This is a genomic window from Streptomyces sp. 7R007 (genome assembly GCF_054850255.1).
On sequence record NZ_JBTWMV010000003.1, the window covers coordinates 168,297 to 222,974 of the forward strand.

Below are 54,678 nucleotides of genomic sequence, written 5' to 3' on the forward strand. Positions count from 1 at the left end.
TACTCCTTCAGCACGTCGTTCTGGATCGTGCCGGTGAGCTTGTCCGCGCCCACCCCCTGCTCCTCGGCGACCAGTTGGTACAGGAGCAGCAGCAGCGCCGCCGGGGCGTTGATCGTCATCGACGTCGACACCTTGTCCAGCGGGATCCCGCCGAACAGCACCCGCATGTCGTCGACCGAGTCGATCGCCACGCCCACCTTGCCGACCTCGCCGTGCGCGATCGGCGCGTCCGAGTCGTGGCCCATCTGGGTGGGCAGGTCGAAGGCGACCGACAGACCCATCGTGCCGTTGGCGATCAGCTGCTTGTAGCGGGCGTTGGACTCCGTCGCCGTGCCGAAGCCGGCGTACTGCCGCATGGTCCAGGGGCGGCCCGTGTACATCGACGGGTAGACGCCGCGCGTGAAGGGGTACGAGCCCGGCTCGCCCAGCTTCTCCGCCGGATCCCAGCCCTCCAGGGCCCCGGGTCCGTAGACCGGCTCGATGGGCAGTCCGGACTCCGACTCGCGCGCCATGGTGTGATGCCTCCCGCTGAGTTACTGGCCAGTACAGACCGACCCTCCTGCGGACTGTAGCGGTGCGCGTGCAGCCGTTTGGAGGGGCACACCCTGGGACCTTGCTCACAGCCTCCGTGAGGTCCCGGTCACAACAATGCCCCGCCGTTCGGGAGCCGTCACGCGCGGGCAGCCTCTGAGGTGACACGCGGGCAATCGGTGAGACGGCGGGGGTCGTGTTGCGTACTACGGGCATGGCGAGAGTGATCGGCGCGGCAGCCGCCCTGGCGGCCCTGGCCGGGGTGTGCGGCTGCACCGTGCAGGGCACGGACGGCAAGGTGCACTCCCCGGTCCACATCGAGCTGCCGGGCAGCACCGCGCCCGCGCCCTCCGCCACGGCGGACGGCAAGCCGACCGGCGCGCCCGCCCCGGCGGCCGGTCCCGCCGTCCTGTGGTCGCCCGGCGACTCGGGACGGGACGTGCGGGAGCTCCAGGCCCGGCTGCGGCAGGTCGACTGGCTCTTCGACGGGCCGACGGGGACGTACGACGACCTGACGGAGAAGGCCGTCAGGGGCTTCCAGGGCAAGCGCGGGCTGCCGCGGACCGGGCGGACGGACACCGTCACCTGGCAGCGGCTGCTGAAGATGACGCACGAGCCGGGCACATGGGAGCTGTACCTGATGGGCGGCCAGCCCGCCGGAGCGCCCGACCCGCGCTGCTTGACCGGACGGGTGCTGTGCATCGACAAGACGACCCGCACCCTGCGCTGGATGATCGACGGGCGGACGGTGTCGGAGATGGCGGTCCGCTTCGGCGCCGTCGGCACACCCACCCGGGACGGCGTGTTCCACGTGTACTGGAAGTCGCGCCACCACTGGTCGACGCTGTACGACTCCCCGATGCCGTACGCCATGTTCTTCAGCGGCGGCCAGGCCGTGCACTACTCCTACGACTTCGCGGCCCGGGGTTACGCGGGCGGCTCGCACGGCTGTGTCAACGTCCGGGACGAGGCGGCGATCGCGAGCCTGTACGCGCAGGTGCGCAACGGCGACAAGGTCGTCGTGTACTGGTGAGGCAAGCGGAGACAGATGTGCGGGGCGCGGGCGGGACCGGGGGAACGTGTCCCGCCCGCGCCGAGGTGCACGAGCCGTAGGTACGGGGGGAACCCCGGCTCTGTGCGAGAAGCCGATGACCAGTCGGCTCACTCAGTACTGCGTCGCCGGGGCCGAAAGTGTCACACCCCGCGCGGGAAAATCGGCGAGAAATTCACCGGGCGCCCGAGCGGCCCGCGACAGCGCAGGTCACAGGCGGGAGGCGGCCTCAGAGCGCGCTGTAGGTCGGGCTCGGCGACGGCGTCTGCCGGTGCAGCAGGGAGGAGGGGGCCGCCGTGTCCTCGGCGGTCTGGTCGCCGTCTCCGCCGCCGGGGGTTATGTGGCTGCCCTCGCCGTCACCGCCGGACTCGCCCTGGTCGCCCCGGCCGTTCTGGTCGCCCTCGCCCTGGCCGCCCGGACCGCCCTGTCCTCCGGTGCCGTTGCCCTTGCCGCCGCCCTTGGCGTTGCCCTTGCCCTTGCCCCTGCCGTCCTGGTCCGCGCCCGCGGTTCCGTTGCCGGCGGGGCCGAGGACGGTCTTGCAGTACTTCCACACGCGGCCCGCGCCGGAGCCGCCCGCCGCGGCCTCCAGGGCGTGCCGGCGCTCGGTGCCGAGTTCCTTGCCGGCGCGCACGTCACGGCAGGCGGCCGGGGCGCCGCTCCAGGTGCCCTGGCCGGCGGGGCCGGCCGCGGTGCCGGGCTCGGACGTGGCGCCGCCGCGCGGGGTGCCCTGCGGGCCGGTGGGCTCGGTGGTGCCGTCGGCGCTGGGATCGTCCTGCGGGGCACGCGGCGAGGGCGACACCAGCGGGCGGCCGGAGTTGACGGCGGCGGAGACCGAGGCGGCGGGGTCCGGCCGGCCGCCGCCGAAGGGCGTCGGCAGCACGCCGGTGGTGGCCGCCACCGCGACCGAGCCGACCATGCCGGCGGCCAGCGCGGCGGACAGCCCCAGACGCAGGGGGCGGCCCCAGCGGGGGCGACGGGGCCGGTCGGCGGCGGCGCCGAGACGCACCAGACCGGCGTCGGAGGACGCCGCGTCCCGCTCGCCCGGCGCGGCGGCGCCGGCCCGGGCGGTGCGGAAGGCGGCCAACGCGGCGGCCTCGCCGGGGAGTTCGGCGCTGTCCGGCGCGGGCTGGGCGCTCAGCGCACCGAGCGTGGCGGCGAGGCGTTCGGCCTGCTCGCGGGCGGCGGCGTCGACAGCTTCGAGGGACTGTCCGCTCAGCAGGATCTCCGCTGTCCGCCGGTCCAGCCACCTGTACTGCTCGTCGGCCATCACATGTCCTTCTGCGTCCGCGGGCGCATATGCGTCACAGTCGCGGACGTCACCGCGCCCTCGCGCGGTTCTCGCTGGGGCGGCAGTGCGTCGAGTCCCACTGCCGATTCCGGATCGGCGCCGATCAGTTCGGCCAGCCGCTTCAGCCCGCGGTGCGCGGCGGTGCGTACGGCGCCCGGGCGTTTGCCGAGCGTCTCGGCCGCGGTCTTGGCGTCCAGGCCCACGACCACGCGCAGCACGACCGCTTCGGCCTGGTCCTGGGGCAGCCGGGCGATGAGGGAGAGGGTGCGGTCGGTGGCCAGCGCCTCCATCGCCTCGCCGGCGGTGTCGGACTCGGCGGCCTTGCCGGTCAGTTCCGTTTCGTCGCCGCCGATGGCGGGGCGCCGGCCGCGCATGCGGATGTGGTCCAGAGCGCGGTTGCGGGCGATGCGGGCGGCCCAGCCGCGGAAGCGGTCGGCGTCACCGCTGAACCGCTCCAGGTCGCGGGCTATCTGCAGCCAGGCCTCGGAGGCGACGTCCTCGGCGTCCGGGTCGCCGACCAGGGTGCGCACGTATCCGAGCAGGCGCGGGTGCACGGCCCGGTACACAGTACGGAACGCGGTCTCGTTGCCGTTCTGTGCCGCAAGCACCGCGGCGGTCAGCTCCGCGTCGTCCCCCAGCACCCGTCAGTCCTCAGTCGTCGGTCGGCCGATGGTTGCGGCGATGTTCGGTCAGCCTCGCCCGGCGCGAAAGGCACGTTACGACCTGAAACCGCTCCTCGTCCATGTCCGTACAACCTGCAACCAGCTTGTGACGGGGTGGGGTGTGACAGAAAACGCAGTCATGGCGCTGTAGAGAGTACGGGCCGCCGCGCGGCCCGTGCCGCGCGACGGCCGGGGCCTCTCCTGTGGGGGGTGGCGGCCCCGGCCGTTGCCTTGGCGGCGCACGGCTGTGCCGGGGCGTGGAAAGGCGTTGCCCGTACGGCGTGTCCGGATGCGTGGGCCGGTCGGCCCGGCTGTCTCAGTTGCCCTTGCCGTTGCCCTGGCCGGAGTTGCCCGTGCCGTTGGTGGGCGCGGCGCTCGCCTTGCCCGGGGTGTCCGGCTTGTTGGGGTTGGCGGACCTGGTCGGCCTGGGCGTCGTCGGTGCGGGGGACGCGAGGCCCAGCCGGCGGGCGCAGTACGCCGTCACGTTCCGCTCGCCACCCGCCGCCTTCACCAGCCGCTGCCACGCCGTCGCGTCCAGCGCCTTGCCGTGGTCCTTGACCTGCTCGTACGCCTGGCAGTGGGCCTCGGTGTCCTGGGCGGTGCCGGGGCGGTCCGGGGTGGCGGAGGGGTCGGGGGCGGTGGAGACGGCCGCCGAGGAGGGGTCGGAGGCGGCACCGGAGGCGCCGGCCGACGGGCTCGTGCGCTGCTCGCCGTGCTCGGCGTGCGAGGAGCCGACCGCGCCGATGCCGGCGTAGGCGACCCCGCCGAGGGTGAGGCCGGTCACCGCGATCGCGAAGGTGGCCTTCAGCGAGCGGCGGGTGCGCCGGTGTTCGCGCGGGCGCCAGTCGTCCCGGCGCCGGGTGCGGGCCCGGTGGGCGCCGGCGTCCCGGGCGGCCCGGAACGCGGCCACCGCCCGCCGCTCGCCCTCGGCGTCCACGGCGTCCGGGCGCATCGCGGCGGCGAGCAGCCGCTCCAACGCCGCGCTCTCCGTGCCGTCCGCGGAGCCGGACACGGTGGCGCCGGGCCGCGCGTGCCGGCGGCCCGCGCCGCTGCCCTCGCCCTGCGGTTCACCCATGTCCGTATCCATCCCTGTCCGACGGCCGTGCCGTGTCGCCGTAACCGCCGTCACCGACGTGGCATACGCCGTCACAGACGTTCGTGCCGCCGCTGCCGTTCACTTCGACTCCCCCAGCGTCCGGGAATCATCATTCGTCACACCCGCGACACCGAGCCGTCGCGCCAGGCCCTTCAGCCCGCGGTGGGCGGCGGTGCGCACCGCGCCGGGGCGCTTGCCGAGCACCCGGGCCGCGGCGGGACCGTCCAGGCCGACGACGACCCGCAGCAGCACCGCCTCCGCCTGGTCCCGGGGCAGGCTGCGCACCAGCTCCAGGGCGCGTGCGGTGGACAGCGACTCCAGCGCCTGCTCGTGGGTGTTCTGCGTGCCGGGCAGATCCAGCAGGACGTCCTGTTCGAGCGTCGACGCCCGCGGCCGTACCTTCTGCCGGCGCAGGTGGTCCAGTGCCCGGTGCCGGGCGATGGTCGCCGTCCAGCCGCGGAACCCCGCCCCGTCCCCCTTGAACCGCCCCAGATCGCGGGCTATCTCCAGCCAGGCGTCCGACGCCACGTCCTCGGCGTCGTCACCGACGATCCCGCGCAGATAGCCGAGCAGTCCCGGCTGGACGAGCCGGTACGCGACCGCGAAGGCGGCCTCGTCGCCCTCCTGGGCCCGCGCCACCGCTTCGCCCAGCTCCCCGTCGAATGCCTGCGCGCGGCGGGGTTCGCCTCCTTGGACCAACACTGTCCTCGTTCGTACGAGTGCGAAACGGGCCCGTGCGGACCCGCACCGTGCCACACGACCGGCCGTGTGCACGCCTCCACGGTTCTCAGCGTCGCCCGTCACACAAGTGTCACAGGCCGTCAGACACCCCGGGCGTGTCGCGAAGGCGCCCGACCTCACGCCGCCGTGCGCCGCGCCCGTCCGTGGAGCGTCAGGTAGAAGGTGTGCAGCGAGTCCTGCGGGCCGCCCCCGGCGAACCGGTTGCGCACCTTCCCGAGCGGGTTCCAGACCCGGCCGTCCGGCATCCGCACGCCGACCGGCTGGCCGAAGCAGGCGCGCTGGTAGGCGTCGCAGTCCACCCACACGGCGCCCGCCCGGCGCACCAGCACCTCGCCGACGTACGCGCCGAGCCCCAGCAGCGTGCCGTGGGCCCGTTCCGGGTCGGCGCCGCCCTTGCGCAGGCCGTCGACCAGGAAGTCCACGATCCGCAGGCTGGCCACGGAGTAGTCCAGCGGCAGCCGTCCCCGCGCGGTCGCCCGCGTGACGAAGGCCGTCGCGCAGTCCCGCATCCCGGCCGCGCACGGCACGCGCTCGTTCCCAGCGCTCATCCGACCCCACCCCATCCTTCTCGGCCGCCCCGAGCGCGGTCCGCCGCCCGGGGCGGCTGCTCGGTCGGCGGGAGGTCCCCTCCTCCCTCTGATCCAGCGGACGGCGTGCCGTGAACATCACAGTGACGTTTGGCCAGGGCTCAACGCTGTGTGTAGGTGCCACCTGTGTGTCGGGTGTGACAGTCGTGTTCGTTTTCTAGGGGTGGGGCAAGTGAGTCCACGCGGGACGCGTGCGTACAGACCGCTGAGCATGAAGCGCCGGGCCTGGCTGACGCTCGGGGCGGTGGTCCTGGGCGGTGGCGGTGTCGCTTCGTACGCCATCGCCGGCCCGTCCGCCGGCCACTCGGCCGAGGGACGGCCGAAGCGGCCGGTGAAGGTCTACGACCTGGCGCTGAAGAGCGCGGCGGACGGCAAGCGGGAGCTGCCGCGCACGGAGACCAAGCAGTTCTCCCTGCTCGGCGTCTCCTGGACGGGCGCGCGGACGCGCCTGCACGGCACGGCCCAGGTGCGCACCCGCAGCGTCGAGACCGGCGCGTGGACCGCCTGGCAGGACCTGGAGGCGAACGTCGACCCGCTGGAGGACCCGGAGGCCGGCGCCGACGCGCGCGGCGCGTCCGAGCCGCTGTGGGTCGGCCCCTCCGACGGCGTCCAGGTCCAGGTCGTCCACAAGGACGGCTCCACCAGCGCGGGACTGCCCAGGGGCCTGGAGGTCAACCTGGTCGACCCGGGCGTGGCGACCGACGCCGAGACCAGGGCGGAGCCGGCCGCGTACGTCGCGGAGGGGACGCCGAGCGACAGCGCCTCCCCGACCGACAGCGCCTCGCCCACGGACGGCGCCTCGCCGAGCGACTCCGTCTCGCCCACCGACTCGCTCTCCCCGAGCGCCGGCGCGCCGGCCTCCGCGTCCGCCTCCGACTCGGCGCCGGCGTCCGCCTCGGCTTCGGCCTCGGCCTCCGCGTCCGCTTCCGCCTCCGCGACCGCGCCCACCGCCCCGGTCTCCACGGTCCCGGAGCCGCCGATCGTCTCGCGCGCCGACTGGGGCGCCGACGAGTCGCTCAGCCCCGACCCGTCCGAGTACAACGCCGACGTGAAGGCCGTCTTCGTGCACCACACGGACGGCACGAACGACTACTCGTGCGCCGACTCGGCGGCCATCGTGCGCGGCATCTACGCGTACCACACGCAGACCAACGGCTGGAACGACATCGGCTACAACTTCCTGGTCGACAAGTGCGGCACGATCTTCGAGGGCCGCAAGGGCGGCGTCGGCCTGCCCGTGCTCGGCGCGCACACCTACGGCTGGAACCGGGAGTCGGCCGGCATCGCGGTGCTCGGTGACTACACCACCACCGGCGCCACCAAGGCCGCGCTGACCTCCATCGCCCGGATCGCGGCCTGGAAGCTCGGCCAGTACAAGGCCGACCCGGCGACGACCGTGCAGCTCAAGGCGGGCGCGACCCAGACGAACTACTTCGGCAAGAGCTTCACCGCCGGCAGTTCCTACACCTTCAACCGGATCTCCGGTCACCGCGACGGCTACAACACCCAGTGCCCCGGCAGCTCCCTCTACGCCCAGCTGCCGACCGTCCGCGCCTGGGCGTCCGGGCCGGTGCAGGGTCTGAAGGTGACGTCGGTCGGCGGCGCGGGCCTGTCGGGCTCGACGTACTACACCAAGGGCGCGATCACGGTGAAGTGGTCGACGACCACGCCGGCTTCGCTGATCTCCACGTTCCAGCTGCTGGTGGACGGCAAGGTCGCCACCACCGTCTCCGGCACGGCCACCTCGGCGGGCGCCACCCTCACCGCGGGCAGCCACACCGTCGCCGTACGGGCCGTGCACCAGTCGGGCAGGACGGCGACCACCGGCGCCCTGGCCTTCGCCACGGACACCACCGCGCCGGCCTTCACCACCACGCCGAAGATCTCCCTGCGCACCGGCACGGTCAACACCACGGCCGTCCCGGTCACCCTCGGCTGGAAGGCCGCCGACAGCCAGGCGCTGAAGTCGGTGAGCCTGCTGAGCCCGACGACGGCCACCTTCGGCCCGACGACCACCAGTTCCAGCCGCACCGCCACGTCCGGTACGGCGTCCACCTGGTCGATGAAGGCGTACGACTACGCGGGCAACACCCGCACCTCCTCCCCGTCCTACACGCCGGTGATCCTCCAGGAGACCTCGGCCACCAGGTCGGGCAGCTGGACGTCCCGTTCCTCCACCAGCTACCTCGGCGGCAAGTCGTACTCCAGCGGTTCCAAGGGCGCGAGCCTGACCTGGACCTTCACCGGCCGCTCGGCGGCCTGGGTGGTCTCGCGGGCGGCGTCCTCCGGTCAGGCGTACGTGTACGTCGACGGGGTCAAGGTCACCACCGTCGACCTGAAGTCCTCGACCACGCTCTACCGCCAGGCGATCTGGACGAAGACCTGGTCGAGCAGTGCCAAGCACACCGTGAAGATCGTGGTGGTCGGCACCAGCGGCCGTCCGACGATCACGACGGACGGCCTGGTGTACGTCAAGTAGCCGCTCAGCCCACGTCGACCGGCTCGGGCGTCCGCTCCCCCGCACCGTGGGGGGTGGGCGCCCGTTCCGCGTTCACGAGCACCCCGGCGGTCAGCGCGGCCAGCAGCAGCGCCGCCATCGCCCACCAGGTGGCGACGTTGAAGCCGTGCACCAGCGCCTTCGCCTGCAGCAGCCGCCGGTCCACGCCGGGACCCGGCCGGTGCGCCGTCAGATAGCGCGAGGTCACGCTTGCGGCGATGGTGTTCAGCAGCGCCGTACCGATCGAACCGCCCACCTGCTGGGCGGTGTTGAAGGTCGCCGAGGCGGCACCGGAGTCGCGCGGCGGCACGCTCCCGGTGGCCAGCGACACGGACGTCATCATCGCCGTACCCATGCCGAGGCCGAGCATCAGCATCGCGGGCAGGATGTGCGAGGCGTACGCGGGTTCGGTGCCGACCTGGGCGATGATCGCCAGCGCGCCGGCCGCCAGCAGCAGCCCCGGCACCATCAGCGTGCGCGGCGGCACCTTGTTCAGCAGCCGGGCCGCGACCTGCGTGGAGCCGGTGATCATGCCGACGGTGATGGGCAGATAGGCGACACCGGTCTTCACCGGCGAGTACCCGAGGACGCCCTGCATGTAGTACGTCAGGAACAGGAACACGCCGAACATGCCGACGGTGGTGAGCAGCACGGTCAGGAAGGCGCCCACCCGCTGCCGGTCCCTGACCACCGACATCGGCAGCAGCGGCACCGGCGCCCGGGTCTGCCACAGCCCGAACAGGCCGAGCAGGACGACGCCGGCGACGAGCAGCGTGAGGACCAGTCCGTCGTGCCAGCTGCGCGACTCCGCCTCGGAGAAGCCGTAGACCAGCGAGAGCATGCCGGCCGAGCCGAGCAGCGCGCCCGGCACGTCGAGGCGGGCGTCGGGGTGGCGTTCGCCGGCCGCGAGCAGCACCCACGCGCCCGCGAACGCGACCAGCGCGATGGGCACGTTGACGTACAGGCACCAGCGCCAGTCCAGGTACTGGGTGAGGAAGCCGCCCGCGAGCAGACCGATCGCCGCGCCGGCGCCGATGATGGCGCCGAAGATGCCGAACGCCTTCCCGCGGTCCTTGGGATCGGTGAACGTCGTCGCGAGCAGCGACAGCGCGGACGGCGCGAGCAGCGCGGCGAACACGCCCTGCAGGGCCCGCGCCCCGAACAGCATCCCCTGGTTGGCGGCGGCGCCGCCGAGCGCGGAGGCGGCGGCGAAGCCGAGCAGCCCGATCATGAAGGTGGTCTTGCGCCCGGCGAGGTCGGCGATCCGGCCGCCGAGCAGCAGCAGTCCGCCGAAGGCGAGGGTGTAGGCGGTGATGACCCACTGCCGGTTGCCGTCCGACATGTTCAGATCGGCCTGGGCGGAGGGCAGGGCGATGTTCACGATGGTCATGTCGAGAACGACCATCAGCTGGGCGAGCGCGATCACGACGAGCGCCCACCAACGGCGGTTGTCGGCCATGCCCCCATCGTGCTCCCCGCCCCGCCCGCTTGGGAACGCTCGCGTCTCTTATTACGGTGTTTTTGCCCCGCGGCCCTTACGGTGACGTCATCCCGCCGGCCGTCGCGTCCCGGCACAGCAGCCGCAGCGAGCCGTCGCCGCGGAAGCAGCGGCGGGCCTCGTCGATGGGGTCCCACATCCGCCCGTCCGGCGTGCGGATCCAGTGCTCGCCGCTCACCGACCACCACTCGGCCGCCGTCTGCCGCACGATCACCTCACCGGCGTACGCCCCGAACCCGCGCAGCACGCTCTCCACCGCCGCGAGCGGCACCCCCTCCCGCCGTATGTCCTCGATCATCCGGTCGACCCGCCACAGACTCTGCGCCGAGTAGTCGAGGCGCAGCCGCGCTCCCTCCCGCATGGTCGCCACCGCGTCCGCCGCCCACCGCACGGGTTTCGTCGCGGCCGAGGGCCTGGTCTCCTGGTATGTCGTCACACCGGGAAAAGCGTGGTGAGGGAAGGATTCGTCACCCGGTTCCGGAGCCTTCCCGCAACCGGTGCAGGACCCGCGCGCGGTGCGCACAACACCCGCCCACGTACGCGGGTTGACGCGGGAGTGACGGTTGGGCGCCCCGCTGCGCTCCTGTCACTGATGAACACGTACTTCCATCTCCGCGCGGTGCCGCCCCCGGCGCTGCGCAACAGCGCGACCTGGATGCAGCGGCTGTTCGAGGACGACTGGAACACCGTGCGCGACCGCATCGGCAGACACCGCGAGGAGGTGCTCGGCAGCTCCTACGCCGACCACGGAACGCTCTATCCCGACACGCCGGTGGTCCTGGGCGGCCGGCCGGTGCGCGGTGCGCGGTGCGACGCCCCGCCGTTCCTGGTGCTGACGGCGGCCCAGGTGAACAAGGTGGCCGGGTTCCTGGAATCGGCCGACTTCGAGGCCCTGTGGGAGGCCACCCGGGAGGAGCTCCTGGAGGAGTACGGCGGCTCGGAGGCCGAACCTGAGCTGCACACGTACTTCGCCGCGACCCACCGCGACCTGACGGCGTTCTACGCGCAGACGGCGCAGTACGGCGACGCGGTGGTCAAGTGCCGCCTGGGAGCCGGGATCAGCCCCGCCCCCGGTCGCGCCGCGACACCACCGCCCGCAGCACCCTGCGCCCCTCCACCGAGACCTCCAGAGCCCGGCGCAGACCGTTCACCCCATGCCCGGCCAGCACCTCCAGCACGGTGATCTGCCGCCGCAGCTCCGCGGCGACCAACGGCGACATCCCCTCCGTCCGCCCCTGCCGCCGGACGTCGACCGAGTCCGCCGGGTCCTCCACCGGGTCGAGCAGGCGGTGCACCCGCAGCGAGGCCACGGAACAGGCGTCGGCCCAGACCCGCACCTCCCCGCCGGTCAGCTCGGCCGGTGCGGCCTCCAGCATGCGGTGGGCCAGCAGCGCGGCCTCGTCGCCGGCCCGGCCGCCCGCGAGCCTGTCCCGCGCCCGGGCCAGCCCCGCCGCCCAGTCGCCGCTGTCCGCGAGGCTCGCCCACAGCGGCCGCAGCACCTCGTCGTCATCGCCCCCGAGCAGCGGGACGCACCGATCCAAACAAGCCAACCCGCTGGCGGCTAGTCCGCGTTCGTCGGCCTGAGCGATCAGCTCCACCAGGCTCATCCGCGCCTCCCACGGGGCACCTCACCAGGGCGCCGACCTTTACGGAGCCCGCACTTCCCCTTACTGCGTGCGACGGGCCGGGAGTGTCACAGCGGGACCACGCCCAGCCGGTCGAGCAGGCGGAAGAAGAGGTTTTCGGCCAGGGGGTCGGGGTCGGCGGTGAACACGTCGAGCAGGGGGCCGGCGGCCACCTCGTGGCCCGCCTCCGCCGCCCAGGCGACGGCCCGTTCGGCGGCGTCGGCGGGTTCCAGGAAGTAGTCGTCCAGGGTCGGCCCCTCCGTGCCGGCGCCGAGGTGGCCGGCCATCGCGGCCCTGGCCAGACAGGTCGTCCACGCCCCGCTGTCGGGCGCCGCCGCCTCCACCACCACGCAGTCGCTGTCCATGACGTACCCGAACAGCGCGGGCGCCCCGGTCTCCCGGGCCAGGACGTTCATGTTCCCGAGGTCGCCGTCCCCGCTCGGGTACTCCCACACCTGCCAGCCGCCGGGCGCCTCCGCCCGCAGCTCCATGCCCTCCACCCCGGCCAGCGCGTCCAGCTCGGCCAGCGGCCGCTCGCTGCGCCCGACGACCAGATACCCCCAGTAGCCCATGTCCCGTTCCCCCACGGCGTCCGTCGGCTTCGGCTCGGGCCGAATACACCACAGTCGTACGGCTGTTCGCAGCCGGATGCGGGGATTGGCCCGGGTTCAGCCGAGCCGGTCCGCCAGCGCCCTGAACCGCGTCCAGGTCAGCGCCGGACGCCCGGTGTCCCAGAGTTTCTGCGCGGTCGCGCGCAGCGGCATCCGGATGCCCGCGGCGACCTGGGCCTGCGTCTGGGCGTTGGGGTAGTCGCCCCAGACCGCGAAGGACCCGCCGAGGATCTGGCCGTCGTAGCGCGCCGGCACCGCGGTCGTGCCCCGCACTACGCGCGGCGTCCACTGCTCGTAGATCCGCTGTCCCGTCGGGTAGACGAACTGGTTGGGCTGCCCGAGGACGTAGTAGAGGAACTCGTCGTTGTAGTTGAGGAGCCTGCGGCCGGCGCTCAGGTACTCCACCGGCTGCCGCGCCCCGATCTCCTTGCCGGTCCAGTACGCGACCTGGAGGTCCTTCGCGGGCTGCACGGACGTACCGCGGAAGAAGCCGTCGTTCCACACCCGCATGGTCCGGTCGTGGGCGCGGACGGTGTCGGCGCGGTCGTTGAGCCATCCGGTGGTCAGGTCGGCGACGGTGGCGCCGGAGCCGTAGGCCTGCCGGGCGGCCGCGGCGAGCTGCGGGTAGGAGGTCTGCGGGTCGGAGACCGTCAGCGCGCGGTACTCGTCGCCGCCGAGGTTCCACCGGCCGCCCGGGAAGAGACCGGCGTACTCGTTCAGCAGGTCGTCGACGATCTGCGCGGCGGCGGGCTTGGAGATGTCGACGGCGCCGCGCGCCGCCACGCCCGAGGCGTTGCGCAGCTGAAGATCGGGGTGGGCGGCGATGACGGCGCCCAGGTGCCCCGGCGAGTCGATCTCGGGCACGACGGTGACGTGCCGGCTCTCGGCGAGCGCGACGATCCTTTTCACCTCGGCCTTGGTCAGGTGCGGCGACGAGACGATCTCCGGATGACTGGCGGACTCGATGCGGAAGCCCTGGTCGTCGGAGAAGTGCAGCCCCAGCTCGTTGTACTTCAGGTCGCCTAGCTCGCGCACCCGGTCCTCGATCCAGGCGGCGGTGTAGTGCTTGCGCGCGATGTCGAGCATGAACCCGCGCACCGGCTTGGCCGGCTGGTCCCGCACTACGCCCTCGGGCGCCGTGCCCCCGCCGTGCACCTCCTGCTTGAGCGTGCGCGTGCCGTAGAACACGCCGGCGTCCGACGGCCCGCTGATCCCGACCCGCCCGCCGCGCACGGTCATCGTGTACGACTCCGGGTCGGCCCCTTCGTCGTCGTTCAGCGCCAGCCGTACGTCGCCCGCCCTGTCGTCGTCCTTCTCCCCGGCGTACGTCAGCCCCAGCTCGCCGGCGATCAGACGGCCCTCGTCGGCGAGCTCCGGGTCGTCCACGACCACGCGCTCACCGCGCGCCGGACGCCAGCCGGGGCCGCGGGCGGCGGTGTGGGAACGGACGGCCGGGATGGTCTGCGGGGCCTTCGAGAGGGCGTAGGAACGGGTCGGGCTCGGCGTCGGCGTGGCGCGGTGCGCGGCGCCGGAGGAGGCGGACCCGGTGTCGGAGGGCTGCGACCGGCTCTGCGCCGCCCCCGCTGGTCCGCTGTCGTCGCCCGCGGAGGCCCACAGCCCGAATCCCACGCCGGCGCCGACCGTCGCGACGAGGGCCGCGCCGATCACCAACGGGGTCTTCACGTTCCGCGCCGGACGCCGGCGCCTGTGCTGGCTCACCGTGCCAACCTAAGACCCTCGGGGGGCGTGATGCGTCCACCACGCGTTCCGAAACTCTCCCGTGCGGGTGAAATCCGTGCATCCTTCGGACAGGTCATGCCCCTCCTCGATAACGTGATGTCACACCTTTCACAGCTTCCTCTGCCGAAACGCACGTGACGCCCACACACCTTCCTGGCCGAGTCGCCATACCGACCCTGCCCACCGTCCTGGCCGCGTTCAACTCGGCCCCCGCCGCCGACGCCCGCACACTGCTGCTCGAGTGCCTGCGCAGCCTGCGCTGGGCGGACCGGCTGGCTGCCCATCGCCCGTACCCGGACGTCGGCTCCCTGCTCGCGGCGTCCGACGAGGCGGCGTACGACCTCACGTCGGCCGACCTGGCGGAGGCCCTGGCCGCGGAGGCCCTGCCGACGCTGCCGGGCACGTACTCCGCCGCCCACACGGCGCTGAACGCGGCCCACGCGGCGTACGAGGCCCGCTTCGGCCACGCGTTCGTGATCTGCCTGGCCGACGTTCCCCCGGCCGAGATCATCGATCACGTGCTGGCGGGCATCCGGTCACGTTTGGCGAACGATCCGGAGGACGAGCGGCTGGTGGCCGCGGAAGAGCTGCGGCGACTGGCGAGGCAACGGCTGGACCAGGCCCTGCGGGCATAACGGGCCACTCTCTCCCGTAAGCCCCAGAACTCACCCATCCGCGTGCCACATTGATCACACCGGTAGGCCCCACGTAAGCCCACCCCCGGTGCCTGAGTACGATGCTGGGGGCCGGTGGACCGTACCCGGCCGGGCCCGACCGACAGCACAAGCCGGCGCGGCCCCAATCCCCGCTCCCGGAGGGACTTCCGTGCCGGCTGGAACGCTGTACCGCGGCCGGGAAGGAATGTGGTCCTGGGTGGCTCACCGAGTCACCGGCGTCCTCATTTTCTTCTTCCTGTTCGTTCACGTGCTGGACACCGCTCTCGTCCGTGTCTCCCCCGAGGACTACGACAAGGTCGTAGCCACGTACAAGACCCCGCTCGTCGCGTGCCTGGAGTACGGCCTCGTCGCCGCCATCCTCTTCCACGCGCTCAACGGCCTGCGCGTCATCGCCGTCGACTTCTGGTCGAAGGGCCCGCGCTACCAGAAGCAGATGCTCTGGTCGGTCGTCGGCATCTGGGTCGTGCTGATGCTCGGGGCGATCTACCCCGTCCTCGGCCACGCCGCTCGTGAACTGTTCGGGAGCTGACACCCATGGCCACCACTGAAACCACCGCTTCCGGCGTCGGCCCCGTCGAGGGCGCGTCCCTCTACAACGTCGACAACCCGGCGCCCCTCATCGAGGCCCCCCGCAAGCGCACCAAGAAGACCCCGCGCTCGACCCGCGGCAACTTCGAGATGGCCGCGTGGCTGTTCATGCGCCTGTCGGGTGTCGTGCTGGTCGTCCTCGTCCTCGGCCACCTGCTGATCCAGCTCGTCCTGGACGGCGGCGTGTCGAAGGTCGGCTTCGCCTTCGTGGCCGGCCGCTGGGCGAGCCCGTTCTGGCAGGTCTGGGACCTGCTGATGCTGTGGCTCGCGATGCTGCACGGCGCCAACGGGCTGCGCACGGTCATCAACGACTACGCGGAGCGCGCGAACACCCGGCTGTGGCTGAAGGGCCTGCTCTACACCGCCACGGTGTTCACCATCCTGCTGGGCACGCTGGTGATCTTCACCTTCGACCCGAACATCCGCTAGGCACGGGGCTGCGAGAATCATGAAGATCCACAAGTACGACACCGTCATCGTCGGCGCCGGTGGCGCGGGCATGCGCGCCGCCATCGAGTCGACGAAGCGCAGCCGCACCGCCGTGCTGACCAAGCTCTACCCCACCCGCTCCCACACGGGCGCCGCGCAGGGCGGCATGGCCGCCGCGCTGGCCAACGTGGAGGAGGACAACTGGGAGTGGCACACCTTCGACACGGTCAAGGGCGGTGACTACCTGGTCGACCAGGACGCCGCCGAGATCCTGGCGAAGGAGGCCATCGACTCCGTCCTCGACCTGGAGAAGATGGGCCTGCCGTTCAACCGCACGCCGGACGGCACGATCGACCAGCGCCGCTTCGGCGGTCACTCCCGCAACCACGGTGAGGCGCCGGTCCGCCGCTCCTGCTACGCGGCCGACCGCACCGGCCACATGATCCTCCAGACGCTGTACCAGAACTGCGTCAAGGAGGGCGTGGAGTTCTTCAACGAGTTCTACGTCCTCGACCAGCTGATCACCGAGGTCGACGGCGTCAAGCGCTCGGCCGGTGTGGTGGCGTACGAGCTGGCGACCGGCGAGATCCACGTCTTCCAGGCGAAGGCCGTGATCTACGCGTCCGGCGGCTGCGGCAAGTTCTTCAAGGTGACGTCGAACGCCCACACGCTGACCGGCGACGGCCAGGCGGCGGTGTACCGGCGGGGCATCCCGCTGGAGGACATGGAGTTCTTCCAGTTCCACCCGACCGGCATCTGGCGCATGGGCATCCTGCTGACGGAGGGCGCCCGCGGTGAGGGCGGCATCCTGCGCAACAAGGACGGCGAGCGCTTCATGGAGAAGTACGCGCCGGTCATGAAGGACCTGGCATCGCGAGACGTGGTGTCGAGGTCCATTTACACGGAGATCCGCGAGGGCCGCGGCTGCGGTCCCGAGGGCGACCACGTCTACCTGGACCTGACGCACCTCCCGCCGGAGCAGCTGGACGCCAAGCTGCCCGACATCACCGAGTTCGCGCGCACCTACCTGGGCATCGAGCCGTACACGGACCCGATCCCGATCCAGCCGACCGCGCACTACGCGATGGGCGGCATCCCGACGAACGTCGAGGGCGAGGTCCTGGCCGACAACACGACGGTCGTCCCCGGCCTGTACGCGGCGGGCGAGGTCGCCTGCGTGTCCGTGCACGGCGCGAACCGCCTGGGCACGAACTCCCTGCTGGACATCAACGTCTTCGGGCGCCGGGCCGGCATCGCGGCGGCGGAGTACAGCCAGAAGGCGGACTTCGTCGAGCTGCCCGAGGACCCGGAGTCCTTCGTGGTCGGGCAGATCGAGCGGCTGCGCAGCTCGACCGGGACCGAGCGGGTGTCCGTCCTGCGCCGTGAGCTGCAGGAGACGATGGACGCGAACGTCATGGTCTTCCGCACCGAGCAGACGATCAAGACGGCGGTCGAGAAGATCGCGGAGCTGCGCGAGCGCTACAAGAACGTGGCGATCCAGGACAAGGGCAAGCGGTTCAACACGGACCTGCTGGAGGCGATCGAGCTCGGCAACCTGCTCGACCTCGCCGAGGTCATGGCGGTCTCCGCGCTGGCCCGCAAGGAGTCCCGCGGCGGTCACTACCGCGAGGACTACCCCAACCGCGACGACGTCAACTTCATGCGCCACACCATGGCGTACCGCGAGGTGGGCGCCGACGGCACCGAGACCGTGCGCCTGGACTACAAGCCGGTCGTCCAGACCCGCTACCAGCCGATGGAGCGTAAGTACTGATGGCAACCCCTGTTCTGGACAAGGTGGAGGCGGAGTCCGCGGCGTCCCCGTACATCACGGTCACCTTCCGCGTCCGCCGCTTCAACCCCGAGGTCTCGGCCGAGGCGACGTGGGAAGACTTCCAGCTGGAGATCGACCCCAAGGAGCGGGTCCTCGACGGCCTGCACAAGATCAAGTGGGACCTGGACGGCACGCTGACCTTCCGCCGCTCCTGCGCCCACGGCATCTGCGGCTCGGACGCGATGCGGATCAACGGCAAGAACCGTCTGGCCTGCAAGACGCTGATCAAGGACATCAACCCCGAGAAGCCGATCACGGTCGAGCCCATCAAGGGCCTGACGGTCCTGAAGGACCTGGTCGTCGACATGGAGCCGTTCTTCCAGGCGTACCGGGACGTGATGCCCTTCCTGATCACGAAGGACACGAACGAGCCGACGCGCGAGCGGCTGCAGTCCGCCGAGGACCGCGAGCGCTTCGACGACACCACGAAGTGCATCCTCTGCGCGGCCTGCACCTCCTCGTGCCCGGTCTTCTGGAACGACGGCCAGTACTTCGGCCCGGCGGCCATCGTCAACGCCCACCGCTTCATCTTCGACAGCCGTGACGAGGCGGGCGAGCAGCGCCTGGAGATCCTCAACGACCGGGACGGCGTCTGGCGCTGCCGCACGACGTTCAACTGCACGGACGCGTGCCCGCGCGGCATCGAGGTGACGAAGGCGATCCAGGAGGTCAAGCGCGCCCTGATCACCCGCCGCTTCTGACCTTCTCCCCAACCTCAGGGCCCTGTTTCCACCTCTTCGGAAACGGGGCCCTCTGGTGTTTTTGGCCTGTTTGCGATCCTGCTGAGGAGGGCGCTGCACCGCCACACTCCAACCATCTGTTCCTCGGGCCGTCAAAGGGGGAGGCGTGGCCGAGCTCGAACCACCTGGGCCCGGGAGGATCCCGTGGATCGCGCCACGACCTCTCGGATACGGCCCGGCCGACGCGATGGCGCTCTTCGTCGCCGCTCCTCTCCTGACCGCAGCGGCCCTGTCTCTGGCGGGAGTGGTCGGCGGAGCCGACACGCACTTCCGCTGGCCCGGACCGATTCTCCTTTTGCTGGTGATCGCCGCACTCGTTCTCATTGCCAGCATCCAGCTCAGTTATCACGCCCGGCTGTATCTGTACTCGTACGACGACCTCGTGAACTGGTACTCGGGCCAGTACGTCGAACGGCACAAGTGGGCCCTGTGGGAGAAACAGCAGCGGGACCACGACGACTGGAAGAAGTACAACATCGCGGCGGTGCTGTGTTTCAACGCAGGCACCTTGCTGCTGGGACTAGGCATCGCCGCAGCACTCGTCCCACCCGACGACGGCCTGCAGGCGGGCTGGCGTTGGACCGCCGCGGTAGTCGTGCTGCTGGCAACCATCGCGGACGGCATCTGGGTCACTCGTCTCCAGCGGAAGGTCGCCAAGTACCCGATCGACGTCCTCGTCCGACGCGCGATGAACAGAAGGAGTTGACCCATGCTTGTCGAATTCGAACTCCCGGGTTTCCCCCCACCGGACAACCGGCCCCAGTGCCTCGGCTGCCCCGCCTTGGTTCCCATGGGCATCACGGATGACAACCGAACCTGCTACACGGACCAAGAACTCGCCGAATGGGAGAGTTCAACTCCCACGCCGGGAGCGCATCCGAACGCACTCTTCCCGGATCCGCGTGGGCTGACCGTCGAGCACGCCGAAGGATGCGAATACGAGGGGGTCCCGCCTGTCGCCCTGTGGAAGCGAGACCGGAAGATCGCCAATCGTGCCTGGCTGAAGGTCCGGACAGCCCAGGGACGCCGGCCCTAGTCCCGTTGCGGCCGCCGGCCGGCATCCCCGTGGTCGTATCGGACCTCACTACGCCCGCGACCGGCGACGAGGTCCGAGATACGGGCGAACACCTCCAATTCCTCCGCCCGGTCGTTCGGCAGCCGCTGGTGCAGGGCACCCACGAGGTCGAACCGGTGCAGGTCGTACACGACGTGCATGAGACCGGAGTACGACTGCGCGGCCACGACTGCACCTTTGTACGCCACACCGGCCAGCACCAGGGCGGCCACGCACAGCCACCAGTCCGACGGTTCGTCGTACAACGCCGCCGTGCCCGCCACGCTGAGAACCAGGAAGGACCAGCAGAGATTGACCGCCGTGTCGAGCGCGTCCCGAGCGGAGCGCAGGGCTTGAGCAAGTTGCTCCGACACCTGGGGGTAGATTCTCGGCCAAGAGGTCAGCGTAGTCAGCCCATAGCGTTCACCGGCACTCAACTCTCCTGCACGCAAAGCGTTTCCGAGCGCGGTGGGCAAGAGTGACTCCGCCGGCGGATGGGCGGCCAGCCGACGCCGCGCGTCGGCCTGCACCCGCCTCGCGGTGTCACCATGCGCCACCCGCTCGGCCCGTCTCTGCAAGGCGTGCCATCGCCGCCGCTGCGCCCGGGCCAGCCACCCCGCCAGCCGAGCGGTGAGAGGCCAGCGATCCCAATAGCCTTCGAGGACGCGTACCGCACGCACCTGGAACGGCTGCACGAGCAGGGCGAGGAGTGCTGCGCCCGTCGTGACCAGTGAGAACAGGCCGAGTATCGCCGTCGGTCGTTCGGGCCATACGGCGGCCCAGTCGCTCCGCCCTGAGAAGCTCCCTGCCCGCACCAGTGCCACCACCCCGGCGACGAACAGCGCGCACGGTGCGAAGTGCACCGTCAGCACTCGTCGCACGAAGCCCGCCTTCCCCATACACCCCTGAGCGGTGTTCAGTATGGAGCGGTCAGAGCTGGCTGAGGATCGTCGGGTCTGTGATCTGGGTGTCGTTCGCCAGCATCATCGCCTTGCTCAGGATCAGTGTCAGCGTCCGGTCGCCCTCGAAGGGGAGGTAGCCCGGGGTGGGGGTGGTCGGGCTGGACTTCGGGACGATGCAGAGGTAGCGGTCGTTCGGGGTCATGAGGATGTTGGCCGAGCCGAGGTGGATCTTGTAGGTGTGGCGTTCTCCCTTGACGTGGAGGAAGCGGCCTTCGACGGTGCAGCGGTCCGCTATCGCCAGGCGGGGGATGAGGCGTTCCAGGAGGGCGCGGCGGGTTTCGGCGGTCGCGGTGAGTTCTCCGAAGCCGTAGCCCGTCCAGTACTCGCGGAAGCGGCCGCCGGGGCCGCCGTCCTGCCACGTGGGGTCGTTGCCGACGCTGGCCACGCCGACGAACAGGTCCACGTCGCGCAGGACTTCGGAGAGGACCAGGGGTGGGATGTCCGTGAGGGGGAGAGGCGTGACGGGGCCTTCGGAGCCGCGCAGCCACATGCGGTACTCGCCGCCGCAGCAGTGGGCCGAGTTCTGCGGGGCGGAGATCGGGTAGAAGCGGACCTGGTCGGTGCGCAGGCGCAGGTAGCTGCCGGACTCCGTGGTGTCGTCGCCGTAGCCCTCGCCCTCCCCCTCGATCCAGTACTCGGCCCGCAGGCCCCACTGCGGCAGGTCGCGCGTGGCCGGCGGGGCCTCGTCGTCGACCATGAGGCGCAGCTTGTTGCGCCAGCCGCGGACCGCGGCGAGGGAGTGGAACTGGTGCTGGCGCAGGATGTGGGCGGCGAAGCGGTTGGAGTACGTGCCCGTCGTCCGTTCCGCGTCCGTCAGGAGGTACACCTCGCGGTGGGCCTGCTTGAACGGCTGCGTGATGCCGTGGCGTTCCAGCCAGTCGCGCCAGGCGACCACGGACGCGGGGTCCTGGTCGACCGGGTGCCAGAGGCGGACCTCCGTGCCGTCGGGGACGGGGTCGTCGGTGAGGGTGCGCAGCGCGCCCTCGGCGTATCCGACGGTCGTGCCGTCGACCGTCCACAGCAGACGGCGGGCGAGGGTGCCGACGAGCGGGTGGTCGAGGTAGCGGTTGCGCCAGGTGGCGTACGACCAGGTGCGGCGGGCCAGGAACTGGCGGTCCAGGCGTTCGCTCTGCGCGGCGAGCATCTTGTCGATGTCCTTGGCGGCCGCCTTGAGTTCCCGCAGTTCCTCGGGGTGGTCGCGGCGGACGGCCGCGGGGACGCCCTTGACGGTCCTGCCGGCCGCGGTGCGCCAGGTGAGCGCGGCCCTGGAGCCGTGGACCGTCAGCAGCGCGGTGGTCTCCCCCAGCCGGTGTTCGGCGCGGCCCACCTCGGTCAGACCGTAGGCGGGGACGGCCAGTTCCTCGATCTCCTCGCGGGACAGGCCCCTCGCCTCGGCGCGCGCGTCCAGCGCGGTGTTCAGCAGCTTCAGCGTGCCCTTGTACGTGACGCGGGTGGCGAGGCGGGCCAGTTCGGCGAGGGCCGTCTCGGAGTCGATGCGGGCCAGGGCGTTGACGGCGGCGTTGGCGACCTTGGGGTTGCGCGGGCCGAGGCCGGCGACCTTCTTCAGGGACGTCTCGGTCAGGGTGCCGAGCGCGCGGGCGGTGTCGGGGTGTGCGGGCAGGAGGGCCAGCAGCCAGGTCAGGCCGCGCAGCGCGTTGGCGTTCCAGGGGTCGTAGGCGCTGTTGATGTCGGCCTCGTACGTCTGGCGGTCCAGCGGGAGGGTGCGGGGGCGGCCGACGAGGGCGAGCCAGGGCAGGACGGTGCGGCGGACCTGGTCGGCGCCGATGCCGTCGATGAGGGACCGCGCCTGCTTGTCCCACTTGGCGGTGGGCTTGGCCGCGGTGGCGGTGACGGCGTGCGCGAGCAGGGCCCGCCACTCGGGGGTGCCGCCGTCGCGCATGGCCTGTTCGGCCCACTCCTCGCCGACGTTGAGGACGGGGTCGGTGAGCCGCTTCGCCAGTGCGGTCAGCTCCGGTGAGCGGTAGGCGTCCAGTGCCGTGCGGCGGAAGACGGCCACCACGGCGGGGTCGAGCGGTCGGCCGGCGGCCAGCTCCGCCTCGGCCAGTACGTCGAGCCGTGCGGCGTACCAGTAGGAGTGGCGTTCGGCGAGCCGTGCCAGCTCCGCCCGCCGCTCCGTCGCCAGGCGGTCCCCGGGGAGACCGCGGCCGATGACGGTGAGCACGACCAGCGCGTTCTGCCGGGCCGGGGAGTCCTCGTCCAGGGTGGGCAAGCGGTCGGCGAGGGCGTCCGCGAGCCGGCCGCGCTCGGGCACCGGCAGGTCGGTGAGCAGCGGCAGGAGTTCGGCCCAGCCGCCGCCCCAGTAGCCGTTGTTGGCGGCGGCGGCCTTCAGCACCTGGTCGGCCAGCCTGCCCATGTTGCCGGCCTCGATCTGGTTGCGGATCAGCTGCGCGTGGGATCGGGCGGTGCCGGCGGCCATCAGCCACCCACCAGCGGGACGAGCTTGAGGAAGGTGACCTCGGTGCCGAGCGCCAGCTCGATCTCCTCGTCCACGTCCGTGATCTGACGGTCCCCCACGAGCACGAGGAAGCCGTTGCCGGCGAAGGCCTCCAGGGCCAGTGCGGTCTGCCGCTCGGGGTCTATCCGGCGGGGGGTGCGCAGCGCGTATCCGTTCAGCACGCGCTCGGTGTCGGCGGGCTGCACGAGCCCCTGGAACACCTCCGGCCGGCGCGCGTTGAACTCGGTGACCTCCTGGAAGACCCGTCGCCGGATCAACTCGCGCACGCTGAGCCGCTCTTCGGCGATCTCCAGTCCCCAGCCGTCGCTGCGGCCCCCGCTTGTCGTCTCGTCGACGAACGTCACGATTCCCATGCCGCCGACAGTACGGGCCACCACTGACAACGGCCCCGGCCTCACCTCACGGCGGGCCTGCGCCACTCCCTGGCGCCGGCCGCCCGCATCAGCGCCACCGCCGTCTCCGGGTCGCCGGCGAGCAGCGGATGCACGAGTTCCACGTAACGGACCTGGCCGGTGAGGGACTTGCGCAGCTGCCGCAGGCTGCGGGCGCTGAAGGAGACGCCGCCCCGGCGGCCGACGACGCCCGCGGCGAGGGCGAGACCCACGACGCCGACCTTGCACTCGGTCGACGGGGTGTCCCGGCAGGCGTGGATCTCGATGTCGCCCTGCCACAGGCCGAGCACGGCCTTGTACCGCACGCCGGCACCCGCGTAGGTGGCGACGGCGAGGTGCCGGTCCGCCTCCCCCGCGCCGGGCCCCTCCAGCCCCAGTCTCCGCGCGGTCTCGGCGAAGGCCACCCGCACCTCGCCGAAGAAGGCCTCCGGTCCCGGCATCATCCCCCGCCCCCTTCGCCCGCGGCACTGACGACGGCTCAGCGTAGCGACGCGCCGGCCGCCTTCTCGGCTCATTGAGTGACCCCGCGGTCAGCCCGCCCGGCAGGAGTCATCTCCGTACCTAATGTGATCGCATGTCAGATGACGAGTCCTACGAACTGCTCGGTTTCGACAACGTTCTGCTGCCCGTCGGCGACCTCGCGGAGGCCGTCGGCTTCTACGAGCGCGCCGGTTTCGCCGTGGCGTTCCGGCTCGACGAGGCCCGGATCGCGCTGCTGAAGGTGGGCGGCGAGACGCCGGGGATGCTGCTCAGGCAGGAGGACGAGTTCGGGCACCGGCCGCCGCTGTGGCCCTCGGCGCGCGTGTGGCTGGAGGTGCCGGACGCGCGCGTGGCGGCCCGCGAGCTGCGCCGCGCCGGCATCGGTCTGCTCGACGAGCCCTTCGCCGTGGCCACCGGCTGGACCGTCGAGATCGCCGACCCCTGGGGCAACGTCCTCGGCTTCACGGACTACACGAAGCGGCCGGAGCTGGGACGCAGGTCCTGAGGCCCGCGCGGGCCGCTCGCGTACCGGTTGAGCACACCGTACTCGTTAGGCTCTCCTTCCGTGCCCGCCAAGAACGAAGGCCCCGGTGAGGGTGCCGCTGCCGCCAGCAAGTCCGAGCAGACCCGCGCGCTGATCCTGGAGACCGCGATGCGGCTGTTCCAGGAGCGGGGCTACGACAGGACGACCATGCGGGCGATCGCGCAGGAGGCCGGGGTCTCCGTCGGCAACGCGTACTACTACTTCGCCGGCAAGGAGCACCTCATCCAGGGCTTCTACGACCGGATCGCCGCCGAGCACCAGGTGGCGGTCCGGGAGGTGCTGGACCGGGAGGCCGACCTGGAGGCACGGCTCGCGGGCGTGCTGAAGGCGTGGCTCGACATCGCGGCGCCGTACCACGAGTTCGCGGTGCAGTTCTTCAAGAACGCGGCCGATCCGGACAGCCCGCTCAGCCCCTTCTCGGAGGAGTCGGAGCACGCGCGCGTGGAGGCGATCTCCGTCCACCGCGAGGTGCTGCGAGGTGCTGCGAGGACCAAGGTGCCCGAGGAACTGCGGGACGTCCTGCCGGAGCTGATGTGGCTCGCCCAGATGGGGCTGGTGCTGTACTGGATCTTCGACCGGACCGAGGGGCGGGAGCGGAGCTACCGGCTGGCCGAGCGGGGCGCGCGGCTGACGGCCCGCGGGGTGGCACTGGCCCGGTTCCGGGTGCTGCGGCCGCTGGTGCGGGAGGTGCACGAGCTGTTCACGGACTTCCTGCCGGGGATGACGAAAGCACTCCCGGATCCCAGGCCCGACGCGGAGCGTTCCGGCTGAGGCGGTCCGCTTCCGCGGCGTCCGCGGCCCCGGGGAGCCGGTCACGCTCCCCGGGGCCGTGGGCGGCCCGGGCTAGTTGACCGCGTCCACCTCGCCCTCGGCGAGCTCCACGTCGTACACCAAGGGCCCCTCGCCCACCACCACGTGCGCCGCGCGTGACGCGTACGACGAGGCCGTCGTCGCCAGCAGGTACGTCCCCGGTCCCGGCACCGACACGATGTAGGAGCCGTCCGCCAGCGTCGTCACCCGGTCCAGCTGACGCCCGCCGTTCGACAGCAGCGTCACCGAGGCGTCCGCCAGCGGCTCACCGTCGGCCGTACGGACGAAGCCGTGGACGGCGGACGCCGGTCCGTCCGCGGCCTGCGCCTCCAGTGCCTCCTCCTTGGGCTCCACCGCGAGATGCGGCAGCCGCTTCTCCAGCCACGCCGGCAGCCACCAGTTGGACCTGCCGAGCAGGTGCATGGCGGCCGGCACCAGGGCCGTACGCAGCAGGAAGGCGTCCAGCGCCACCGCCGCCGCCAGGCCCACGCCCGCCATCGCCGCGCCCGAGTCGCCGCTGAGGACGAAGGCCAGGAAGACGCAGACCATGATCAGGGCGGCGGAGTTGATGACCCGGCTGGTCTCCGCCAGACCGACCCGCACCGCGCGCGCGTTGTCACGCGTGTGCACCCACTCCTCGTGCATACGGCTGACGAGGAAGACCTGGTAGTCCATCGAGAGGCCGAACAGCAGGGACAGCATGATGACCGGCAGGAAGGCGTTGATCGGGCCCTCCTTGCCGAGGCCCAGCAGGTCCAGACCCCAGCCCCACTGGAAGATCGCGACGAGGACGCCGAAGGAGGCGGCCGCGGCGATGAGGTTCATCAGGGCGGCCGTCAGGGGCACGACGAGGGAGCGGAAGGCGACCAGCAGGAGCAGGAAGCCGAGGCCGATGATCGTCGCGATGAAGAGCGGCAGCCGGTCGCCGGTCACGGACGCGAAGTCCTTGGAGACGGCGGTCACCCCGCCCACGTGCGCCTGCGCCCCCGCCTGGGGGATCACCTTGTCGCGCAGGGTGTCGATCAGGTCGTCGGTCTCCTTGGACTGCGGTGAGGTGGTCGGCACGACCTGGATCACCGTCACGCCCTTCGCGGGCGGCAGCGCGGCCGCCTGGGCCACTCCGGACGTCGCCTGGATGTCCTTGACCAGCGTGCCGGCGTCACCGCCCACGCTGACCACCTGGAGCGGTCCGTTGAAGCCGGGACCGAAGCCGTCGGCGAGGAGGTCGTAGGCCTTCCTGGTGGTCGTGGACGCGTCGTCGTTGCCCTGGTCGGTGGCGCCCAGACGGAGCGACAGCACGGGCAGGGCGAGGACGACCATGACGGCCAGGGCGAGCGCGGCGATCGTACGGGGGCGCTTCTGGACGCGGGCCGACCAGCGGGCCGCGAGTCCGCTCGCGTGCTCCGTCTCGGGGCCGTCGGCGGCGAGCCGGCGGCGCTGGCGGCGGCTGAGGACCCGCTTGCCGAGGAGGCCGAGCAGGGCGGGCAGCAGCGTGGTGGCGGCGAGGACGCTGAGCACGACCGTCAGGGAGGTGCCGATGACCACGCCGTCCAGGAAGCGCAGGCGGGTCACCAGCATGCCGGCGAGGGCGATGCAGACCGTGCCGCCCGCGAACAGCACGGCCCGGCCGGAGGTGTTGAGGGCGGTGACCGCCGCCTCCTCGGGGTCCAGGCCGCGCAGGATGCCGCGCCGGTGCCGGGTGACGATGAACAGGGCGTAGTCGATGCCGACGCCGAGGCCGATCAGGGAGGCGAGCAGCGGGGCGATGTCGGGGATGTCGGTGGTGTGGCTCAGCAGCTGGGTGGAGAACAGGCCGGTGCCGACGCCGAAGATGGCGATGCCGATGGGCAGGAGCATCGCGAAGAAGGAGCCGAAGGCGAGGAAGAGCACGACGGCCGCCGCGATGATGCCGACCATCTCCGACAGGCCCTGCGGCGGCTCCTGCACGCGCTGGATCGCCTGGCCGCCCAACTCGACCTGCAGGCCGTCGCGTTCGGCGTTCTGCGCGGTGTCGACGACGTTCTGGACGAGGTCCTTGGGCACTTCGTTCGCGCGCTTGGTGAAGGTCAGCTGGGCGTAGGCGATGGTGCCGTCCTTGCTGATCTGCGCCGCGCCGCGCGCGCCCGCGTAGGGGCTGGTCACCTCGCCGACACCGGACATTCCGGCGATCTTGTCGAGGGCCGGCTGGACGCGGTCCCGGACCGCCTGGTCCCGCACCGAGCCGCCGTCGACCTTCCACACCACCGTGTCGGTGTCGCCCGAGGTGGCCGGGAAGGCCTTCTGCATCAGGTCGTACGCGCTCTTGGAGTCCGTGTCGGGGAGGGAGAAGACGTTCGCGTAGTTCGTCCCCGCCGTCGAGGCCGAGAAGCCCAGGCCGAACAGTGCCCCCACCCACAGCAACAGGACCACCAGCCGGTGCCGATAGCACCACCGTGCCAATGCCGCCACGATCAAAGCTCCTTCGTCGGTAGTCGGTCGTCGGTTGGTCCCCCAGGTCCTGGGCAACAGGATTGGGCCCGCCACGCGCGTGTGGCGGAAACGCGCCATGACTCTCAAGGAACTCCAAAGCGCCGGTCGCACTCTCAAGGAACTCCAAAGCACCGATCCGGACCGGCTGTCAGTGGTGCCGCCGATACTGGGGGCATGACGACGGCTCCAGGCACCGTGCTGGTGGTGGAGGACGAGCCGAGCATCGCGGACGTCCTCGCCATCGCCCTGCGCTACCACCGCTTCGAGGTGATGATCGCGGGCAGCGTCCGCAAGGCCCGCGCGCTCGCCGAGCGCACCCGGCCGGACGCGGCGCTGCTCGACGTCATGCTGCCGGACGGCGACGGCCGCGCACTGGGCCGTGAACTGCGCGAGCGGCAGCCCGACCTGGCGCTGGTCTTCCTCACCGCGCGCGACGCGCCCGCCGAGATCGTCGGCGCCCTCGGCTTCGGCGACGACTACATCACCAAGCCGTTCAACATCGACGAGGTCGTCGCCCGCATCACGGCGGTGCTGCGCCGCACCCGCCCGGCCGACGTCCTGCCGCAGCGCCCGCCGCTGCGCTACGGCGACCTGGAGCTGGACGAGACGACGTACAGCGTCCACCGCGCGGGCCGCAGTGTGGAGCTGACCCCCACCGAGTACGCCCTGCTGCGCTTCCTGGTGCGCAACGGCGGCCGGATCGTGCCCAAGGAGCAGCTCCTGCGCCACGTCTGGCAGTACGAGCACACCCCGCCGGAGTCGACGGTCGTGGAGACCTACATCAGCTATCTGCGCCGCAAGCTGGACACCCTGGGTCCGCCGGTGATCACCACGCGGCGCGGTGTGGGATACGGGCTCGCATGATGATCCGGTGGCCGTACTGCGAGCGCGGCATCCACTCGCTGCGCGCCAAGCTGACGCTGGCCAACGTCCTGCTGCTCGCGCTCGGCATCGTGGCCACCACCGCCGTCAGCCTCATGGGCATGCGGTACTACCTGCTGGACCAGGTCGACAACCAGCTGATCAAGATGCGCGACTCGCTCAGCGGCTCGCAGCTCACCATCCGCCAGATCGACTCGCTCGGCGCCCTCGCCTTCGTCCACGACCGTCTGGTCCCGGACGACACCGACAAGGAGCGCTCCACACCGGACTCGATCTACACGGCCGTCGACGCCGCGGGCGACCCCGTCGGCGTCCTCGGCGTCAAGCCCACCGAGGCGCAGCGCGTCCTGGCCCGCGCGGTCGGGGACGCCGGCGCGCTCGCCCGGGACAGCGACCCGCACAGCGTGCGGGTGAACGGCGCCTCCTACCGGGTCACCGCGGTCCGCCTCGCCGACGACACGACCGTCCTGATGGCCGCCTCCACCGAGGCCCTGCACATGGGCATGGGCAAGGCCCTCAAGCTCGACTTCGCCGTCGGGAGCCTGCTGCTGGTGCTGCTGGCCTGTCTGACGATGGTCTCGGTCAGCCGCCGGATGCGGCCCCTGGAGGACATGGTGGAGACGTCGTCGGCGATCGCCGAGGGCGACCTGACCCGGCGCGTGCCCTCCAGCGAGCATCCGACGCAGGAGGTCGAGCAGTTGCGCGTCGCCCTGAACTCGATGCTCCACCAGGTCGAGTCGGCCTACCGCACCCGTGAGGACAGCGCGGCCCAGCTGCGCCGCTTCGTCGCCGACGCCTCGCACGAGCTGCGCACCCCGCTGTCGGCGATACGCGGCTACCTCCAGCTCTACGACAAGGGCATGCTCAGCGATCCCGACGAGCGGAAGCGGGCCTGGGAGCGGGTGCTGGCGGAGACCGACCGCATGGGCCGCCTGGTCGACGAACTGCTCACCCTCGCCCGTCTCGACCAGCGGCCCGAACTGCGCCTGCGGAACGTGGACCTGAGCCGGCTGGTGCGGGACGCGGCCGAGGACCTGCGGGTGCAGCAGCCGCAGCGGCCCATCAAGGTGGCGGCCGAGGGCGCCCTGCTGGTGCGCGCCGACGAGTCGGGGCTGCGCCAGGTGCTCGGCAACCTCGTGGGCAACGTCCGCACGCACACGCCCGCCGACGTGCCGGTGCGGCTCGGGGTGCGGCGGGAGGACGGGGTGGTGCGGCTGTGCGTCGAGGACGAGGGGCCGGGGCTCGGCGAGGCGGACGCGGCCCGGGTCTTCGACCGGTTCTTCCGGGCCGGCGGGGGCGCGGGCAGCGGTCTGGGGCTGGCGATCGTGCAGGGGGTCGTGCAGGCGCACGGCGGGCAGGTGGCGGTGCGCACGGCGCCGGGCGAGGGGCTGGCGGTGACGGTGACGCTGCCGGCACGGGTGCCGGTACGGTCGTAAAGGCCCGTAGGACCCGGGCAGCCGGGCCCCGGCTCGCGTCACGTCGGGGCCGTCACCAGCGCCCACACCGTCTTTCCGTGCCGTCCCCGGCTCCACACTCCCCAGGCCGCGGCGAGGTGCTCCACCAGATGCAGCCCACGGCCGGTCTCCTCCCACTCCCCCACCAGCCTCAGCCGCGGCTCCGACTGCCCTTCGTCGGACACCTCGATGAGGCAGGACCCGTCCGCGAGCGCGGTCACCGCCACCTCGAACTCCCGCTCCAGCAGCGGTCCGTGGCGTACGACGTTGGTGGCGAGCTCGGAGACGAGCAGCACCGCGTCACGCAGCGCCGGATCCTCGGCCCCGTGCCCCCAGTCGGCCAGGTGATCCCTGACCCGCCGCCGGGCCAGACCGACGGACGCCGGGTGCCGGGGCAGCCGGAAGGAGTTGCGTCTCAACACGTCTGCTCCTCACCCCGCGCACACCTCCGTCACATCGACCCGCGTCAGGCTGATACCCGGCGTCCGGCGGGGGAATGTCACGCGCGCGGGATCGCGTCGGATCCGGCTCAGATCCAGGTGAGGCGCCACAGGCGGAACACGCCCGTACCGTCGTCGAGATACTGCCCGCCGCCGACGTCGGTGCTGCTGACGACGTACTCCTTGGCCTGCCAGAGCGGGATGACCGGCACGTCGTGGGCGATGTCCTGCTGCAGCGTGCGGAAGTCCTGGTCGGCGTCGGCGCGGTCGGCGTACTGCCGGCTGTTCTGCAGGAGCTGGTCCACGGCCTTGCTGCTGTAGCCGGTGTTCATGGTGGAGCCGGTGCCCACCAGCGGGGCGCCGAAGGTGTCGGCGTCGGGGTAGTCGGCGACCCAGCCGACGGCGTAGGCGTCCAGTTTCCCGGTCGCCCAGGCCTCCTGGAAGTCGGTCCAGGCGTAGCCCTTGAGGGTCACCTTGAACAGGCCGCTCGCCTCCAGTTGCCGCTTGAGGTCGACGGCCTCCGCCTCGGCGGCGCCGCGGTTCTCGGCGTAGCCGTAGGTGAAGCGGACGGGTGTCGTGACGCCGGCCGCGGTGAGCAGGGCGCGCGCCGCCTTCGCGCTGGGCGTCGGGTAGGTGTCGAAGAACGACGTGGTGTGGCCGGTGATGCCGGTCGGGATCAGCGAGTACAGCGGGGCGACGGTCCCCTTGTACACGGTGGAGGCCAGTTCCTGGCGGTCGATCAGCCAGGCCATCGCCTGGCGGACCACGGGCGCGTGCAGCGGGGAGCTCGCGCGGGTGTTGAGGTAGAGGTTGCGGGTCTCGGCGCTGTCGGACTCGTAGACGCGCAGGTCCGGGTCGCTCGGGTTGAGCCCGGCGAGGACGGCGGGCGGCAGCTGGCGGGTGGCGACGTCGACCTTCTTCGCCTTCCACGCCTTGTCGAGGGCGGCGGGGTCCTTGTAGTAGCGCAGTTCGACGGGGCGTCCGGTGCTGTCGACGGCGCCCTTGTAGTGCTTGTTCGGCGTGAGGTCGGCCGTCTTGCCGTTCTTGTACGCGGTCAGCTCGTACGGTCCGGTGCCGTCCGCGCCGGGGTCGGTGCGCAGGCCGTCCTTCGGGTACTTGGTGCGGTCGACGATCGCGCCGGCGCCGGTGGCCACCTTGAACGGGAAGGTGGCGTCGGGCGAGGTCAGGTGGAAGGTGACGGTCAGCCCCCTGGCGTCGACCGAGCGCAGCGTGCTCAGCAGCGAGGAGGGGCCGACCTCGGACTTGATGGCCTTGACGCGGTCGAAGGAGTACTTCACGTCCTCTGCGGTCATCGTGCGGCCGCTGGGGAAGGTGATTCCCTCGCGCAGCGTGCAGGTGTACGTCGTCAGGTCGCCGCCCGCGAAGTCGCAGCCCTTCGCCGCGTCCGGCACGGGCGCCGCACCGCCCGGCTCGAAGGTCAGCAGCGACTGGAAGAGGTTGCTGAACAGGGCCCAGGAGCCGGCGTCGTAGGCCCCGGCCGGATCGAGCGCCGTGACGGCGTCCGTCGTGCCGACCGTGATGGTCCTGCCCTGGTTCTCCTGCGACGGCAGCAGCTGCCAGCCGCCCACTCCCACGCCCGCGAGCACCAGCAGCGTCGCGAGAATCCGTATGCGCACCGAACGCATCGGTCGCCCTCCCCGGGCCCTCAAGGCCCCACCCCAGATGCCACTCCCCTAGTGGCGGCGGCTCACCTAACCACAGGTGTTTCACCTGGCGGAAGAGGTATCTGGTGAGATGGGCAAGAACTTACCGACCGGTTGTTTCGGCCGGATTTCACAGCTCGTTCACAGGTGTCCGGGGCGACTTCAAGCCTGTTTCGAGGCCAGCTCGATCACCGTGATGTCCGACGGCGCGCCCACGCGCGTGGGCGGTCCCCAGGCACCGGCGCCGCGGCTGACGTAGAGCTGGGTGTCGCCGTAGCGCTCCAGGCCGGCGACGGTCGGGTTCGCGGCGGCGGCGATGAGGTTGCCGGGCCAGAGCTGACCGCCGTGGGTGTGGCCCGAGAGCTGGAGGTCGACGCCGTGCCGGACGGCCTCGTGGATCTGGACCGGCTGGTGGGCGAGGAGCACGCACGCGCGTGCCGGGTCGCGGTCGGCGAGCGCCTTGGTGAAGTCGGGGCCGTGGCCCTCGCTCTCGCCGGCGAGGTCGTTGACGCCGGCCAGGTCGAACCAGGGCAGTTCGGTGCGGGCGTTCTCCAGCGGGAGCAGGCCGAGCCGCCGCACCTCCGCCACCCACTGCTCGGCACCGGAGAAGTACTCGTGGTTGCCGGTGACGAAGTAGGCGGGCGCCTCCAGCCCGGTCAGCGGGGCGGCCGCCGGGGCCAGGTCGGGCACGCTGCCGTCGACGAGGTCGCCGACGACCGCGACGAGGTCGGGGCGCGTGGCGTTGACCGTGTCGACGACCTTCTGGGTGAAGGCCCGGCCCAGGATCGGGCCCAGGTGGATGTCGCTCACCACGGCGATGCGGTAACCCTGCGCGGCACGCGGCAGCTTGGCCAGCGGGACGGTGACGCGCTTCACGCGCGGGCCGCGCAGCACGCCGTAGGTGCCGTAGCCGACGGTCCCCACGGCGGCGGTGACGGCGGCACCGGCGACGATGCGGGAGACGACGAGACGGCGAGTGGGGGCGGGGGGTGCCGGCTCCGGCGCCGCTTCGGGCTCCGGCTCCGATGTCCGTACGGCCGTCCGCGCCCGCCGCTGCGGCAGGCGCCGCAGCAGGGGTCGTACGGCCTCTCCCGCCACCACCGCGAGCAGCAGGTACAGCGACACGGCCAGCCACAGGAAGCCCGGCCAGGCGAGGGTGCGCTGGAGCCAGAACGGCGCTCCGGCGCGCTCGGCGACCAGCGCGCCGACCGCCAGGACCCAGCCGCCGGCGATCAGCGCCGCGCCCGCGCGGCGCGCCGGGCCCGGGGCGCGGGTGGTGTCGCGGAACAGGCGACGCCACAGATACCAGTTGCCCGCCACCAGGACGGCGAGGGCGAGCAGCGCGAAGACGACGGTCATGTGCCGTTATGACGTCTGGCGCAAAGCGCGCAGTCCGCGCAACCCGATGACCCCGATGACCGTCCCCAATACGAAGGAGACGACGGCCAGCGTCAGATGCACCCAGAAGAACGCCGTCGGGTGGCCGTCGTCGAAGGCCTGCCCACTACTGTCCTTGATCAGGTTCTTGACGAAAGTGACCCAGATGATCCACGACCACACCCCGAAGGCGAGCAGGAACCAGGACACCGGGCGGCTGAGCTTCATGCGTTCAGTATCGCCGTCCGGCTCCCGGCCGCGTGCCCGGGGTGGGGCGGGCGGGACTTCCCGCGCGACGGCAGGTACGTTCTGCGTCGTGCCCGCACCCAAGCAGACCGCCAGGCGATCCCTGCTGGTCACCTCCGCCGCCGCCCTGGTCGCCTCGTCGTCGCTCACGCTGACCGCGCCCGCCGCCCTCGCGGCCCCCAGCCCCTCCACCAGTCCCACGGCCACTCCCCCCGCGCACATGTCGAGCGTGGGCGGCGCCCGGCTCGGGCAGCCCGGCACCCAGGTGGACCTGGGCAGCGGCGCCCCGGTGCTGCCGAAGGACATCACCGCGCGCTCCTGGATCGTCGCGGACGCCGAGTCGGGCGAGGTGCTCGCCGCGCACAACGCGCACTGGCGGCTGGCCCCGGCGAGCACCATGAAGATGCTGTTCGCGGACACCGTGCTGCCGAAGTTCCCGAGCACCGAGAAGCACAAGGTGGTGCCCTCCGACCTGGCCGGCATGGGCGCCGGTTCCAGCATGGTCGGGATAAAGGAGGGCGAGACGTACACGGTCCACGACCTGTGGCTCGGCGTCTTCCTGCGCTCCGGCAACGACGCCGTGCACGTGCTGTCGGCCATGAACCACGGCGTCGGCAACACCGTCAAGGAGATGAACGAGCACGCCCAGGAGCTCCAGGCCCTCGACACGCACGTGGTGACTCCGGACGGCTACGACGCCCCGAAGCAGGTCTCCTCCGCCTACGACCTGACGCTGATCGCCCGTTCCGGGCTGCAGAAGAAGGATTTCCGCACGTACTGCTCGACGGTGCGGGCGCAGTTCCCGGGCGAGACGAAGAAGAACAAGAAGGGCAAGACCGTCCGCGAGTCCTTCGAGATCCAGAACACCAACCGACTGCTGGCCGGTGACTCCGACGTCTCCGTCTACCAGGGCATCGCGGGCGTCAAGAACGGCAACACGACCAACGCGGGCGCGACCTTCACGGGGGTCGCCGAGCGCAACGGCAGGGTGCTGCTGGTCACCGTCATGCACCCGGAGAAGGACGAGCACAACGAGGTCTACAAGGAGACCTCCAAGCTCTTCGACTGGGGGTTCGCGGCGGCCGGCAAGGCGACTCCGGTGGGCGAGCTGGTGGCGCCCCGCGGTGCCGCGCGGTCCAGCGCCCAGCCGGGTGCGAACGCCGACTCCGGGCAGGCGGGCGGGGACGCGGGCGACGCCTCGGCGACACCGTCGGCGAACGCCTCGGCCGGGCAGCGCACCGGTGGCATGGGGATCGCGTTCGCGATCACCGGCGGGCTGCTGGCGCTGCTCGCCGCGGGCGCGTTCCTGGTCAACCGCCGGTGGCCGCTGCCGGATCTGGTACGCCGGCGGACGCCTCGTCCGTGAGCTCCTGCTCCTTGCTCCCCGTCGCCGTCCACGCGGCGCAGAACAGGACCAGCTTCGAGGTGAAGTTGATCCACAGCAGCAGCGCGACGGGGACGCCGAAGGCGCCGTACATGCTCTTCGTGGCGACGCCCTGCATGTAGCCGCTCAGCAGCGTCTTCAGCAGTTCGAAGCCGACCGCGCCGAGCAGCGCCGCGACGACCAGGCGGTGGCGCGTCGGCTCGACGCCGGGCAGCAGCGTCAGGACGTAGAGCAGCAGCAGGAAGTCGGCGAGTACGGCGACGGCGAACGCGGCGACGTACAGCAGGATGCCGCCCCAGCCGCCCTTCTCGATGCCGAGCTGGTCGGTGATCCAGCCGACCATCGCGGAGGCGACGGCGGAGGCGCCGAGCGTGAGCAGGACGGCGCCGCCGAGGCCGACCAGGATGCCGAGGTCCTTCGCCTTGCGCAGGAGGGGGTTCTCCTCCTCGTCGGGCAGCTCCCACACCGCGCGCAGGCACTCGCGGGTGGAGCCGGCCCAGCCGATGCCGGTGAACAGCAGGGCGGCCCCGGCGATGAGGCCGATGGTGCCGGCGTTCTCGACCAGGTTCGCGATGTCGAGCTGGTCGGAGATGCCGGGGACCTGCTCGGCGATCCTGTTCTGCAGGTCGTGCTGCCGACTCTCGCTCAGCGTGGCCGCGCCGATCGCGGCGGCCACGGTGAGCAGCGGGAACAGGGCGACGAAACTGGTGAACGTCATCGCGGCGGCCAGCCGGGCCCACTTCACCCGGTCCAGACGCTCGTAGGACCGCCACGCGTGCGTGGCCATCAGGCGCGTCACCAGCGGCCCGACGACGGGGAGTCTCTTCAGCCAGTCCATGATCCGACCATGCCCTCCGAGGCGTCTTCCACGCGGAAGACCAGGGTGCGGGTACCCCAAAAGCGCACGAGCGTGGCCAGGGCCATGCCGATCACGGCGCCGGAGACGGTGTCCGCCCGCTGCGAGGTGAGGCCGAGGCCGTAGTGGCTGACGGCCAGGCAGAGCAGTTGTACGGCGGCTCCGGCGAGGTTGACCGCGACGAAGAGGACGTAGGGGCGCAGCCCACGGGGTTTCGTCTCCCGGTAGGTGCCGAGCGCGTTGCCGACGTAGGCGACCGAGCAGCCGGCCACGAAGGACAGCGCCTTGGCCGTGATCGGACCGAGGCCGCCCGGGCCGCGCAGCCAGGTGAAGAGGGCCAGGTCGACGGCGTAGGCGAGAAGCCCGACGCAGGCGAAGGCGAGGAGTTCCCGACGGGTGGTGCGACGCGGGCGGGGCCGGGGCGCACGGGTGCCGGGGTGGGGGTGCCGGGGTCGCGTCCGTTCAGGGCGGCGAGTTGGCGTCGCGTTGGTGTCCTGGGGGCCGGTGTCCTGTCTGGGGCGGCGGGGTGGCGTCGCGTGGCTGTCCGGTTGGGGGCGGCGGGGTGGTGTCGCGCCGGTGTCCTGTGGGGGTTGGCGGGTTCTCCACGCGTGCGTGCTCACCAGTTGGCCACCGCCAGGCCGTACATCGCCAGCCAGACCAGGCCGATGAGGGCGAGGGCGCGGTCGCGCAGGACGACCTCCTCCGGTTCGCCGGCCGTGCCGCGGTCGGCGAAGACGGCGTAGCGCAGGATCGCCAGGATGAAGGCGACCATGGAGAGCTGGCGCCAGGGCAGCACGCTGGTGTGCGGGACGCCGCCCTCCTCCAGGGCCCACAGGCAGTAGCCGAGGACGGCGACCCCGGCCGCCAGCTGCCACACGAAGCGCAGGTATCCGGTGGTGTACTCCGTGAGCAACGCACGCGTGGCGCCCGCTTTCCCGGCCATCTGCACGGCCTCGGAGTACCGCTTGGCCGACACCATGAACAGCGCGCCGAACCCGGTGGTGATCAGGAACCAGCGCGAGAGCGGGATGCCGAGTGCGACCCCGCCGATCATCGCCCGCATCAGGAACCCGGTCGTGACGACGACGAGGTCGACGACCAGGACGTGCTTGAGGCTGACGCAGTAGGCCAGTTGCATGCCGAGGTACGCCGTCAGCAGCGCCGCGACGACCGGGGAGACCAGCCAGGCCGCGGCGGCCGGCGCGAGCACGCCGAGGGCCGCTCCGGTGGCGTACGCGACCGGTACGGGTACCTGGCCGGCGGCGACCGGGCGGCGCCGCTTGGTGGGGTGGGCGCGGTCGGCGTCGGCGTCGCGGGCGTCGTTGATCAGGTAGACGGCGGCGGCGCAGGCGGTGAACAGGGCGAAGACCAGCGCGAGTTCGGTGACGGCGTGCCGGGAGAAGAGCCGTCCGGCGGCGGCCGGCGCGGCGACGACCAGGACGTTCTTGACCCACTGCTTGGGGCGCGCGGTCTTCAGGAGGCCGACGAGCAGCCGGCCGAGGCGGTTGCCGCGCCGGGGTGGTGCGGTGCGCCTGGGGGGCGTGCGCTGCTCGTGAAGCGCCGTGTCGCGCGTCCGCGCGCTGCTGGCGAGGGGCGCTGTCTCAGTCATGCACGCCCCCTCGCATCCAGCGCGACCCGATGCGCGCCGTGAGCGCCCCGAGGCATGCGCCGGCGGCCACGTCGGACGGGTAGTGGACGCCGACGACCAGGCGGGACAGGCACATCACCGCGGCGAGCGGGGGGATCACGCGCGCGCCGAGCGCCCCGTAGGCGACGGCGGCGGCCGCGGCGGAGGTCGCGTGGGAGCTCGGGAAGGAGTGCCGGCCGACGGTGGGCACGAGGGGGAGGACGTGCGCCGGGCGCGGACGGCGCACCACCCTTTTCACTCCCATGCTGACGGCGTGCGCGCCTGCGGTGAGCGCCGTTCCGCGCAACCAGGCGCCGCGCCGAGCGCCGTCCACGGCGGCTCCCGCGAGGCCCGCGGCGAGCCACACCGCGCCGTGCTCGCCGGCCCACGAGAGGGCGCGCGCGGCGCCGGCGACGCGCGGGTCGGTGCCGTACGCGTGGATCGCCGCGAGGATCCGGCGGTCCATGCCGTCGAGTCCGTCGAGTACGTCGAGTTCGTGGTCCATGTGGACTCACTGTTCACGTCCACGGCATCGGAACTCCGGCAATATTGAGCGACATCCCATTAATCACCCATTTCGGGGAGAGCCGGGATGTTTCAGAACTAATCGCTCACACATCAGCGATACGGTCACCGACATGCCTGCCGACGCCGTACCCGACACCCCTCCCGTCACCGCCACCCTCACCGGGTGGGGCCGCACCGCGCCCACGGCGGCCCGGGTGATCCGCCCCCGAACGTACGAGGAGGCCGTCGCCGCGCTCCGGAACTGCGCAGCCCGCGGCGGCATCCCGCGGGGCCTGGGGCGGGCGTACGGGGACGCCGCGCAGAACGCGGGCGGCGCCGTGCTCGACATGACGGCCCTGGACCGCGTGCACGCCATCGACGCCGACGGCGGCACCGTGCTGTGCGACGCGGGCGTCTCCCTGCACCGGCTGATGGAGGTGCTGCTGCCGCTCGGCTGGTTCGTGCCGGTGACGCCGGGCACCCGGCAGGTCACCGTCGGCGGGGCGATCGGCGCGGACATCCACGGCAAGAACCACCACGTCTCGGGCTCCTTCTCCCGGCACGTGCTGTCCCTGGAACTGCTCACCGCCGACGGCGGGATCCGCACCGTCGCCCCCGGCACGCCCCTGTTCGAGGCCACCGCGGGCGGCATGGGCCTGACCGGCGTGATCCTCACCGCCACCCTGCGGCTGCTGCCGGTCGAGACGTCCCTGATGTCGGTCGACACCGAGCGCGCCGACGACCTCGACGACCTGATGGCCCGGCTGACGGCCACCGACCACCGCTACCGCTACTCGGTCGCCTGGATCGACCTGCTGGCCCGCGGCGCGGCGACGGGCCGCGCGGTGCTCACCCGCGGCGACCACGCGCCCGTGGACGCCCTGCCGGCACGCGCGCGGAGAACTCCGTTTGATTTCCGGACCCCGCGCTTCCCGCCCGCGCCGTCCTTCCTTCCCGAGGGCCTGCTCAGCCGCACGACCGTGGGCCTGTTCAACGAGCTCTGGTACCGGAAGGCGCCCCGCGCGCGCAGCGGCCAGTTGCAGAGGATCTCCACCTTCTTCCACCCCCTCGACGGCGTCCCCCACTGGAACCGCGTCTACGGCCGCGGCGGCTTCGTCCAGTACCAGTTCGTCGTCGGGTACGGCCAGGAGGAGGCCCTGCGCCGGATCGTGCGGCGCATCTCCGCGCGCCGCTGCCCGTCCTTCCTGGCCGTCCTCAAGCGCTTCGGGGAGGCCGACCCGGGCTGGCTGTCGTTCCCCGTGCCCGGCTGGACCCTGGCCCTCGACATCCCGGCCGCGCTGCCCGGCCTCGGCGCCTTCCTCGACGAGCTGGACGAGGAGGTCACCGCGGCCGGCGGGCGCGTCTACCTCGCCAAGGACTCCCGGCTGCGCCCGGAACTGCTCGCCGCGATGTACCCGCGCCTCGACGACTTCCGTGCCCTGCGTGCCGAACTGGACCCGCGCGGGGTGTTCGTCTCCGACCTCGCCCGCCGACTCAACCTCTAGGAGTGCTGCCGTGAAGGACGCCTTCGGCCTCCCCCAGTCCCTGCTCGTCCTCGGCGGTACGTCCGAGATCGCGCTCGCCACCGCACGCCGTCTCATCGCCCGCCGCACGCGCGTGGTGTGGCTGGCCGGCCGCCCGTCGCCCGCCCTGGAGGAGGCCGCGCGGAGCCTGCGGCTGCTGGGCGCGGACGTGCACACCGTCGCCTTCGACGCGCTCGACCCCGACTCCCACGAGACCACGCTCGGCAAGGTCTTCGCCGAGGGCGACGTCGACATGGTGCTGCTCGCCTTCGGGATCCTCGGCGACCAGGCGCACGACGAGCGCGAACCGGCGGCCGCCGTGCGCGTCGCGCAGACCAACTACACGGGCGCCGTGTCGGCGGGCCTGGTGAGCGCCCGCGCGCTCCAGGCGCAGGGCCACGGCTCGCTGGTCGTGCTCTCCTCCGTCGCCGGCGAGCGGGCCCGCCGCGCCAACTTCATCTACGGCTCCAGCAAGGCCGGCCTGGACGCCTTCGCGCAGGGCCTGGGCGACGCGCTGTACGGCACCGGCGTGCACGTCATGGTCGTACGCCCGGGGTTCGTGCGCTCGAAGATGACCGCCGGCCTGCCGGAGGCGCCGCTCGCGACCACCCCGGAGGCCGTCGCCACGGCCGTCGAGCTGGGGCTGCGGCGGCGCTCGGAGACGGTGTGGGTGCCCGGCACGCTGCGCGTCGTGATGTCGGCGCTGCGGCACCTGCCACGCGGGGTGTTCCGGCGGCTGCCGGTCTAGCCGCTAGCGGCGGCTGATGGTGCCCTGCTCCACGTGACCGGCCTGCGGGGGCACCACGGCGCCGCCGAAGGCGTACTCCCGCAGTTTGCGCCACACCCCGTCGGCGCCCTGCTCGTACAGCGCGAACCCGGTGCAGGGCCACTCGGCCTCGTAGTCGGCGAGCTCCTCGAAGGCGCGGTCCATCGCCGCGTCGTCGATACCGTGGGCGACCGTGACGTGCGGGTGGTACGGGAACTGCAGGTCACGGGCGACGGGCCCAGAGGCGTCGCGGACCTGCTTCTGCAGCCAGGTGCACGCCTCGCCGCCCTCGACGACACGGACGTAGACCACGGGCGACAGCGGCCGGAAGGTGCCGGTGCCCGACAGCCGCATCGGAAACGGCCGGCCGGCCGCGGCGACCTCGGTGAGATGGGCCTCGACGGCCGGCAGCGCGGCGCTGTCGACCTCGGTCGGCGGCAGCAGGGTGACGTGCGTGGGGATGCCGTGAGCCGCGGCGTCGCCGAAGCCCGCGCGCAGCTGCTGAAGCCGGCTGCCGTGTGGCTCCGGGACCGCGATCGACACTCCGATCGTTACGGTCCCCACGTCGTCTCCTGTCGTCGTGACGGGTTGGTGTTCCGGGCCGTCGGCTATCGACTGTACGGCCACGGCTGTGCCACGGGCAGGCGCAACCGTAGTGATGTGCAGCGCTCTGCCCGGTGGTACGTGTGTTCGGCGGTGTACGTCAGTGCTTGGCGGGCAGGAAGCCCACCCTGTCGTACGCCTGGGAGAGGGTCTCGGCGGCCACGGCTCGCGCCTTCTCCGCGCCCTTGGCGAGGATCGAGTCCAGCGTCTCCGGGTCGTCCAGGTACTGCTGGGTGCGCTCCCTGAAGGGCGTCACGAACGCGACCATGACCTCGGCGAGGTCCGTCTTGAGCGCGCCGTACATCTTGCCCTCGTACTCCTGCTCCAGCTCGGCGATCGACTTGCCGGTGAGGGTGGAGTAGATGGTGAGCAGATTGCTGACGCCCGGCTTGTTCTCGGCGTCGTAGCGGATGACGGTGTCGGTGTCCGTGACCGCGCTCTTGACCTTCTTCGCGGTGGCCTTCGGCTCGTCGAGGAGGTTGATGAGGCCCTTCGGGGTGGACGCCGACTTGCTCATCTTGACCGTCGGGTCCTGCAGGTCGTAGATCTTCGCCGTCTCCTTGAGGATGTACGGCTTCGGGATGGTGAAGGTCTCGCCGAAGCGGCCGTTGAAGCGGGCGGCGAGATCGCGGGTCAGCTCGACGTGCTGGCGCTGGTCCTCCCCGACGGGCACCTCGTGGGCCTGGTACAGCAGGATGTCGGCGACCTGGAGGATCGGGTACGTGAACAGGCCGACGGAGGCCCGGTCGGCGCCCTGCTTGGCGGACTTGTCCTTGAACTGGGTCATGCGGCCGGCCTCGCCGAAGCCGGTGAGGCAGTTCATGACCCAGGCGAGCTGGGCGTGCTCGGGGACGTGGCTCTGGACGAACAGCGTGCAGCGGTCCGGGTCGAGGCCGGCCGCGAGGAGCTGGGCGGCGGCGAGCCGGGTGTTGGCCCGCAGCTCCGCCGGGTCCTGCGGGACCGTGATCGCGTGCAGGTCGACGACCATGTAGAACGCGTCGTGGGTCTCCTGCAGGGCCACCCACTGACGGACGGCGCCGAGGTAGTTGCCGAGGTGGAACGAGCCTGCGGTGGGCTGGATTCCGGAGAGCACGCGAGGACGATCAGAGGCCATGTTCACCATTCTCTCAGGTCCGTGGGGGCGATCCGGAACCCGTGGGAAACAGGTGGGAACCGATCCCTCTTCCGCGGTGTAACAACAGTGTGAGAACGCGGGAGGGGGGCCGCATCGTCGATGAGGCCGCGGTGATCGCCCGGGTACGCGCCGGAGAGCCGGAGGCGTACGCGGAGCTGGTGCGGGCCCATACGGGCATCGCGCTGAGGGCGGCCGCCGCGCTCGGGGCGGGAGCGGACTCGGAGGACGTGGTGCAGCAGGCCTTCGTCAAGGCGTACTGCGCCCTGGGCAGGTTCAGGGACGGCGCGGCCTTCAAGCCGTGGCTGCTGTCGATCGTCGCCAATGAGACGAGGAACACAGTGCGTACGGCGGCCCGGCAGCGCACGCTCGCCGGCCGGGAGGCGGCCTTCGTGGAGGCGGAGCCGCGGATACCGGAGTCGGCGGACCCGGCGGTGGCGACGCTGGAGACGGAGCGCCGCGCGGCGCTGCTGTCCGCCCTGGAGCAGCTGAGCGAGGAGCACCGCCTGGTCGTCACCTACCGCTATCTCCTGGAGATGGACGAGTCCGAGACGGCCCAGGCCCTGGGCTGGCCGCGCGGCACGGTCAAGTCCCGGCTCAACCGCGCCCTGCGCAAGCTGGGCCGGCTCCTGCCGGATTTCGAGCCTCGGGAAGGGGGTGACGAGCGTGCGTGAGGGACGCGACGCCCACGACGGCGAGGGTGCCCGTGGTCCGGCGGGTGCCGGGAGGCGGGGGCCGTGCGGACGAGGGTCCTCGGGTGGTGCTTCCGGGCTGCCGGAGGAGCTGAGGGCTCTGGGCCGGTCGCTGGCGGCACCGGGGGCGGACGGCGCGGACGACTCCCCTGGTTCCGCCGGCTCTGGTGGTGCCGGCGGTTCCGTGGGCTCCGTCGACTCCGAGACGATGGTCGAGCGGGTGCTGGGCCAGATACTGGCCGAGCATCTGGCGGTCCCGGTGGCCGAGGCTCCGGGCACGCGGGAGCGGCTGCGCACGGTGCGGCGATGGACGCGGATGCGGTGGCGTTCGCTGACGGCGGCGCTGTGCGGCCTGCTGACGGTGCTCGCGCTGACACCGCCCGTGCGGGCCGCGGTCCTCGACTGGTTCGACTTCGGCGGGGTCGAGGTGCGCTACGACCCCTCGGCGGTGCCCTCACCGGGCGCCGAGGTGCCCGGCTGCGGCCGGTCGCTCTCGCTCGCGCAGGCCGGGCGCCGGGCCGGTTTCGAGCCGCTGGTTCCGAAGGCGCTGGGCGTCCCGGAGACGGTGGCGGTGACCGGGCAGCCGCGGGGACGGTTCCTGGTCAGCCTGTGCTGGCGCGAGGGCGGTCGCACCATACGGCTGGACGAGATCCCCGCCGGGCTGGACGTCGCCTTCGTCAAGAGGCTGCGCGAGAACCCCGAGTGGATCGAGCTGCACGGAAAGGCGGGTGCTTCGGCGGACGGCGTGCAGCGCTACGCCCTGTGGTTCCCGCGTCCGCATCTGCTGAACTACTGGCTGGTCGACGCGGACGGCACCCACTTCACCCGCGAGGAGCGCACCGCCGGGCCGACGCTGCTGTGGCCCCACGAGACCGACGACGGGGACGTGACGCTCCGGCTGGAGGGCGTCACGTCGAAGTCACGGGCGATGGAGATCGCCGAGTCGCTGGGGAAGGCGTCCGAGGTGCTCTCGAAGTGACGCGTTCTCGACTCGCGGGGACGGGTTCGCGGGGACGGGCTTTCGTGAAGGGACGGGCTCGCGCGCTGTCTTTCGCTGGGCCCGTCTTCGACAGTGCCTTCGGAAAAGTGCGGGTGGGGTGGGAACCCCGGCGGGTCGGGCGGTGTACCAGAAGTGACACGCGGCTCGCGGACAGGACGAGACAGGTCGGGTCGGGTCGAGTCGGGTCATACAGGACCACTTGATTGGGGGACGGGAATGTCGCGGTGGAGGAGCAGGATTCGCGAACTCGGGGCGTTGGCGGGGGCGTTGACCGCGACGTTGTCGCTGATGGTCTGGGGCGCGTCGTCCGCGGCAGCCGGAGGTCCGACCAGCGTGCTGGTGACGTCGCCGACCGGTGCGAAGGCCACCGCGCTGTACTACTCGGACAAGGAGTACGACGCCCTGCAGGGCCTGCTCGGCGCCCCGGGCGTCGGGACGCGTGAGAAGCCGCCCGAGGCCGACCTGGCCCACGCCCGCCAGATCAACGTGACGTGGATGGCGCACGACATGACGCCGTGGCGGATAGACCGGGTCTTCCCCGTCGACTCCCGGCCCCGAGCGGTCTGGATCCACACGGCGGCCGACGTGTCGCAGACGCCGAACGGCTACTGGCACCGCGCCGACGACCCGGACCGACTGCGCACGTTGCTGAAGAAGCTGGGCGTGATGGGCAGGGCCTCCGCGAACGGCTACCCGGGCATCTTCCCGGCGCCCTGGCAGTCGGCGGGGACGGACACGGCGGCCTCTCCGGACGCGGACGCGGGGACGGCCACGGTGGCAGCGGGGACGGCCGCGACGGACACCGGCACCGACTGGTGGGCCAACTGGTGGTGGGCCGTGCCGGGGCTGGTCGTGGGGGTGGCGGCCGGTGCGGGAGGCGCCGGTCTGATACGCCGCGCGGCGGCCCGGCAAGGTGCCGGACCGCCGCCGGATGAGCCACGACAGGAACTCGTCGACCTGTGAGAGTCGTGGATCTCTTTGACATCTCGGTCGTGGATCTTTGACAACTCAACAGAGAGCGTTCCGCTCGGGCGCGGGCGGTCAGCCCAGGTCGATCTCCGGGTAGAGCGGGAAGCCGGCCACGAGGTCGGTGGCCCGGCGGGAGATCTCGTCCGCGATCTTCGGGTCGAGGACGTGCTGGGCCTTGGAGGGGGCGCCCGACTTGGTGGTGCCCGGCTCGGCGGTGGTCAGGACGCGGTCGATCAGGCCCGCCACCTCGTCCATCTCCGCGGTGCCCAGGCCGCGGGTGGTCAGGGCGGGGGTGCCGATGCGGATGCCGGAGGTGTACCAGGCGCCGTTCGGGTCGGCCGGGATGGCGTTGCGGTTGGTGACGATGCCGGAGTCGAGCAGGGCCGCTTCGGCCTGGCGGCCGGTCAGGCCGTAGGAGGTGGCGACGTCGATCAGGTTGAGGTGGTTGTCGGTGCCGCCGGTGACCAGGGTGGCGCCGCGGCGCATCAGGCCCTCGGCCAGGGCGCGGGAGTTGTCGACGATGCGCTGGGCGTAGTCCTGGAAGGAGGGCTGCCGCGCCTCGGCGAGGGCGACGGCCTTGGCGGCCATGACGTGCGGGAGCGGGCCGCCGAGGACCATCGGGCAGCCGCGGTCGACCTGGTCCTTGAGGGAGTCGTCACACAGGACCATGCCGCCGCGCGGGCCGCGCAGCGACTTGTGGGTCGTGGTGGTGACGATCTGGGCGTGCGGGACCGGGTCGAAGTCGCCGGTGAGGACCTTGCCGGCGACGAGGCCCGCGAAGTGCGCCATGTCGACCATGAGGGTGGCGCCGACCTCGTCGGCGATCTCGCGCATGATGCGGAAGTTCACCAGGCGGGGGTAGGCGGAGTAGCCGGCGACGATGATCAGCGGCTTGAACTCGCGGGCGGAGGCTCGCAGTGCCTCGTAGTCGATCAGGCCGGTGGCCGGGTCGGTGCCGTAGGAGCGCTGGTCGAACATCTTGCCGGAGATGTTCGGGCGGAAGCCGTGGGTGAGGTGGCCGCCGGCGTCGAGGGACATGCCGAGCATGCGCTGGTTGCCGAAGGCCTGGCGCAGTTCGGCCCAGTCGGCCTCGGTGAGGTCGTTGACCTGGCGGGCGCCGGCCTTCTCCAGGAAGGGGGCCTCGACCCGGTCGGCGAGGACGGCCCAGAAGGCGACGAGGTTGGCGTCGATGCCGGAGTGCGGCTGGACGTAGGCGTGGCGGGCGCCGAACAGCTCGCGGGCGTGCTCGGCGGCCAGCGACTCCACGGTGTCGACGTTGCGGCAGCCGGCGTAGAAGCGGCGGCCGACGGTGCCCTCGGCGTACTTGTCGCTGAACCAGTTGCCCATCGCCAGCAGGGTGGCCGGGGAGGCGTAGTTCTCGGAGGCGATCAGCTTGAGCATCTCGCGCTGGTCGTGGACCTCCTGGCCGATGGCGTCGGCGACGCGCGGTTCGACGGCGCGGATCACGTCGAGTGCGGCGCGGAAGGCGGTGGACTCGGTGGAGAGGGAGTCGGCTGACATGAGGGACCTCCGGACGTCGGCGTTCAGCGTTCACGGTACGGCCCAGGCGCACGGCACTCACTCGCTCGGGCCGCTCCCCGATGGTCGGTCCCATCCCAGCGCGCCAGTCACGGCCCGCCGGCCAGCCTACCGGGCGGGCCGAACGGCCCAGCCGTCCCGTCCACCATGCGGGCGACGACGGCCCGCTCGGCACCGGGTGGTGAGGGCGCCTTGGGCACGGGGGCCTGGGCCGGCCGGCTCTAGGCGGTGGGTGGGCGGGGCCGGGAGACTGAGGGCCGTATGTCCGTATGAGGCGCTTCACGAGGGGCTTGTCCGTCATGGGTGAAGCCGGGTGGGGAAGGGCGGACCGCCGGGGGTTGCTCTACCGGGGCGGTGACGTCGAGGAACTGCACGCACTGGTGAGCGCGCGGTTCGCGCCGCACCGGCTGACGGTGCTGGACGAGCAGCCGGTCGACGGGCGGTTCCGGTGCGCGCACGAGGGGGCCGTCGGGCTGTACGAGCTGGGGTACGGGGCGGGTGTCGAGGTGGTTCCAGGGGAGCTGCCGGACTTCTACAACGTGCACGTTCCGCTCGCCGGCGCCGGTGCCGTGACCGCAGACGGGGTGACGCTGTCGTCCACGCTCAGCATCGTCAACCCCGGTCAGCGGCTGTCGATGCGGTGGAACGGCGAGACGCTGAACCGCGTGCTGATCATTCCCCGGCAGACGGTCGACCGGGCGCTCGCGCTGCGGCTCGGGGAGTTTCCGTCGGCACCGCTGTTCTTCGCGCCGGTGCTGGATCCGCGGGCGGGGCCGGTGCGGGCGTGGCTGCGGGTGGTGGAGGCGTTCGGCGAGTTCACGGACTCGGAGCTGGCGGACCGTTCACCGCTGGGCGCCGGGCATTTCGAGCAGGTGCTGGTGCACGGTCTGCTGGACGCGCAGCCGCACCTGCTCAGCGATTCGGTGGCGGGCCGGGGCCCCGCGGTGCTGCCCGGTGCGGTGCGCCGGGCGGTGGACTTCTGCGCCGAGCACGCCCATGAGCCGATTTCCGTGGCCGACATGGCGCGGGCGGCGCGGGTGAGTGTGCGGAGTCTGCGGCAGGGGTTCCGTACCCATCTGGCGACGACCCCGCTGGCGTATCTGCGCCGGGTCCGGCTCGATCTCGCGCACCGCGATCTGCTGGCCATCGCCGACAGGCGGGCGGTGGGGACGGTCACCGATGTGGCGCTGCGCTGGGGGTTCGTGCATCTCGGCAGGTTCACCGGGCACTACCGGCAGGCGTACGGGCAGACGCCGTCGCAGACGCTGCGAGGGGTGGGCCGGGGGTCGGGGACCCCGGCGGGGACGGGCCGCGCTATCCACAAAGGTGTCCGTTTCCCGCCGTAATCGGATAGCAGGGTGGTGCGGGCACGGAGGATGCTGGGGGCCTGCCGCCCGGGTCGTTGAGGTTCGGGGGAGCCGAGCCGGGCGGCAGCACACTCCCCTCCGGGCACTCCCCTCCGGACACCCCCCTTCGGGCACCCCCCTTCGGGCATCCGCCTTGGGGTATCCCCCTTCAGGCATCGGCCCGGAAGCCGCCGGCTCAGTGGATGACGTGCGGCACGAAGCGCGCGTACTCGTCCGTGACCAGGCCGGACGACTCGCGGATGCCGAGTCCGGCCGCCTCGTTCTCGACGACCCAGGCGCCGAGCACCACGTGGTTGCCGTCGAAGGCGGGCAGGGGCGCCAACTGCTGGTAGCAGCACGCCTCTTCGCGGATTACCGGGTCGGCGCCCGGTTCGTGGACCGTCACGCCCGCGCCCTCCCGGCCGAGGAGCGGTTTGGCGACGTAGCCGGTGGTGTGCGCGAGTGCGCGGGGGCCGTCGAGATGGGCGGGGAGCAGGTTGGGGTGGCCGGGGTAGAGCTCCCAGAGGACCGCCAGGAGGGCCTTGTTGCTCAGCAGCATCTTCCAGGCCGGTTCGATCCACAGGGTGGAGCCGGTGCCGCCGCCGTTGTCGAGGGTGTCGAGGACGTGGCCGGCGAAGGGGTCGGTGGTGAGCCACTCCCACGGGTAGAGCTTGAAACAGCTGCGGATGAAGCGGAGTCGGTTGTCGACGAAGCGGCCGGAGAGGGCGTCCCAGCCGATCTCCTCCATGGAGATCCAGTCGGTGTCCAGGCCGGCCTGCTCGGCGGTCTCCTTCAGGTAGGCGACCGTCATGAGGTCCTCGCCGAGTTCGTCGGCCGAGGAGTGGGCGAAGTAGAGGGGGCTGCCCGGCGGGAGGAGGGCGGCCTGGTGCTTCCAGGCGGCGACGAGGCGTTCGTGGAGGGAATTCCACTGGTCGGCGCCGGGGAAGCGCTCCTCCATCCAGAACCACTGCGGGGAGGCCGCCTCCACGAGGGAGGTGGGGGTGTCGGCGTTGTACTCCAGCAGTTTCGCCGGGCCGGTGCCGTCGTAGCGGAGGTCGAAGCGGCCGTAGAGGGAGGGGAGTTCGGCGCGGCGATGCCAGGCCTCGGTGACCGCCCGGACGACGCGCGGGTCGGTCATGCCGAGGTCGGTGAAGCGGTTCGCCGTGACGATGTGGCCGGCCGCCGCGAGGCACATGGTGTGCAGTTCCTCGACGGTCTCCTCCAAAGCCTCGATCTCGGCGAGGGTGAAGGAGTAGTAGGCGCTCTCGTCCCAGTACGGGCGCAGGGAGCCGTCGGGGTGGCGGGTGAGGGGGTAGACGAGCCCCTGGGATTCGACGGTCTGCTGCCAGCCGGGGCGGGGGGTGAGGGTGTGTCGCTCCACGGGTGGTGCCTCAGCCGCCGGAGCTGCCCTTGCCGCCGCCGAAGCCGCCGCGCGAGACCCCGTGGCCGCCACCGCCGGAACCGCTGGAGGCCTTGCGCGGCTTGGTGAAGGAGCCGCCCTCGACCCAGGAGCCCTTCTTGGTGCCGCCGTAGTACCAGGCGCCGTCGACGGAGGACTTGGTGGAGGTGCAGTTCCTGTCGGCGACGATCTTGTAGCCCTTGGCCAGGCGGTAGCTGTCCCGGTCGACGCAGCGCTTGTCGGGGTCGGACGAGCAGGCGGTGAGGGCGGCGGCGAGCAGTCCCATGCCGCCGAGTACGACCGTGCCCGAGCGAAGTTGCCGGCGTGTGTCCGCCATGTCCGTGTCTCCCCCATTGCCGTGCGGTCCACTGCGGCGCGATGCGGTGCTCCGCGGCCCGTCGCGCGCCTGTTGTGCGTGGTCAGACTAGAGATCGGTGTGAGTGTGCGCGCGGGCGGCCCTTCCCCTGACCGCTCCCCTACAGTCGCTTTGTGCTCTTTGGGATGGTGTGCGCGCTCGGTGCGGCGGTCTGCTTCGGTACGGCGACGGTGTTGCAGGCGGTCGCCGCGCGCGCCGCGGGGTCGGAGGCGGGCACGGACGCCGCTCTGCTGCTGCGGGCCGTGCGCCAGTGGCGCTACCTGGCCGGGCTGGCGCTGGACGGGCTCGGGTTCCTGCTGCAGATCGCCGCGCTGCGCTCGCTGCCCATCTACGCGGTCGGGGCGGCCCTGGCGTCCAGTCTCGCGGTGACCGCGGTGGTCGCGGCGCGGTTGCTTCGGGTGCGGTTGAGCCGGGTGGAGTGGGCGGCGGTGGGGGTCGTGTGCGCGGGGCTCGCGATGCTCGCACTGGCGTCCGGGACGGAGGGCGGGCGGGACGGGTCGGCGGCGCTGCGGTACGCGATGCTCGCGACGGCGCTGGCGGTGCTCTCGCTGGGGCTGCTGGGCGGGCGGCTGTCGGGGCGGGGACGTGCCCTGGTGCTCGGGCTGGGGGCGGGGTTCGGGTTCGGGGTGGTCGAGGTGGCGGTGCGGCTGATCGACTCGCTCGCGCCGGCGAGGCTGCTGGGCAATCCGGCGACGTACGCGCTCCTGATCGGCGGGGGTGCCGCGTTCCTGCTGCTGACCACGGCACTGCAGCGCGGTTCGGTGACCGCGGCCACCGCCGGGATGGTCGTCGGCGAGACCATCGGACCCGCGGCGATCGGCGTGGTGTGGCTCGGGGACCGTACGCGGGAGGGGCTGACCTGGCTGGCGGTGCTGGGTTTCGCGGTGGCGGTGGCGGGGGCGTTGGCACTGGGACGCTTCGGGGAGGCACCGGTGGCGGCCGACCCCGGGGTTTCCCCGACCCCTTCCCGGAGGCCGTCGCCCGACGCGGCTCCCTAACGTGCCGCTGTACGGCCGGACGGTCCGGCCGGAACAGGGGGTATGACGTCATGGGACCGAACGACGCGCAGATCGTGCGGGTGTTCAGCAGGGAGCCGAACGGGGACATCGCGGACCTCACGCTGGATCCCAAGAGCAACGCCGAGATCGTGCTGGAGGCCGAAGCAGGCCGGACGCTGCACCAGAACGCGGGGAAATACCTGGTGTCGCTGGTCGTGCGCGACCTCAGCGACGGCACTGCGATTCCCGCGCAGGTCGCCGGCGCACCGCAGCCGGGAGTGGTCGAGGGCTTCTTCACGGACCCCAACTGGAAGGACTATCCGGCCAGGTTCACCTTCGTGGTGACCAGCGCCGACCTGAAGAACCACCGGGGGCACCTGGTCCAGGCCTACGGCTCGGTCCTGTACGGCACCGGTGATCCCGGCGCGACGCTGTCCATCAGCCAGCCGTTCCAGATCCTCCCGTAGTAGGTCCACTCACCCGACCCACGAGTTCCACCCGCGACCGTACGCCCAACTTGGCGTACACGTGACCGAGGTGGTACTCGACGGTCTTCTCGCTGAGGACCAGCTCGCGCGCGATCCGGCGGTTGGTCAGACCGGTCGCCGCGAGCTGGGCCACGGCCTGTTCCTGGGGGGTCAGCCTGGCCCGGGTCCACGGGGGAGTCCCGGGGGCGGGCTCGACCCCGCACGCGGCGAGTTCCCGGTCGCAGGCCGCCAGGAAGGGAACGGCGCCCAGCTCGGCGAAGCGCGCACGGGCCACCCGCAGGTGTTCCAGGGCGGGGGCACGGCGGCCCGTGCGGCGCAGGAAGAAGCCCAAGTCCAGTTCCGTACGGGCCTGCTCGAAGGGCATGCCGACGCGGGCGGCGCGGTCGAGGGCCTCGGCGTAGGCGTCCCGGGCGCGCTTCGGTTCCCGTCGGGCGCTGTGCAGGGCGCCGCGCATCCGGCAGACGGCGGCCAGCGTCGAGGCGCGCGAGCGGCGGGCGGCGCGTTCCTCCAGCGCGGTCAGCACCGTCTCGGCCTCGTCCAGACGGCCGGCGGCCAGCAGGGAGTCCGCGAGCAGGTCCCGCCAGGGGACGTTGGCGGTCTCCGCGGTGATGTCCAGGTCCTCGTGGGCACGCAGGGGCCGCAGCAGGCCGGCGGCGGTGTCGGGGTCGCCGCGGACGAGGGCGAGGAAGGCACGTCCGTACGCCACGAAGATCTCGATCATCACGGACTCCCGGACCACGGGGTTGCCGTGGGCGACGCGCAGGTACTCCTCGGCGCGTTCGTACTCTCCCCGGGCCGCGAGCGGGAGCGCGGCCTCGGCGTGGACGAGCGGTGCGAGCCACTTCTGGCCGAGGTCGGTGGCGAGGGAGGTCGCCGTCTGCCAGTGCAGGGTCGCCGATGCCCAGTCGCCGCGGAGGTACTCGGTCTTGGCCAGCAGCGTCAGGGCGATCATCCGCAGCGGCACGGACATCCGGCGTCCGAGCTCCACCGCGCCCTCCAAGTCCGCCTGCGCTTCCGGCAACTGGTCGGACGTCATGTGCAGCGAGCCTCTGCCGAGGAGGAGTTCGGCGTCCTGGGCGCCCACCAGCGGGGCGTCGGGCAGGTCGGCGAGGAGGGCGAACGCCGTCTCGTAGGCACCGAGTTGGCCGAGGGCGGCCAGGTGGACGAAGCGCAGGGTGCCGCCGGCGCGCGGCGGGCGGTCGCCGCGCCGGGCGCGTTCGGCCCAGTGCCGGGAGAGGCCGGAGTGGCCGCTCATCATGTGGACCATCACGTACTGTTCCGCGATCCGCGCCTCCAGTTCGGGGTCCGCGCCGGGGGTGCGCAGCCGCCATGCCTCGTCCAGCAGGATCCGGGCCTGCCCGGGGTGTCCGGCGACCAGGGCGAGATGGCCGCGGGCGCAGCACCGTACGGCCTCGTCGGTGGCCTCCGGGAGACCGGCGACCACATGGCGGGCCTCCTCCTCCCGGCCGTCGAACAGGTACGCCTCGACGGCCTCGCACTCCAGCCGCCCCCGCTCCTGCGCGGTGCCGGCCAGCCGGGCCGCCTGGCGCAGCAGGGGTGCGGCCTCCACCCAGCGGCCCAGTGCGCCGCGGCGGCGGGCGCAGTCGGCCAGTTCGGCGGCGAGGCGGGTGTCGGGGCCGTGCGTGGCGCGGACCTGGTGGTGCAGCCGGGCGGTCTCGGCCTCCTCGGCCTCGGCGGCGCGGGTGTGCAGGGCGGTACGGCGTACCGGGCCCAGGTCGTGGTAGACGGCGGCGCGCATCAGGGGGTGGGGGAAGGCGATGCCGGAGGTGCCGTCGTGCGTGAGCTCCTGGAGCAGGCCGTGGGCGAGGGCCTCGCCCAGGGCGGGCAGCGGGCGGTCGAGGGCGGCGAGCCGGGCGGCGCGGGCCAGGGTGCTGTGAGCGCCGAGGACGGCCGCGGCGCGCACCAGGTCCGCTGCGGCCGGGCCGCAGCGGGCGAGCCGGTCCAGGACGAGGCGGGTGTAGGACTGCGGGGCGGGCAGGGTGGCGTCGGCGCAGCGGAGGGTGACCGCGGGAACCTCCTCCAGCAGGGCCCGGCAGTGCAGCGGGTTGCCGCGGGTGTGGCCGTGCAGCCGCAGCACGGCGGCCGGGGGCAGCGGCTCGGCCAGCAGCCGGGCGCTGAGGGCGCCGATGTCGGTGGCGCTCAGGCCGTCCAGGCGCAGCCGGGCGGCGGTGTCGTCGGTGAGCAGCCTGCGCAGTCCCTCGGGCAGTCGCCGGTCGGCGAGGTCGCGCACGACGAGCAGGCACAGGACGCGGTCGGCACGCAGCCGGCGCAGCGCGAAGGTGAGGGCGTGCAGCGAGGGCGGGTCCGCCCAGTGGGCGTCGTCCACGAGGACCACGAGGGGATCGCCGTGCTGCAACTCGCCGAGCAGCTCCAGCAGTTCGGCGCCCGCGGTGAGCGGATCGGCGTGCACGGACCGGCCGAGGAGTCCGCTCAGTACGCCGTACGGCAGCGTCGCCTCGTACTCCTCGCCGGTCACCGTCAGGACGCCGCCCCGGGCGGTGGTGGCGAGGAAGCGCCGTACGAGGGCCGTCTTTCCTATGCCGGCCGGTCCTTCGACGAGGACGAGCCGGGGGCGTCCGCACCCGGCCTCCTCGTACAGCCGCTCCAGCCGGGCGAGTTCGTCCGTGCGCCCCAGGAACACCGCCCGGCCTCGGTGTCCCCCGGGCATGGCAGCGTCCATGGCAGCCCCTCCCCCGGGACGGCGGTCCGCACCCGGTTTCCGGGGCCTGCCCGAGAGGTCCTGGAGGGTGCCGTGGACCGCGTCCGTACGTTGGCTCGGCTCCAGCATCCGCGTCCGGGGGGAGGAATGTGATGCCTCCCGAGAAATTGCAACGGATGGGGCAGAAAGCCGCGACACGGGCGGCACGACCGCCCCGTACGGCACGGTGACGGCGGGACCGAGGCCCCTCCTCACCGGCACCTACAGCGATCCGACGGGCACCGTCACCACTGCCGGCCCAACCGCCGGCGCCCCGCAGCCCGCACGCCCCGCCATCCGCGCCCCGGACGGCAGCCCGCCCGACCGTCCAACCGTCCACACCCCCGGCAGCACGCTCGTCCACCCCGCCTACGACACCACCCGGCACAGTGCCTCCAGTGCCCCCGACCAAGCGTGGTCCGGCGGTGTGCCGTACCCCACGACCAGCGCGTCGCGGCGCTCGACCCGTGCCTCGGGGTGCTGGTAGCGGTGCAGGCCGTGTACCGCGAGGCCCTGCCAGGCCGCCGCACGCAGCGCCTCCTGTTCGGTGCCCGGCGGCAGGCGCAGGACGACGTGCAGGCCGGCCGCGATGCCCCCGGCGTGCACGTGTGGGGCGCTCTGGGCGAGCCGGGTCACCAGGGCGTCGCGGCGGCGCCGGTAGCGCAGCCGGGCGGCGCGCACATGGCGGTCGTAGGCGCCGGAGGTGAGGAACTCGGCGAGGGTCAGCTGGTCCAGGGCGCCGCACGTGTCGGAGCCGCCCTTGGCCTGCACCGCCTCCCGCACCAGTCCCGGCGGCAGCACGAGCCAGGCCAGCCGGAGACCGGGGGCGAGGGACTTGCTGGCGGTGCCGGCGTAGACGACGTGGTCGGGGTCGAGGCCCTGGAGGGCGCCGACGGGCTGGCGGTCGTAGCGGAACTCGCCGTCGTAGTCGTCCTCGATGACCAGGCCACCGGTGCGGCGCGCCCAGTCGACGACGGCGGCCCGGCGGTCGGGGTGCAGGGTGCCGCCCATCGGGAACTGGTGGGCGGGGGTCAGCAGGACGGCGTCCTGGTCGGTCAAGTCCCCCGGATCCGTGCCGCGTTCGTCGAAGGGCAGCGGCACGGTGCGCAGTCCGCCGTCGGCGAGCAGGTCCCAGTGGACGAAGAGGCCGTACGACTCCACGGCGACGGTGCTGCCGCCGCGCGCCCGCAGCACCGCGGCGAGGATGCGCAGGCCGTGTGCGATGCCGGAGCAGACGAGGATGCGTTCGGGGTCGGCGCGTACGCCGCGGGCGCGGGCGAGGTACCCGGCGAGGGCGGTGCGCAGTTCG

The 54,678-nt window shown here is 72.3% G+C and carries 51 protein-coding genes, 2 pseudogenes and 1 riboswitch (2 of these 54 running past the window's edge); of the genes and pseudogenes, 22 read left to right on the plus strand and 31 right to left on the minus strand.

Annotation, left to right across the window (positions count from 1 at the left end; genetic code table 11):
* Positions 1–512, minus strand: the beginning of a protein-coding gene (locus tag ACYF6T_RS05825; protein WP_461693948.1) for an acyl-CoA mutase large subunit family protein. Its footprint begins 1,069 nt before the window's first position; the window shows 512 of its 1,581 coding nt (coding positions 1–512); its start codon is at positions 510–512; its stop codon lies beyond the left edge, outside the window.
* 233 nt (positions 513–745) lie between these two features.
* Here ACYF6T_RS05825 and ACYF6T_RS05830 point away from each other — a divergent pair, with 233 nt between their 5' ends.
* Positions 746–1,564, plus strand: a complete 819-nt coding sequence (locus tag ACYF6T_RS05830; RefSeq protein WP_461693950.1) for a L,D-transpeptidase family protein — start codon at positions 746–748, stop codon at positions 1,562–1,564.
* 247 nt (positions 1,565–1,811) lie between these two features.
* On the opposite strand, the gene ACYF6T_RS05835 is transcribed toward ACYF6T_RS05830, so the two are convergent.
* From ACYF6T_RS05835 to ACYF6T_RS05855, 5 genes are all read right to left on the minus strand, one after another.
* Positions 1,812–2,849, minus strand: coding sequence for a hypothetical protein (locus ACYF6T_RS05835; RefSeq protein WP_461693951.1), 1,038 nt, complete (start codon positions 2,847–2,849; stop codon positions 1,812–1,814).
* Complete coding sequence (locus tag ACYF6T_RS05840) at positions 2,849–3,511, minus strand: RNA polymerase sigma factor (protein WP_461693953.1); 663 nt, start codon at positions 3,509–3,511, stop codon at positions 2,849–2,851. Before ACYF6T_RS05840 ends, ACYF6T_RS05835 begins: the two co-directional genes overlap by 1 nt.
* Positions 3,512–3,848: 337 nt before the next feature.
* Positions 3,849–4,607 (minus strand): hypothetical protein, encoded by a 759-nt coding sequence (locus ACYF6T_RS05845; protein WP_461693954.1) that lies wholly within the window; start codon positions 4,605–4,607, stop codon positions 3,849–3,851.
* A 99-nt stretch (positions 4,608–4,706) separates the two neighbouring features.
* A complete protein-coding gene (locus tag ACYF6T_RS05850; protein WP_461694191.1) occupies positions 4,707–5,327 on the minus strand; it encodes an RNA polymerase sigma factor in 621 nt (206 codons plus the stop codon).
* Positions 5,328–5,485: 158 nt separating this feature from the next.
* Positions 5,486–5,917: a hypothetical protein gene (locus tag ACYF6T_RS05855; protein ID WP_461693955.1), complete on the minus strand. Its 432-nt coding sequence runs from the start codon at positions 5,915–5,917 to the stop codon at positions 5,486–5,488.
* Positions 5,918–6,167: 250 nt separating this feature from the next.
* On the opposite strand from ACYF6T_RS05855, the gene ACYF6T_RS05860 reads away from it, so the two are divergent.
* A complete protein-coding gene (locus ACYF6T_RS05860) occupies positions 6,168–8,435 on the plus strand; it encodes a peptidoglycan recognition protein family protein (protein WP_461693956.1) in 2,268 nt (755 codons plus the stop codon).
* A 4-nt stretch (positions 8,436–8,439) separates the two neighbouring features.
* Here ACYF6T_RS05860 and ACYF6T_RS05865 read toward each other — a convergent pair whose 3' ends face one another.
* The gene (locus ACYF6T_RS05865) at positions 8,440–9,912 is read right to left on the minus strand and encodes a DHA2 family efflux MFS transporter permease subunit (protein WP_461693957.1); all 1,473 of its coding nucleotides are present in this window, start codon (positions 9,910–9,912) and stop codon (positions 8,440–8,442) included.
* 76 nt (positions 9,913–9,988) lie between these two features.
* On the minus strand, positions 9,989–10,387 hold the full coding sequence (locus tag ACYF6T_RS05870; RefSeq protein WP_461693958.1) for a hypothetical protein: 399 nt from the start codon (positions 10,385–10,387) through the stop codon (positions 9,989–9,991).
* A gap of 219 nt (positions 10,388–10,606) precedes the next feature.
* Between ACYF6T_RS05870 and ACYF6T_RS05875 the strand changes: the two are divergent.
* Positions 10,607–10,975, plus strand: a pseudogene (locus ACYF6T_RS05875) (DUF1877 family protein); the annotation flags it as partial.
* A gap of 34 nt (positions 10,976–11,009) precedes the next feature.
* On the opposite strand, the gene ACYF6T_RS05880 reads toward ACYF6T_RS05875, so the two are convergent.
* The 3 genes from ACYF6T_RS05880 to ACYF6T_RS05890 all read right to left on the minus strand — a co-directional run bounded on the left by ACYF6T_RS05880 (position 11,010) and on the right by ACYF6T_RS05890 (position 13,906).
* Complete coding sequence (locus tag ACYF6T_RS05880) at positions 11,010–11,558, minus strand: hypothetical protein (protein WP_461693960.1); 549 nt, start codon at positions 11,556–11,558, stop codon at positions 11,010–11,012.
* An 86-nt stretch (positions 11,559–11,644) separates the two neighbouring features.
* Entirely contained in the window at positions 11,645–12,148 is a 504-nt protein-coding gene (locus ACYF6T_RS05885; RefSeq protein ID WP_461693962.1) for a hypothetical protein, read from the minus strand.
* A gap of 96 nt (positions 12,149–12,244) precedes the next feature.
* Positions 12,245–13,906: a beta-N-acetylhexosaminidase gene (locus ACYF6T_RS05890; RefSeq protein ID WP_461693964.1), complete on the minus strand. Its 1,662-nt coding sequence runs from the start codon at positions 13,904–13,906 to the stop codon at positions 12,245–12,247.
* Between the two features lie 155 nt (positions 13,907–14,061).
* On the opposite strand from ACYF6T_RS05890, the gene ACYF6T_RS05895 reads away from it, so the two are divergent.
* From ACYF6T_RS05895 to ACYF6T_RS05920, 6 genes are all read left to right on the plus strand, one after another.
* Complete coding sequence (locus tag ACYF6T_RS05895) at positions 14,062–14,562, plus strand: 2-oxo-4-hydroxy-4-carboxy-5-ureidoimidazoline decarboxylase (RefSeq protein ID WP_461693965.1); 501 nt, start codon at positions 14,062–14,064, stop codon at positions 14,560–14,562.
* 190 nt (positions 14,563–14,752) lie between these two features.
* Positions 14,753–15,133, plus strand: coding sequence for a succinate dehydrogenase, cytochrome b556 subunit (sdhC, locus tag ACYF6T_RS05900; protein ID WP_123998165.1), 381 nt, complete (start codon positions 14,753–14,755; stop codon positions 15,131–15,133).
* 5 nt (positions 15,134–15,138) lie between these two features.
* Positions 15,139–15,621 (plus strand): succinate dehydrogenase hydrophobic membrane anchor subunit, encoded by a 483-nt coding sequence (locus ACYF6T_RS05905; RefSeq protein ID WP_461693967.1) that lies wholly within the window; start codon positions 15,139–15,141, stop codon positions 15,619–15,621.
* Positions 15,622–15,640: 19 nt separating this feature from the next.
* A complete protein-coding gene (sdhA, locus tag ACYF6T_RS05910) occupies positions 15,641–17,395 on the plus strand; it encodes a succinate dehydrogenase flavoprotein subunit (RefSeq protein ID WP_461693968.1) in 1,755 nt (584 codons plus the stop codon).
* A complete protein-coding gene (locus tag ACYF6T_RS05915) occupies positions 17,395–18,156 on the plus strand; it encodes a succinate dehydrogenase iron-sulfur subunit (protein WP_461693969.1) in 762 nt (253 codons plus the stop codon). Before sdhA ends, ACYF6T_RS05915 begins: the two co-directional genes overlap by 1 nt.
* A 145-nt stretch (positions 18,157–18,301) precedes the next feature.
* Positions 18,302–18,901 carry a hypothetical protein gene (locus ACYF6T_RS05920; RefSeq protein WP_461693971.1) on the plus strand — a complete coding sequence of 200 codons (600 nt, stop codon included), beginning with the start codon at positions 18,302–18,304 and terminating at the stop codon, positions 18,899–18,901.
* A gap of 326 nt (positions 18,902–19,227) precedes the next feature.
* Here the strand turns inward: ACYF6T_RS05920 and ACYF6T_RS05925 are convergent, their stop codons facing one another.
* Genes ACYF6T_RS05925 through ACYF6T_RS05940 form a run of 4 tightly spaced genes read right to left on the minus strand, consistent with a single transcriptional unit; the run spans position 19,228 to position 23,522 of the window.
* Positions 19,228–20,130 carry a hypothetical protein gene (locus ACYF6T_RS05925; protein WP_461693972.1) on the minus strand — a complete coding sequence of 301 codons (903 nt, stop codon included), beginning with the start codon at positions 20,128–20,130 and terminating at the stop codon, positions 19,228–19,230.
* A 49-nt stretch (positions 20,131–20,179) separates the two neighbouring features.
* Positions 20,180–22,648, minus strand: a complete 2,469-nt coding sequence (locus tag ACYF6T_RS05930) for a DUF4132 domain-containing protein (RefSeq protein ID WP_461693973.1) — start codon at positions 22,646–22,648, stop codon at positions 20,180–20,182.
* Positions 22,648–23,040, minus strand: coding sequence for a hypothetical protein (locus tag ACYF6T_RS05935; RefSeq protein ID WP_461693974.1), 393 nt, complete (start codon positions 23,038–23,040; stop codon positions 22,648–22,650). The genes ACYF6T_RS05930 and ACYF6T_RS05935 overlap by 1 nt, the downstream gene beginning before the upstream one ends.
* A 41-nt stretch (positions 23,041–23,081) precedes the next feature.
* Positions 23,082–23,522: a hypothetical protein gene (locus ACYF6T_RS05940; RefSeq protein ID WP_461693976.1), complete on the minus strand. Its 441-nt coding sequence runs from the start codon at positions 23,520–23,522 to the stop codon at positions 23,082–23,084.
* A gap of 131 nt (positions 23,523–23,653) precedes the next feature.
* On the opposite strand from ACYF6T_RS05940, the gene ACYF6T_RS05945 reads away from it, so the two are divergent.
* Both ACYF6T_RS05945 and ACYF6T_RS05950 read left to right on the plus strand, forming a co-directional pair.
* Positions 23,654–24,064 carry a VOC family protein gene (locus tag ACYF6T_RS05945; RefSeq protein WP_461693977.1) on the plus strand — a complete coding sequence of 137 codons (411 nt, stop codon included), beginning with the start codon at positions 23,654–23,656 and terminating at the stop codon, positions 24,062–24,064.
* 60 nt (positions 24,065–24,124) lie between these two features.
* Entirely contained in the window at positions 24,125–24,874 is a 750-nt protein-coding gene (locus ACYF6T_RS05950) for a TetR family transcriptional regulator (RefSeq protein ID WP_461693979.1), read from the plus strand.
* A 72-nt stretch (positions 24,875–24,946) separates the two neighbouring features.
* On the opposite strand, the gene ACYF6T_RS05955 is transcribed toward ACYF6T_RS05950, so the two are convergent.
* Positions 24,947–27,352: an MMPL family transporter gene (locus ACYF6T_RS05955; RefSeq protein ID WP_461694193.1), complete on the minus strand. Its 2,406-nt coding sequence runs from the start codon at positions 27,350–27,352 to the stop codon at positions 24,947–24,949.
* Between the two features lie 204 nt (positions 27,353–27,556).
* On the opposite strand from ACYF6T_RS05955, the gene ACYF6T_RS05960 reads away from it, so the two are divergent.
* A complete protein-coding gene (locus tag ACYF6T_RS05960; protein ID WP_461693980.1) occupies positions 27,557–28,246 on the plus strand; it encodes a response regulator transcription factor in 690 nt (229 codons plus the stop codon).
* Positions 28,243–29,700, plus strand: coding sequence for a sensor histidine kinase (locus ACYF6T_RS05965; RefSeq protein WP_461693981.1), 1,458 nt, complete (start codon positions 28,243–28,245; stop codon positions 29,698–29,700). Before ACYF6T_RS05960 ends, ACYF6T_RS05965 begins: the two co-directional genes overlap by 4 nt.
* A gap of 38 nt (positions 29,701–29,738) precedes the next feature.
* On the opposite strand, the gene ACYF6T_RS05970 is transcribed toward ACYF6T_RS05965, so the two are convergent.
* The 4 genes from ACYF6T_RS05970 to ACYF6T_RS05985 form a co-directional block, all read right to left on the minus strand.
* Positions 29,739–30,140, minus strand: a complete 402-nt coding sequence (locus ACYF6T_RS05970; protein WP_461693983.1) for an ATP-binding protein — start codon at positions 30,138–30,140, stop codon at positions 29,739–29,741.
* 107 nt (positions 30,141–30,247) lie between these two features.
* Positions 30,248–31,804 carry an ABC transporter substrate-binding protein gene (locus ACYF6T_RS05975; protein WP_461693984.1) on the minus strand — a complete coding sequence of 519 codons (1,557 nt, stop codon included), beginning with the start codon at positions 31,802–31,804 and terminating at the stop codon, positions 30,248–30,250.
* A 180-nt stretch (positions 31,805–31,984) separates the two neighbouring features.
* Entirely contained in the window at positions 31,985–33,181 is a 1,197-nt protein-coding gene (locus ACYF6T_RS05980; RefSeq protein ID WP_461693986.1) for a metallophosphoesterase, read from the minus strand.
* A 6-nt stretch (positions 33,182–33,187) separates the two neighbouring features.
* Entirely contained in the window at positions 33,188–33,427 is a 240-nt protein-coding gene (locus tag ACYF6T_RS05985; protein ID WP_461693987.1) for an SCO4848 family membrane protein, read from the minus strand.
* Positions 33,428–33,515: 88 nt separating this feature from the next.
* On the opposite strand from ACYF6T_RS05985, the gene ACYF6T_RS05990 reads away from it, so the two are divergent.
* A complete protein-coding gene (locus tag ACYF6T_RS05990) occupies positions 33,516–34,811 on the plus strand; it encodes a D-alanyl-D-alanine carboxypeptidase family protein (protein ID WP_461693988.1) in 1,296 nt (431 codons plus the stop codon).
* Here the strand turns inward: ACYF6T_RS05990 and ACYF6T_RS05995 are convergent.
* The 4 genes and pseudogenes from ACYF6T_RS05995 to ACYF6T_RS06010 all read right to left on the minus strand — a co-directional run bounded on the left by ACYF6T_RS05995 (position 34,756) and on the right by ACYF6T_RS06010 (position 37,817).
* Positions 34,756–35,667, minus strand: coding sequence for a YihY/virulence factor BrkB family protein (locus tag ACYF6T_RS05995; protein ID WP_461693990.1), 912 nt, complete (start codon positions 35,665–35,667; stop codon positions 34,756–34,758). The genes ACYF6T_RS05990 and ACYF6T_RS05995 overlap by 56 nt on opposite strands.
* A pseudogene (locus ACYF6T_RS06000) lies at positions 35,655–36,089 on the minus strand (GtrA family protein); the annotation flags it as partial. The gene ACYF6T_RS05995 and the pseudogene ACYF6T_RS06000, both read right to left, overlap by 13 nt.
* A gap of 212 nt (positions 36,090–36,301) precedes the next feature.
* Positions 36,302–37,294: a decaprenyl-phosphate phosphoribosyltransferase gene (locus tag ACYF6T_RS06005; protein ID WP_461693991.1), complete on the minus strand. Its 993-nt coding sequence runs from the start codon at positions 37,292–37,294 to the stop codon at positions 36,302–36,304.
* Entirely contained in the window at positions 37,287–37,817 is a 531-nt protein-coding gene (locus tag ACYF6T_RS06010; RefSeq protein ID WP_461693992.1) for a phosphatase PAP2 family protein, read from the minus strand. The genes ACYF6T_RS06005 and ACYF6T_RS06010 overlap by 8 nt, the downstream gene beginning before the upstream one ends.
* A gap of 133 nt (positions 37,818–37,950) precedes the next feature.
* Between ACYF6T_RS06010 and ACYF6T_RS06015 the strand changes: the two genes are divergently transcribed.
* Both ACYF6T_RS06015 and ACYF6T_RS06020 read left to right on the plus strand, forming a co-directional pair.
* The gene (locus tag ACYF6T_RS06015) at positions 37,951–39,324 is read left to right on the plus strand and encodes an FAD-binding protein (protein ID WP_461693993.1); all 1,374 of its coding nucleotides are present in this window, start codon (positions 37,951–37,953) and stop codon (positions 39,322–39,324) included.
* Positions 39,325–39,334: 10 nt separating this feature from the next.
* Complete coding sequence (locus tag ACYF6T_RS06020; protein WP_461693994.1) at positions 39,335–40,090, plus strand: decaprenylphospho-beta-D-erythro-pentofuranosid-2-ulose 2-reductase; 756 nt, start codon at positions 39,335–39,337, stop codon at positions 40,088–40,090.
* 3 nt (positions 40,091–40,093) lie between these two features.
* Here ACYF6T_RS06020 and ACYF6T_RS06025 read toward each other — a convergent pair whose 3' ends face one another.
* Together ACYF6T_RS06025 and trpS are read right to left on the minus strand one after the other, a co-directional pair.
* Positions 40,094–40,672: a 2'-5' RNA ligase family protein gene (locus ACYF6T_RS06025; protein ID WP_461693996.1), complete on the minus strand. Its 579-nt coding sequence runs from the start codon at positions 40,670–40,672 to the stop codon at positions 40,094–40,096.
* A gap of 139 nt (positions 40,673–40,811) precedes the next feature.
* Positions 40,812–41,825, minus strand: a complete 1,014-nt coding sequence (gene trpS / locus ACYF6T_RS06030) for a tryptophan--tRNA ligase (RefSeq protein ID WP_461693997.1) — start codon at positions 41,823–41,825, stop codon at positions 40,812–40,814.
* 89 nt (positions 41,826–41,914) lie between these two features.
* On the opposite strand from trpS, the gene ACYF6T_RS06035 reads away from it, so the two are divergent.
* The 3 genes from ACYF6T_RS06035 to ACYF6T_RS06045 all read left to right on the plus strand — a co-directional run bounded on the left by ACYF6T_RS06035 (position 41,915) and on the right by ACYF6T_RS06045 (position 44,498).
* Positions 41,915–42,517: an RNA polymerase sigma factor gene (locus tag ACYF6T_RS06035; protein ID WP_461693998.1), complete on the plus strand. Its 603-nt coding sequence runs from the start codon at positions 41,915–41,917 to the stop codon at positions 42,515–42,517.
* Complete coding sequence (locus ACYF6T_RS06040; protein ID WP_461693999.1) at positions 42,510–43,514, plus strand: hypothetical protein; 1,005 nt, start codon at positions 42,510–42,512, stop codon at positions 43,512–43,514. The genes ACYF6T_RS06035 and ACYF6T_RS06040 overlap by 8 nt, the downstream gene beginning before the upstream one ends.
* A gap of 288 nt (positions 43,515–43,802) precedes the next feature.
* Positions 43,803–44,498 carry a hypothetical protein gene (locus tag ACYF6T_RS06045; protein ID WP_461694001.1) on the plus strand — a complete coding sequence of 232 codons (696 nt, stop codon included), beginning with the start codon at positions 43,803–43,805 and terminating at the stop codon, positions 44,496–44,498.
* Positions 44,499–44,576: 78 nt separating this feature from the next.
* Here ACYF6T_RS06045 and ACYF6T_RS06050 read toward each other — a convergent pair whose 3' ends face one another.
* Positions 44,577–46,025, minus strand: coding sequence for a glycine hydroxymethyltransferase (locus tag ACYF6T_RS06050; protein ID WP_461694002.1), 1,449 nt, complete (start codon positions 46,023–46,025; stop codon positions 44,577–44,579).
* Between the two features lie 33 nt (positions 46,026–46,058).
* A riboswitch (ZMP/ZTP riboswitch) is annotated at positions 46,059–46,146 on the minus strand.
* 196 nt (positions 46,147–46,342) lie between these two features.
* Between ACYF6T_RS06050 and ACYF6T_RS06055 the strand changes: the two genes are divergently transcribed.
* Positions 46,343–47,389 carry an AraC family transcriptional regulator gene (locus tag ACYF6T_RS06055; RefSeq protein ID WP_461694004.1) on the plus strand — a complete coding sequence of 349 codons (1,047 nt, stop codon included), beginning with the start codon at positions 46,343–46,345 and terminating at the stop codon, positions 47,387–47,389.
* Positions 47,390–47,585: 196 nt separating this feature from the next.
* Here the strand turns inward: ACYF6T_RS06055 and ACYF6T_RS06060 are convergent, their stop codons facing one another.
* Positions 47,586–48,770, minus strand: coding sequence for a glutathionylspermidine synthase family protein (locus ACYF6T_RS06060; protein WP_461694006.1), 1,185 nt, complete (start codon positions 48,768–48,770; stop codon positions 47,586–47,588).
* A gap of 10 nt (positions 48,771–48,780) precedes the next feature.
* Positions 48,781–49,125, minus strand: coding sequence for a hypothetical protein (locus ACYF6T_RS06065; protein ID WP_461694007.1), 345 nt, complete (start codon positions 49,123–49,125; stop codon positions 48,781–48,783).
* Between the two features lie 164 nt (positions 49,126–49,289).
* On the opposite strand from ACYF6T_RS06065, the gene ACYF6T_RS06070 reads away from it, so the two are divergent.
* Both ACYF6T_RS06070 and ACYF6T_RS06075 read left to right on the plus strand, forming a co-directional pair.
* Entirely contained in the window at positions 49,290–50,162 is an 873-nt protein-coding gene (locus ACYF6T_RS06070; protein ID WP_461694194.1) for a DMT family protein, read from the plus strand.
* A 50-nt stretch (positions 50,163–50,212) separates the two neighbouring features.
* A complete protein-coding gene (locus ACYF6T_RS06075; RefSeq protein ID WP_461694009.1) occupies positions 50,213–50,629 on the plus strand; it encodes a hypothetical protein in 417 nt (138 codons plus the stop codon).
* Here ACYF6T_RS06075 and ACYF6T_RS06080 read toward each other — a convergent pair.
* A complete protein-coding gene (locus ACYF6T_RS06080; RefSeq protein WP_461694010.1) occupies positions 50,601–53,351 on the minus strand; it encodes an AAA family ATPase in 2,751 nt (916 codons plus the stop codon). The two genes, ACYF6T_RS06075 and ACYF6T_RS06080, sit on opposite strands and share 29 nt — an antisense overlap.
* A 387-nt stretch (positions 53,352–53,738) precedes the next feature.
* Positions 53,739–54,678, minus strand: the 3' portion of a protein-coding gene (gene pdxR / locus ACYF6T_RS06085; protein ID WP_461694011.1) for a MocR-like pyridoxine biosynthesis transcription factor PdxR. Its footprint extends 446 nt past the window's final position; only the last 940 of its 1,386 coding nucleotides appear in the window; its start codon lies off the right edge, out of view; its stop codon occupies positions 53,739–53,741.

What these genes read in the sequence shown, in the direction of transcription:
- ACYF6T_RS05830 (WP_461693950.1), top strand. Translation starts at nt 746, where the DNA reads ATGGCGAGAGTGATCGGCGCGGCAGCCGCCCTGGCGGCCCTGGCCGGG.
- ACYF6T_RS05835 (WP_461693951.1), bottom strand. Translation starts at nt 2,849, where the DNA reads ATGGCCGACGAGCAGTACAGGTGGCTGGACCGGCGGACAGCGGAGATC.
- ACYF6T_RS05845 (WP_461693954.1), bottom strand. Translation starts at nt 4,607, where the DNA reads ATGGGTGAACCGCAGGGCGAGGGCAGCGGCGCGGGCCGCCGGCACGCG.
- ACYF6T_RS05855 (WP_461693955.1), bottom strand. Translation starts at nt 5,917, where the DNA reads ATGAGCGCTGGGAACGAGCGCGTGCCGTGCGCGGCCGGGATGCGGGAC.
- ACYF6T_RS05860 (WP_461693956.1), top strand. Translation starts at nt 6,168, where the DNA reads ATGAAGCGCCGGGCCTGGCTGACGCTCGGGGCGGTGGTCCTGGGCGGT.
- ACYF6T_RS05865 (WP_461693957.1), bottom strand. Translation starts at nt 9,912, where the DNA reads ATGGCCGACAACCGCCGTTGGTGGGCGCTCGTCGTGATCGCGCTCGCC.
- ACYF6T_RS05880 (WP_461693960.1), bottom strand. Translation starts at nt 11,558, where the DNA reads ATGAGCCTGGTGGAGCTGATCGCTCAGGCCGACGAACGCGGACTAGCC.
- ACYF6T_RS05885 (WP_461693962.1), bottom strand. Translation starts at nt 12,148, where the DNA reads ATGGGCTACTGGGGGTATCTGGTCGTCGGGCGCAGCGAGCGGCCGCTG.
- ACYF6T_RS05905 (WP_461693967.1), top strand. Translation starts at nt 15,139, where the DNA reads ATGGCCACCACTGAAACCACCGCTTCCGGCGTCGGCCCCGTCGAGGGC.
- sdhA (WP_461693968.1), top strand. Translation starts at nt 15,641, where the DNA reads ATGAAGATCCACAAGTACGACACCGTCATCGTCGGCGCCGGTGGCGCG.
- ACYF6T_RS05915 (WP_461693969.1), top strand. Translation starts at nt 17,395, where the DNA reads ATGGCAACCCCTGTTCTGGACAAGGTGGAGGCGGAGTCCGCGGCGTCC.
- ACYF6T_RS05930 (WP_461693973.1), bottom strand. Translation starts at nt 22,648, where the DNA reads ATGGCCGCCGGCACCGCCCGATCCCACGCGCAGCTGATCCGCAACCAG.
- ACYF6T_RS05935 (WP_461693974.1), bottom strand. Translation starts at nt 23,040, where the DNA reads ATGGGAATCGTGACGTTCGTCGACGAGACGACAAGCGGGGGCCGCAGC.
- ACYF6T_RS05940 (WP_461693976.1), bottom strand. Translation starts at nt 23,522, where the DNA reads ATGATGCCGGGACCGGAGGCCTTCTTCGGCGAGGTGCGGGTGGCCTTC.
- ACYF6T_RS05945 (WP_461693977.1), top strand. Translation starts at nt 23,654, where the DNA reads ATGTCAGATGACGAGTCCTACGAACTGCTCGGTTTCGACAACGTTCTG.
- ACYF6T_RS05960 (WP_461693980.1), top strand. Translation starts at nt 27,557, where the DNA reads ATGACGACGGCTCCAGGCACCGTGCTGGTGGTGGAGGACGAGCCGAGC.
- ACYF6T_RS05965 (WP_461693981.1), top strand. Translation starts at nt 28,243, where the DNA reads ATGATGATCCGGTGGCCGTACTGCGAGCGCGGCATCCACTCGCTGCGC.
- ACYF6T_RS05975 (WP_461693984.1), bottom strand. Translation starts at nt 31,804, where the DNA reads ATGCGTTCGGTGCGCATACGGATTCTCGCGACGCTGCTGGTGCTCGCG.
- ACYF6T_RS05980 (WP_461693986.1), bottom strand. Translation starts at nt 33,181, where the DNA reads ATGACCGTCGTCTTCGCGCTGCTCGCCCTCGCCGTCCTGGTGGCGGGC.
- ACYF6T_RS05985 (WP_461693987.1), bottom strand. Translation starts at nt 33,427, where the DNA reads ATGAAGCTCAGCCGCCCGGTGTCCTGGTTCCTGCTCGCCTTCGGGGTG.
- ACYF6T_RS05995 (WP_461693990.1), bottom strand. Translation starts at nt 35,667, where the DNA reads ATGGACTGGCTGAAGAGACTCCCCGTCGTCGGGCCGCTGGTGACGCGC.
- ACYF6T_RS06005 (WP_461693991.1), bottom strand. Translation starts at nt 37,294, where the DNA reads ATGACTGAGACAGCGCCCCTCGCCAGCAGCGCGCGGACGCGCGACACG.
- ACYF6T_RS06010 (WP_461693992.1), bottom strand. Translation starts at nt 37,817, where the DNA reads ATGGACCACGAACTCGACGTACTCGACGGACTCGACGGCATGGACCGC.
- ACYF6T_RS06015 (WP_461693993.1), top strand. Translation starts at nt 37,951, where the DNA reads ATGCCTGCCGACGCCGTACCCGACACCCCTCCCGTCACCGCCACCCTC.
- trpS (WP_461693997.1), bottom strand. Translation starts at nt 41,825, where the DNA reads ATGGCCTCTGATCGTCCTCGCGTGCTCTCCGGAATCCAGCCCACCGCA.
- ACYF6T_RS06050 (WP_461694002.1), bottom strand. Translation starts at nt 46,025, where the DNA reads ATGTCAGCCGACTCCCTCTCCACCGAGTCCACCGCCTTCCGCGCCGCA.
- ACYF6T_RS06055 (WP_461694004.1), top strand. Translation starts at nt 46,343, where the DNA reads ATGGGTGAAGCCGGGTGGGGAAGGGCGGACCGCCGGGGGTTGCTCTAC.
- ACYF6T_RS06065 (WP_461694007.1), bottom strand. Translation starts at nt 49,125, where the DNA reads ATGGCGGACACACGCCGGCAACTTCGCTCGGGCACGGTCGTACTCGGC.
- ACYF6T_RS06070 (WP_461694194.1), top strand. Translation starts at nt 49,290, where the DNA reads ATGGTGTGCGCGCTCGGTGCGGCGGTCTGCTTCGGTACGGCGACGGTG.
- ACYF6T_RS06075 (WP_461694009.1), top strand. Translation starts at nt 50,213, where the DNA reads ATGGGACCGAACGACGCGCAGATCGTGCGGGTGTTCAGCAGGGAGCCG.
- ACYF6T_RS06080 (WP_461694010.1), bottom strand. Translation starts at nt 53,351, where the DNA reads ATGGACGCTGCCATGCCCGGGGGACACCGAGGCCGGGCGGTGTTCCTG.